Origin of the sequence: Pseudoxanthomonas sp. SGT-18 (assembly GCF_003931645.1) — a bacterium.
Taxonomy (GTDB): Bacteria; Pseudomonadota; Gammaproteobacteria; order Xanthomonadales; family Xanthomonadaceae; genus Pseudoxanthomonas.
Genome location: NZ_RRYJ01000001.1, coordinates 55537 through 111390 on the forward strand (window position 1 = coordinate 55537; position 55854 = coordinate 111390).

Consider the following 55854-nt stretch of genomic DNA (forward strand, 5'->3'; position numbering starts at 1 on the left):
CGTGGGGTGCAGCCGGCGCGTGGTCCGGTGCAGCAGGCGCACGCCCAGTTCCGATTCCAGGCGCTTGAGGCGCTGGCTGGCCACCGCCACCGACAGGTCGAGGCTGCGCGCGGCCGCCGAGATCGAGCCGAGGTCGAGCACGCGCAGGAACAGGGTGATGTCGCCGATGCGGTCCACGGTCGTGGCGGGGCGGAAGGCCGCTCCACGGTTGCGCCGGTCGCGGCGATTGTCAACGGTCCGTTGAAAGTGCTTGCCGGATTGCGTGGTTCTTGCGGAAGCCGGACGCGCCTAGCCTGCGTCCGTCATCCCGATCCCGGAGGCTTCCGTGACTGCCACTTCCTCCCAGGGGCGCCTGCCGCTTGCCCTCTACGCCCTGACCGCCGGCTCGTTCGGCATCGGCTGCGCCGAGTTCGTGATCATGGGCCTGCTGCTGCAGGTCGCCGCCGACATGCAGGTCACCATCGCCGCCGCAGGACTGCTGGTGACCGGCTATGCGCTGGGCGTGACCGTCGGCGCACCGGCGCTGACCCTGCTGACCCGGCGCATGCCGCGCAAGGCGGTGCTGCTGGCGCTGATGGCGATCTACAGCGCCGGCAACCTCGCCTGCGCGCTGGCGCCGGACTACGCCACGCTGATGGCCGCGCGCGTGCTCACCTCGCTGACCCACGGCACGTTCTTCGGCGTCGGCGCGGTGGTGGCCACCGGGCTGGTGCCGGAAGCGCGCAAGGCCTCGGCAATCTCGGTCATGTTCTCCGGCCTGACCCTGGCCACCCTGCTGGGCATGCCGGCCGGGGCCTGGCTGGGCCTGCACTTCGGCTGGCGCTCCACGTTCTGGGCGATGGTCGTGGTGGGGCTGGCCTCGCTGCTGGTGATCGCCGCGCTGGTGCCGCGCAGCCGCGGCGGCGATACGCCGGTGCCGCTGCGCGCCGAACTGGCCACCATCGCGCGCCCGCAGGTACTGCTGGGGCTGCTGACCACCATGCTCGGCTTCGCCGGCGTGTTCGTGGTGATCACCCACGTGCAGCCGCTGCTGACCCGGGTGGCCGGCTTCGGCGAGGGTGCGGTGTCGCCGGTGCTGCTGCTGTTCGGCGCCGGCATGGTGGTCGGCAACCTGCTGGGCGGCCGCCTGGCCGACCGCCATCCGGTGCCGGCGCTGCTGGGAACGTTGCTGGCGCTGGCGGTGGTGCTGGCCGGCATGGCCGTGGCGGGTGCGCGCGCCGGCGGCGATGGTCCTGGCCGTGGCCCTGCTGGGCGTGGCCGCGTTCGCCACCGTCCCGCCGCTGCAGCTGCGCGTGCTGCGCCATGCCGCCGGCGCCGGACAGAACCTGGCCTCGAGCTTCAACATCGCCGCGTTCAACCTCGGCAACGCCGCCGGCGCCTGGCTGGGCGGGGTCGCGATCGAGCGCGGTCCCGGCCTGCCGGCGCTGCCGTGGCTGGCCTCGATCGTGACCCTTGCCGGCCTGGCGGTGGCGGCCTGGAGCGTGCGCCTGGAGCGGCGCGAAGCGCATGCCGCCAGTGCGCCTGCAGGCGGCATGCCCGAACGCTGCTGATCCGTTTCCCCTGCCACGGAGAACCCGCATGCAATCCCTCAGCCCGACCCGCTTTTCCGCCCCGATCCGCCGGCTTGCCGCGCTGCTGCTGGCCGTGGCGGTCGCCGTACCACTGCAGGCACAGCCGGTGCGGCCGGCATGGATCGCGACCTGGACCGCCAGCCCGCAGCCGCGCTGGGATGGCGACTTCGCCCTGCCGAGCAATCTTCCGTTCCAGTTCTTCGACCAGACCGTGCGCCAGGTGGCGCGGGTGAGCATCGGCGGGCCGCGGGTGCGGGTGGTGCTGTCCAACGAGTACGGCACGCGGCCGCTGCGGATCGGCGCCGCGCGCATTGCCCTGGCCGGCCGCGACGGCGCCATCGTGCCCGGCAGCGACCGCGTGCTGAGCTTCGGCGGCCAGGCGGCGGCGAGCATCCCGCCCGGCGCGCCGCTGCTGAGCGATCCGGTGGAGCTGGAGGTGGCGCCGCTGTCGCATGTCGCCGTCAGCCTGTACCTGCCGGAACCGACCGCGCCGTCCACCTTCCACTGGGACGCGCGCCAGACCGCGTGGGTCGGCGCCGGCAACCAGGCCGGCGCGACGCGCATCGCCGCCGACGCGACCCTGGACACGCGCGTGTTCCTGCGCGACGTGCTGGTGGAGGCGGCGCCGGGCACGCGCGCGGTGGTCGCGTTCGGTGACTCGATCACCGACGGCAACATGGCCAGCATCGACGCCGATGCGCGCTGGCCCGACGTGCTGGCCGCGCGCCTGGCGCCGCAGGGCGTGGCCGTGCTCAACGCCGGCATCTCCGGCGCGCGCGTGCTGCGCGACCGCATGGGCGACAACGCCCTGGCCCGGTTCGAGCGCGACGTGCTGGCGCAGCCGGGCGTGGCCGCGGTGGTGCTGCTGATGGGCATCAACGACATCGGCTGGCAGGACACCCCGCTCGGCCTCGGCGAGCGCTCCGCGGATGCGGAGGAACTGATCGCCGGCTACCGCCAGCTGATCGCGCGGGCCCGCGCCCGCGGCGTGCGCATCGTCGGCGGCACGCTGACCCCGTTCGAGGGCGCGCTGGAGCAGACCCCGCAGCACGGCTACCACAGCGCCGCCAAGGAACGCATCCGCCAGCAGGTCAACGCCTGGATCCGCGACGGCGGCGAGTTCGACGCGGTGCTCGACTTCGACGCGCTGCTGCGCGACCCCGCCCGGCCCACGCGCTTTTTGCCGGCATACGACTCCGGCGACCACCTGCATCCGGGCGATGCCGGCTACCGGGCGATGGGAGAGGCCGCGGACCTGAGGCTGCTGCTGGGCGGGGACCGGGCGCCACTGGCCGCGCCGGCGCGGCAGCGCCGGCCGCGGCGCTAACATGGCCCGCGCGCGCGGACGGCGCGTTGCGCTCGATGGAGGATGCGGTGGGCGATTTCCTGTGGGTGGGACTTGGGGGCTGCATGGGCGCGGTCGCGCGCTACGCGGTGGCCCTGGCCATGGGCCAGGCGGCGATGCAACGCTTCCCGTGGCCGACCTTCGCGGTCAACGCCGCCGGCTGCCTGGCGATCGGCCTGCTGGCGGGGCTGTCCACCCGCGTGCCGGTACCGGCGCAGCTGCGCCTGTTCCTGGTCACCGGCCTCCTCGGCGGCTTCACCACGTTCTCCGCGTTTGGCCTGGAGTCGCTGCAGCTGCTGCGCCGCGGCGAGCCCGCGCTGGCCGCGGCGTACGTGGCCGGCAGCGTGGCCGCGGGCCTGCTGGCGGTGTGGCTGGGCTGGCGCCTGGCCGGCGGCGCGCAGGCCTAGCCCGCACGCCGCCGCCGCGCACCGGCGCTCAGCCGCGGCTGGCCAGGGTCTGGCGCAGGCGTTCCTCCTGCTCGCGCAGTTCCGGGGTGAACTCCGGCCCGAAGTCCTCGGCCTCGAATACCGGCCGGATCTCGATTTCGCTGTCCTCGGGCATCGGGTTCGGGCAGCGCCGCACCCACTCGATCGCCTCCTCCATCGAGCGCACCTGCCACAGCCAGAAGCCGGCCACCAGCTCATGGGTCTCGGTGAACGGTCCGTCGGTCACCGTGCGGGTGCTGCCGGAAAAGCGCACCCGCACGCCGCGCGAGCTGGGGTGCAAACCCTCGCCGGCAAGCATCACCCCGGCCTTGACCAGTTCCTCGTTGTAGCGGCCCATGTCGGCCAGCAGCTGCCCGTCGGGCATCGCCCCGGCCTCGGAGCTTGGGGTGGCCTTCACCATCACCATCACGCGCATGTCGGTGTCCTCCTGGGTGGATGGCCGCGGCGCCCGCCGTCGCGGTCCTCGCAGCTGCGACGCATGGAGCGCGCCGGATTCGACAGCCGCCTCAGTACTCGACGATCGGCCTGAAGCCGCCCCAGAACATGCGCTGCCCGTCGAACGGCAGGGTGGCCGGGTCCATGCCGGCGATGCGCTTGTCCTCCATCACCGCGGCATCGATGCGGTCGCGATCCTCGCGCGAGGCATAGCGGATCCAGGCGAACACCACCACCTCGTCCGGCTTGAGCTGCACCGCCTGCGGGAACGAGGTCAGCTTGCCGGGCTGCACGTCGTCGGCGACGCATTCGACGTATTCCAGCGCGCCGTGTTCCAGCCAGACCTTGCCGGCCTGTCCGGCGATCGCCCGGTAGTCCTCGATCCGGTCACGGGGCACCGGCAGCACGAAACCATCCACGTAAGCCATTGCCATTTCCTCCTCGGTTGTGCGGGGCGGCCGCCCCGCCTGGTGCGACGGATGGAAACGCGCGGATTCGACGGCGGCCGCGGTGCGCGGGCTAGCGTGGCGCTAGCCCGTGTCGCGGCGCAGGGTGCGCGCGGCGGCGATCGCCCGCACCCGCGCGCGGCGCAGGGCGGCGCCGACCTGGGGCCCGGAGATGCCCTCGGCCAGCGCCAGGTCGCGCGCGTTCACCGCCGCGGCCGCGGCATGCAGGCGTTGCAGTTCCGGACCCTGCGGATAGGCGTCGTCCTCGTGGCCCAGGCGGCCGCGCTTGTCGGCCTCGCAGCACAGCGCGATGCGGGCCACCTGCGCCGGCTGGCGGAAGGCATCGCAGCGCTCCAGCAGTTCCAGCACGGTGTCGTCGCGCAGTTCGCCCAGGCGGTGCACGTTGAGGTGCTCGCGGCACACGGCCTCGGCCAGCTTGCGGTGCGCGGCCGGCACCCGCAGGCGCTCGCACAGCCGCGCCAGCGGCTTGAGCCCGGCGCCTTCGTGGCCGATATGCCGCGGCAGCACGTGCGCCGGGGTCAGCGCCTTGCCGAGGTCGTGGGCCAGCGCGGCGAAGCCGACCAGGTCGTCGCCCGGCGCCAGCCGCGCGGCCATGTCGCTGACCAGTTCCTGGTGGACGCCGGTGTCCACTTCCGGGTGGAACTCGGCGCGCTGCGGCACGCCGTACAGCGCGTCGACCTCCGGCAGCACCACCGCCAGTGCGCCGCAGGCGCGCAGGGTGGCCAGGAACGCCGACGGCCGCGCCGCGGCCAGCGCCTTGCGCAGTTCCTGCCACACCCGCTCGGCCACCAGGGTTTCCAGTTCGCCGGCGGCGACCATGGCGCGCATCAGTTCCATGGTTTCCGGGGCAACGCGGAAACCCAGCGGCGCCAGGCGCGCCATGAACCGGGCGGCGCGCAGCACCCGCAGCGGATCCTCGACGAAGGCCGGGCCGACATGGCGCAGCACGCGGTCGCGGAGGTCGCGCGCGCCACCCCAGGGATCGACCAGGCGGCCGTCGCCGGCGCGGGCGATGGCGTTGATGGTGAAGTCGCGCCGCTGCAGGTCCTCCTCCAGCGTCACCGAGGGATCGGCGTCGACCACGAAACCGCGGTGGCCGCGTCCGCTCTTGCGCTCGGTGCGCGCCAGCGCGTGCTCCTCGCCGGTTTGTGGGTGCAGGAACACCGGGAAGTCCCGTCCCACCGGCTGGAAGCCGGCTTCGAGCATCTGTTGCGGGGTGGCACCGACCACCACCCAGTCGCGGTCGCCGGGCGGCAGCCCGAGCAGTTCATCGCGGACCGCGCCGCCGACAAGATAGGTTTCCATGCGCGGCATCCTACCGTGGCCGGCCGCCGCGGCCGCCGCGCGCTACTGCGCCGCGGCCGGGCAGGCGAAGCCCTTGCGCTTGCCGCTGGTGCGGCCAAGCATGCGCTCGCCCAGCGGCAGTGCGTCGCCGTTGAGGCGCCAGTCGTAGATCACGCTGAAGGCCAGCACCCGCGCCACGTAGTCGCGGGTTTCCTTGTAGCTGATGGTCTCGATCCACAGGTCCGGGTCGTGCCCCGGGCGCTGCTGCAGCCAGCGCGCGGTCGGCGTCGGCCCGGCGTTGTAGGCGGCGATGGCCTGGTAGGTGGCGCCGTACTTGTCCTCCATCTCGCGCAGGTAGGCGCTGCCGAGGGCGATGTTGACCGCCGGGTCGTACAGGCTGTCGGCGCCGGCGTAGGGCAGGCCGGTGCGGCGCGCGACCGCGGCGGCGGTGCCCGGCAGCAGCTGCATCAGCCCGCGGGCGTTGGCCGGCGAGCGTGCCTTCGGGTTGAAGATGCTCTCGGCGCGGATCTCGGCGGCGATCCAGGCCGGGTCCAGGCCGTTGCGCGCGGCCGCGGCGCGGATGTCGGCGTCGTGGTGCAGCGGGAAACGCAGTTCGTACAGGCGCAGCTCGTCGGGGGTGCGGCCCAGCGAGAACACCGCGCGGTCGAACCAGCCCTGCTCCTGGGCCAGGGCAACGGCGATGCGGCGGCGGACGTCGTCGAAGCGGCCCACGGCCTCGTTCCATTCGCGCGTGGCCCAGCCGGCCTGGTCGATGCGGTACAGCGCCAGCGCCCGCACCAGGGCCGGGTCGCGCGCCACTTCCGCGCGCAGCGCCGCCGGTTCCTCCGGTTTCCACGGGCACAGCGCGTAGGACAGGCCGAGGCGGTCGGCGGCGAGGAAGCCGTGGAAGGTGGCGGTACGCGCGGCCTGCGCCAGCAGCTCGCGCGCCTGCGCGGCCTGGCCGGTCTTCTCCAGCATGCGTGCCTCGAACCACTGCCAGCGCGGATCGGCGCGCTGCTTCGGCGGCATCTTCTGCAGTGCCGCCAGCGCCGCCTTCCAGTCGCCGCGGGCCATGGCCTCGCGCACCCGCCATTCGTGCAGGCGCTCGTCGTAGGCCGCGTCCGGCACCGCCTGCAGCCGGCGCGCCGAATCCGGCAGGTAGGACGCCACGGTCCACAACGCCACCTGGTACAGCACCTGTCCGCGCTCGGCCTCGTCCAGGCCCAGCGCCGGCGCCAGCTGCGCCAGCTGGCGCTCGGCCGCGTCCGGATCGTTGCGCGCCAGCCGCGCCAGGCCGGCGGCAGCCACCTTGCGGCTGCGCGCGTCACGCGGCCATTGCGCCGCGCGCGGGTGCGGCGCCAGCACGAAGGCGGCGTAGTCCTCGGCCAGCCCGCGCCGGGCGTGCGGCAGGCCGCGGGCGATGGCGCGCATCACGCCCGGCTGGCCGGCGGCCACCGCCAGGTCGAAGCGCTCCCAGCGCAGCGCCTCGTCCAGGCCGCCGCGCCGCTCCAGCGCCGCGATCACGGGGTCGCAGGCGTCCGGCAGCGACTCGCCGGTGCGCCAGATCGCCTGCGCCTCGCGGTTCCAGTCCGGGCCGTGGCGGCCGAGTTCGTGCAGCGCGGTCAGCCGCGCGCAGCGCAGGGCCACGTCCTCCACCGGGCGCCAGTCGGCCAGCAGGTCGGCCCACTGCTTGCGGCGCGACAGCGAGGCCAGCCACAGCGGGCGCAGCGCCGCGGCCACCGCCTGGCCGTCGTGGCGCTGCAGGAAAGCGCGGACCTCGGCCGGGTCGGCGCGGTCCAGGTCGCGCGACAGGCGCGCGTACTCGATCCAAGGCCAGCGCGGATCCGCGCGCAGGGCCGGCGAGGCCGCCACCGGCTCGCCGCGCCGGGCAGCGGCGATGGCGGCGCTCACCGCGGCATCGGCGGCGGCATCCGGCAGCGCCTGCGCCTGGGCCGCGCCGCACAGGGCGGCCAGCAGCCACAGCAGCGGCGCCAGGGCCGGGTGGTTGCGCGCGATGGACGGGAAAGCGAAGCGGGGGGTGGTGGGGGGAGACGACATGCGCTCGAATATACGCAACGCGCCTGAATGGCCGTGACGAAGCGGCCGCGCGCGGCGGCGTCCACGGCCGGCGCATCGACAGGAGCACGCCGTGTCGCCGTGGATGTACCTCGGATTCCCCCTGCTTGGCCTGGCCGCAGGCCTGCTTGCCGGCCTGCTGGGCATCGGCGGCGGGCTGGTGATCATCGCCGCGCTGGCGTGGATGCTGCCGCTGTTCGGCATCCCGCAGGAAGCGGCCATGCACGCGGCCCTGGCCAGCTCGCTGGCCAGCATCGTGCTGACCGGCCTGTCGTCGGCGCGCGCCCATGCACGCCGCGGCAGCGTGCTGTGGCCGACGGTGGCGTGGATGGTGCCGGGCCTGCTGCTGGGCGGTTGGCTCGGCAGCGGCCTGGCGGTGGCGCTGGATGATTCGGTGCTGCGCTGGGTGGTGGCGGGGTACTGCCTGCTGGCGGCCTGGCAGATCGGTTTCGGCGCCACCCGCGCGCCGGCCGACGGCAGCGAGGTGGCGCCGCCGCGCGGCTGGCCGATGACCCTGGCCGGCGGCGGCATCGGCGCGATGTCGGCGGTGGTCGGCATCGGCGGCGGCAGCATGACCGTGCCGCTGCTGGTATGGCGCGGGGTGCGCCCGGTGCGCGCGGTGGGCACGTCCAGCGCCTGCGGCGTGGCGATCGCGGTTTCCTCGGCCGCCGGCTACGCCCTGCACGCGCCGCCGGGCGCGTTGCCGCAGCACGCGTTCGGCTACGTCTACCTGCCGGCGGCCCTGGGCGTGGCCATGGCCTCGGTGCTGGCGGCGCCGCTGGGCACGCGGCTGGCGCATGCAATCAGCGGCCAGGCCTTGCGCAAGGTGTTCGCACTGTTCCTGCTGCTGGTGGGCGTGAGCGTGGCGCTGTCGGGCTGAGCGGCGATCAGCCGCCACCGCAGTCGCGGGCCATGCGCGCGTCGATGCGCGCCTGTTCGGCGTCCAGCGCCTGGCGTTCGCTGGGCATCAGCCCGTGGTAGACGCGCAGGATCCCGTAGCGGCGGTCGGACAGTCGCGCGCAGACCTCTTCCTGCGGCAGGCGCTCGCACGGGTCCTGCACCCAGGTGCCGGTGGCGACCAGCGCCGTGCCCGGATGGGGCGGCCGCACCGGCGGCACCGGATCCCGGCCGGGACCCGGACGGGCCGCGGGACGCGGCGCATGCAGCCGCGGCGGCGGGGCGCGCCCTGCCACCCAGAGCGGCACCCAGCGCGGCGTGCCCTGCGGCTGGTCGCTCAGGTAGCGCTCGCCGTCGGGAGCGGTGCAGGCGTACATCGGCTCCGGGTCCTGCACCCGGACCACGTGCACGATGCTGCGTGGCGGCGGCGCGGGCTGCGCCGGGGCGGGCGGCACCGGATTGGCCCCGGGCGCGGGGTCGCGCGGACGCTCCATGGTCCGCTGTTGCTGGCGCTCGCCGCTGCCGCAGGGCTGGTTGCCGAGGCTGACCGTGCCGTCGCTGGCGGTGCAGCGGTAGATGGTGAGCGCGTCGCCGGCGGTCGCGGGCGCTGCCGCCAGCAACGGTGCCAGGCAGGCAAGCAGGGCAGTCGTGGCCCCGGCAACCGCGCCTGCGCGATGACCGTGCCCGGGCATGGGCTCATCCGCGCAGGACGGCGCCGTCGAGCGCGGCGCGGATCGGGGTGGGGCGGTCGAGGCCGCCGGTTTCCCCGCCGACCACGCCGTCGATCCCGCCCAGCAGGGCCGGATCCAGTTCGTGCCGGGCGTAGGCCGGCGGCCGTCCGGCGAGGTTGGCGCTGGTGGAGACCAGGGCTCCGCCGAAGGCCTCGCAAAGCGCCACCACCTCCGGATGCGCGCTGATGCGCACCGCCAGGCTGCGGTGGCTGCCGGTCACCCACGGCGGCGCCAGCGACGTGGCCGGGATCGCCCAGGTGTTCGGGCCGGGCCAGCTGGCGCAGACCTCGGTCATGCGCCCGGCCGGCAACTGCGCCAGGTCCAGCCATGGCCGCACCGCTTCCAGCCCGGCGGCCACCACGATCAGGCCCTTTTCCACCGGCCGCTGCTTGATCTCCAGCAGGCGCATGACCGCCGCCTGGTCGGCTGGGTCGCAGCCCAGCCCCCATACGGCTTCGGTGGGATAGGCGATCACGCCGCCGCGCCGCAGCAGGTCCACGGCCGACGCGATGTCGAGGGTGTTCTCCATGCGCGGATGGTAGTACGCGGCGGTGTGCCCGGGATGAAGCCCGGCTGGCGGGAACGCGCCCCCGGAAAACGGACGGGCCCGCTCGCGCGGGCCCGCCTGGTTGCGATCGATGCCGCCGGACTCAGAACGGCGGGGCGTCGTCGGCCGTCGCGCGCGCGGCCTTCCTGGCCGGAGCCTTTTTCGCGGCGGTCTTGGTGGCCTTCTTGGCCGGAGCCTTCCTTGCCGCGGCCTTCTTCGCCGGCGCCTTCTTCGGCGCGGCGTCATCGGCGACGGCCTTCTTCGCCGCCTTCTTCGCCGGCGCCTTCTTGGCGGCGAAACCGCGGCGCGCGGGCTTGCCGGTCTCGGCCAGCAGCCGTTGCACTTCCTCCAGGGTCAGCGAGGACGGCTCGCGGTCCTTGGGGATCTTGCCGTTGAGCTTGCCGTCGCTGATGTACGGGCCGAAGCGGCCGTTGAGCACCTGGATGTCGCTGCCCGGGAACTCCTTGATGATCCGGTTGCGCGCGATCTCCTCCTTCTCCTCGATCAGGAACACCGCCCGCGCCAGGTCGATCTTGTACGGGTCGTCCTCCTTCTTCAGCGAGGCGTAGGTGCTGCCGCGCTTGACGAAGGGGCCGAAGCGGCCGATGCCGACGCTCACCTGCTGGCCGTTGCTCTCGCCCAGGTTGCGCGGCATGTCGAACAGCTTCAGCGCCTCCTCCAGGGTGATGGAGTAGATGCTCTGGCCCGGCTGCAGCGAGGCGAACTTCGGCTTCTCCTCGTCCTCGACCGTGCCGATCTGCACCATCGGCCCGAAGCGGCCGATGCGCGCGCTGACTTCCTTGCCGGTCCTGGGGTCCACGCCCAGCACGCGCGAGCTGCCGGCGTCGGTGCGGTCCAGCGATTCCTTCTTCTCCTCGACCAGCTCCTTGAACGGGGCCCAGAAGCGCTCCATCAGCGGCACCCACTCCTCCTCGCCGCGGGAGACGGCGTCCAGCTCGTCCTCCATGCGCGCGGTGAAGTCGTAGTCCACGTAGCGGCTGAAGTGCCCGGCCAGGAACTTGCTGACCGCGCGGCCCACGTCGGTGGGCTTGAACGCGCGGCCTTCCATCTCCGCGTACTTGCGGAACAGCAGGGTCTGGATGATCGAGGCGTAGGTCGAGGGACGGCCGATGCCGTATTCCTCCAGCGCCTTGACCAGGGCCGCTTCGGTGTAGCGCGGCGGCGGCTGGGTGAAGTGCTGGTCGGCGTGGACGCGGTCCAGCGGCACCCGCTCGCCGGGCTTGAGCGGCGGCAGCTTGCGGCCCTCGTCCTCGTCCTCGGCGCACTTCACGTCCTTGCCTTCCTCGTACACCGCCAGGAAGCCGGGGAAGACCACGGTGGTGCCGCTGGCGCGGAACACGTGCTCGCTGCCGGCGGCCAGGTCGACCGAGACGGTGTTGAGGGTGGCCGGCACCATCTGGCTGGCCACCGCGCGCTTCCACACCAGCTCGTAGAGCTTGCGCTCGTCGTCGGTGAGGAAGCGGGCGACCGAGGCCGGGGTGCGCAGCGCGGAGGTCGGGCGGATCGCCTCGTGCGCCTCCTGCGCGTTCTTGGACTTGGTCTGGTACACCACCGGCTTGTCCGGCACCGAGGCGGTGCCGTAGTCGCGGGCGATGACGTCGCGGATCTCGGCCACCGCCTCCTGGGAGAGGTTCACCGAGTCGGTACGCATGTAGGTGATCAGGCCGACCGTGCCCTCCTCGCCCAGGGTCACGCCCTCGTACAGCTTCTGCGCCACCTGCATGGTCTTGCGGGTGGTGAAGCCGAGCTTGCGCGAGGCTTCCTGCTGCAGGGTCGAGGTGGTGAACGGCGGCGCCGGGCGGCGCTTGCGCTCCTTGCTGGCCACGTCGGTGACGTGCAGGGCGCCGCCGGCGGCCTGCTGGATGCGCAGGCGCGCAGCCTCGGCCGATTCGCCGTCGGTGATGGTGAACTGCTCGAACTTCTGCCCGTCCAGCTTGACCAGCTTGGCGGCGAACGGCTGCGCCGGGTGCGCCAGCTCGGCGCCGATGCTCCAGTACTCGCGCGCCTTGAACGCCTCGATCTCCTCCTCGCGCTCGACGATCATGCGCAGCGCAGGCGACTGCACGCGGCCGGCCGACAGGCCCGGCTGCACCTTGCGCCACAGCACCGGGGAGAGGTTGAAGCCGACCAGGTAGTCCAGCGCGCGGCGCGCCTGCTGGGCGTCGACCAGCGGCGCGGCGATGGTGCGCGGCTGGTTCATCGCCTCCTTGATCGCGCGCGGGGTGATCTCGGTGAACACCACCCGGCGCAGCGGCTTGCCGTCGAGCAGGCCGCGTTCCTTCAGGATCTCGGCGATGTGCCAGCTGATCGCCTCGCCCTCGCGGTCCGGGTCGGTGGCCAGCCAGATGTCGTCGGCCGCCTTGGCCGCCTTGGCGATCGCCTCGACGTGCTTCTCGTTCTTCTCGATCAGGTCGTAGCGCATGGCAAAGCCGCGGTCCGGGTCGACCGCGCCTTCCTTGGGAACCAGGTCGCGGACGTGCCCGTAGGAGGCCAGGACGGTGAAGTCCTTGCCGAGGTACTTGTTGATCGTCTTGGCCTTGGCGGGCGACTCGACGATGAGGAGGTGCTTGGGCATGTGTGAACCAGACAAGGGCGACGGTCCTTCCGGGACCGGAACGTGCGGGACGACGCGTGAAGAACGCGTTCCCCATAGATGTCGACGCCCGGGGGCGGGACCCCCGGGCGTCGGCCAGCTTTCTTTTTATAGGTGAATCACGCCCCGGCCGGCCGTGTCAAGCCGGCCTCCGGCGCGGCTCAGGCGGCCAGCGAGGCGATCACGCCGATCATGGCCACCAGCGCGACCAGGGCGCCGACCAGCAGCAGGCCACCCAGGACCAGGACCACGATGGTCAGCGTGCCCAGCTCCCGGCGCTGCCATTCCGGGTGCTCGGTGAAGGCCCACTTGTCCACCACCAGGGTGTCGCAAACCATGTCGTGCAAGGCCTGCTTGCGCTGGGTGAAGGCCGCCATCAGGTAGCCGATGCACAGGATCAGGCTGCTGAGGATGGTGGCGAAGTAGCGGCCGATGCCGCGCAGCAGGCTGATGCGGCTGCCGTCGGTGCGCACGACCTTGATGCCGATGGCCATCTTGCCGGGGGTGGCGCCGCCGCGCGAGGCGTGGAAGGCGGCGTAGTAGACGGCGGTCAGCAGGATCGAGAACAGCTGCACGCCCAGGTGCATGATCGCCGTGGCGGCGCCGGAGTCGTCGGACAGGGCCAGCGGCAGCGCGAACAGGGCCAGGACCATGCCGACCAGGGTGCCGGCCACGCCGACGATCACGCTGTCGATCAGGTAGGCGGCCACGCGCTTCCAGAACCCGGCCAGCACCACCTCGCCGGCGGCCTGGGGGGCGTAGGAGCCGGTGGCCGCCGCCACCGGGGCGGCGTAGGGCGAATAGGCCTGGCTGGCCTCGGCCGTGGTCCAGGCGTGGCCGCCGTCGTGGCCGTCCGCGGTGCCGGTCCCGGGGGCGGCGGTCGGGGCCAGCGGCTCCAGTTCCAGGCGGGCCTCGGGGGCGCTCCCGTGGTGGGGGCTGGTGACCTCGGCAAGGGCCGGTCCGGCCACCTGCTCGGGCGTGGCTGGCTCCAGCACGGGCTCAGCGACGGGCGCCACGCCGGATGCGGCGGTTCCGGGGACGACCGGTTCCGCGACCGGTTCCGCGACCGGTTCCAGGACGGGCTCCAGCACGGGTTTCAGCACGGGCTCCGCGGGCTGCCACGCGGCCGGTTCGGCCGCGACGGGCGCGGTCGCCGGCGCCGGGGCGGGCTGCGGGGCCGGCGGCGCAGCCACCGGCGCGGGCGGTGGCACCGGCTGGTCCAGGCCCAGCTCGCTGCGGTGGGCGCCCAGCGGCTGCCACTGGGACAGCCCCTCGCGCCACACCAGGGTGGCATCGCCGACCCGGCCCTGGCGGTACAGGCGCGCCACTTCGGCGGCCGCGACCGGGCCCTGCTGCTGGCGGTTGTGATCGGCGTAATACCACTGGGTCATGCGTTGGATCCTTCGTGTACCGCGTCAGCCGCGGCATTCATGGGGCAGGTAACGGTCTTCGATGGCCGAGGAGCACAGCCAGGTGTCCACCGCCGCGTTGTATTCCAGCCAGACCGGTTGCTGGTCGAGGTCGTCGTTGCCTGGCACGCGCAGGGTGGCGGCCAGGCCGCACAGCTCGCTTTCCTCGAACTCGCCGAAGCGGATCGCGGCGAGGTTGCCGCCGGCGTATTCCTCGGCGCTGGCGAAGCCTTCGTCGTCGTTGGTCGGGCAGCGGCCGTGCTCCTCGACGAAGGCCACCACCGCCGGCTGGTGCACGCGTGCCTCGGCGATGGCCGCCACCACCCGGGTCCTGGCCACGTAGTCCTGGTAGGCCGGCAGGGCGACCGCCGCCATGATGCCCAGGACCGCGACCAGCACCAGCAGGGCCACGCCCAGGACCACGGCCACGATGCAGCCGGTGCGCCGCGGCGGCGGCGCCGGCATGGCGGTGCGCGCCTGGCCGGGGAGCGGGGGCGGCGGCGGGGCGGCCAGGCCCAGTTCGACGGCCACGGCCGACAGCGGGCACCACTGCGCCAGGCCTTCGCGCCAGACCAGGGTTTGCGGCCCGATCGCGCCGCGGCGTGCCAGCGCGGCCAGTTCGGCGGCCGGCAGCGGCCCGTGCTGCTGGCCGTCCGGGGTGGCGTAGTACCAATGGCTCATCCCAGCAGCTCCCCAAGCACGGACAAGAACACGAACGCGGCCAGCGCGATCAGCACCGACAGCGCCGACCACAGCGCCCACAGGCGCGCCTTGCGCGAGGCCTCCAGGGCCCCGGCCAGGTCGCCCTCGGCGCGGCGGCGGTCCACCTTGCAGGCATGGACGATGGACACCACGCCCAGCGGCCAGCAGCACAGCAGGGTGGTGAGGATCGCCCAGGCCAGGTAGGTCGGCACCGGCTGCACGACCGGCGCCGGGCGCGCGCTGTCCCAGGCCTGCGGCGGCGCGTAGGGGCCGGCAGCGGCGGCCGGCGGCAGTGGCGGCGGCGGGCTTGCGCCGAAGCCGGGCAGGCCCAGCTCGGCCGCCACCTGTGCCAGCGGCTGCCACTGCGCCATGCCCTCGCGCCACACCAGCGTGGCCGGCCCGATCTCGCCCGTGGCGGCCAGCTCGCGCAGGCGCGCGGCCGGCACCGGGCCATGCCCCTGCCCGCCGGCAGTGGCGTAATACCAGTCCATTCGTGTCCCCGGAAAATCCGTTTCGTCACGTTACCTTAACCTCCAGATGCGCGGAAGCCGGCGCGTGGCCGGCTTCCGGGAGGCAGGGCAGTGGCGCGGCCGGTCAGTGCACCGGCTCGGGGTCCTCGCCGAACATCTGGGTTTCCATCCAGGCGTAGGCGGCCTCGGCGCCGGGCTGGGTGAACAGCACCATCAGCACCACCCACTTGAGGTCGTCCAGGTCCAGCTCGTCCTGGTCCAGGGCCATGGCGCGGTCGACCACCAGCTCGCGCTGGGCGGCATCCAGCACCCCCTGCTGCTCCAGGAAGGTCAGGAAGCCGCGGCATTCCACGTCCAGCTTGTCCAGCTCCGGGCCATGGAACACCCGCACCGGCCCGTTGCAGCGCGGCTCGGCGCTGGGGCGCTGCTGGGCCAGGCCGTCGAGCCAGTCGAAGGCCTTGGCGATCTCGGCGGGGGTGAATCCGGCCTCGATCAGGCCGGCCTGCAGCGGATCCCGGTCGCGCAGGGTGTCCGCATCGTCGGCGATGTAGTGTTCGAAGAGGTAGAGCAGGACGTCCAGGATGCTTTCTTTCATTGCCCTCGGCCTGCGTCCGGGAAGGACGCGGTGGGTGGGGAACCACGGGCCTGGCGCCAGGCCGTTCGGCCGCCGTCAGGCTCCGGGGCCGTCGCCGCTGGACCTGCGCGCATAGCGGCCATGTTCGACCACGATCCGCCCGTCCAGTTCCATGGCCAGCAGCATGGACGACAGGGTGGCGGGCGTCAATCCGGTCCGTTCAGCGAGGATGTCCATAGGGATTGGGTCATGGCCCAGTGCCTGCCACAACTTGTCGTGGTCCCCCCGGGGCTGGGCAGGCGTCGTGGCGGGTCCGGGACGGGCCGCGGGCGGGGGTGCCAGCTGCCGGGCGAGGTGCCCGGCCAGCGCGGCGATGCCGGCCAGCACGTCCTCCGGCGTTTCCGCCAGCTGGGCGCCGTCGCGGATCAGGCGGTGGCAGCCGCGGGCCTGCGGGTGGTGGATCGAACCGGGCAGGGCGAACACCTCGCGCCCGTAGGTCGCGGCCAGGCGCGCGGTGATCAGGGCGCCGGAGCGCAGCGCGGCCTCCACCACCACCGTGCCCAGGGCGAGCCCGGCGATGATCCGGTTGCGCCCGGGGAAGTGCGCGGCCCGCGGCGGGGTGCCGGGCGGATGCTCGCTGGCCACCGCGCCGTGGGCCGCGATCCGTTCCAGCAGCCCGGCGTGGCGGCGCGGATAGGCCACGTCCGGGCCGGTGCCAAGCACGGCCACGGTGCCGCCGCCGCACTCCAGCGCCGCCTCGTGCGCGGCGCCGTCGATGCCGGCGGCCATGCCGCTGGCCACCACCAGGCCGGCGCGGCAGAAGGCGTGGGCGAACGCGCGGGCGTTGTCGCGGCCGCCGGCGCTGGCGGCGCGGCTGCCGACCAGCGCCAGGGCCGGCCGCCACAACAGGTCCGGGTCGCCGGCCACGAACAGCGCCAGCGGCGCGTCCGCGCATTCCCGCAGCAGGGCCGGGTAACGGGGGTCGTTCCAGGGCAGGAAGTGGTGCCCGGGCTGTTCCAGCCAGGCCAGGCAGCGCTCCAGCAGGGGCGCGGGCACCGCGTCCAGGCGCGCGGCCAGCTCCTGATCGGGCCGCGCCGCCGGCCCGGCCTGCAACAGCGCCCGGCGCGGCGCGCGCGGGCCGCCGGCCAGGGCCAGGCGCAGGGCGGGCAGGGGATCGGCGGCAGTTGCGGGCGGGTAGGCGACGGCGGCGGACATGCCCGCCATCGTCGCCCGGAAACGGCGACGGCGCCCTAGGGCGCCGTCGCATCGGTGCGTAGGACTAGTCCGGCTTACTCGGTATCCGGATGCCGCGCGCTGTAGCCCACGCGCACCGGCTTCACCCCGTCCATCACCAGGGCGTAGCTGACCTTGTCGAAGGTGCGGAACACCATCGCGTGGGCCGCGTACTCCTCCGGCAGGGCCACGCCGCCCCCGCTGAAGCGGTCGTCCATGCGCGAGGTCTGGCCGCCGGTGACGCGGTCGTTGACCTTGGTGCTCGTGCGCCACAGCGAGACCACGGTGCCGTTGTCGAAGCCGTCGCGGGCGCCGGCCGACAGCGCGATCACGTCGCGCGGGCCGCCGGAGGCGATCGCGTCGGCCACCGCCAGCACGCGCACGTCGGTCGGCAGTTCGCGCGGCGGGTGCGGGAAGAACTGCAGGTCGTACGGCTGCGGCTCGACCGGGATCAGGCGGTCGCCGGCGCGGACTTCCTTGCCGTTGCTGTCCTCCAGGGTCAGCGTGGCCACCTCGACCGAGCCGGCCGGCACGCGGGTGATGGTGCCGACGTTGACCTGGGTCAGCTCGTAGCCGAGGAACTCGTTGCGGTCGGTCGGCGGCACGTATTCCTTCCACAGCGCGCCGTCGCCCGGGGTCGGGCGGCCGCTGGGCAGCAGGTCGCGGGTGTTGCGCGGCATGGCGTAGCGCACGGTCGGGCGGACCACGGCGTAGCGCTGGCCCACGGCGGCGCCGGCGAGGTTCTTCACGTAGGCGGCCTGGCCGGCGCTGCCGCGCAGGCGGTTGTCCTCGAACGCGACCACGTACGGCAGGTGTTCGAAGGCGTCGGTCACGCGCAGGTTCTTCAGGAACGGCTCGATCTCCGACAGCGGCACGGCGCCGATCGGGGCCTCCTCGCGCGGGCCCGGCTCGACCGCGACCACGCGGTCCAGGTAGGCCAGGCTCAGCACGTCGCCCGGATAGATCAGGTGGGGGTTGGCCACCTGCGGGTTGGCCTGCCAGATCTCCGGCCACAGCCAGGGCTTCTTCAGGAAGCGGCCGGCGATGTCCCAGAGGGTGTCGCCCTTCTGGACGACGTAGGTATCCGGATGGGAGCCGGCGGATTCGACCGCCAGCGCATAGGTAGCGACAGTCAGCATCGCGACGGCGAAGGCCGTCCGAAGGCGCGTGAGCATTGTTGAAATCCGCCTGATTCCCCAACAGGTCCGCGGACTATAGTCCAGAAACCCGGTCCCAGCGCAAGCATCCGCGCTAGAATTGGGGACGCTGGCCGGGTCCGTCCCGGCCGATCCTGTTTGCCACCCCCCGGAGCGCCCGCCATGGCCCTGCTGCCCATCCTCGAATTCCCCGATCCGCGCCTGCGCACCAAGGCCGCCCAGGTCGATCCGGCGCAGGTAACCAGCCCGGAGTTCCAGGGCCTGGTCGACGACATGTTCGAGACCATGTACGCGGCGCCGGGCATCGGCCTGGCCGCCACCCAGGTGGACCGCCACCTGCGCTTCATGGTCATCGACGTCAGCGAGGACAAGTCCGCGCCGATGGTGTTCATCAACCCGGAGATCGTCTCCTCCCAGGGCAAGCGCGCCTACCAGGAGGGCTGCCTCTCGATCCCGGGCATCTATGCCGACGTGACCCGCGCCGACACCATCGTCGTGCGCTACCTGGACCGCGAGGGCAAGCAGCAGGAACTGCCCGCCGAGGGCCTGCTGGCCACCTGCATCCAGCACGAGATCGACCACCTGGACGGCAAGCTGTTCGTGGACTACCTCTCGCCGCTCAAGCGCGAGATGGTGCGCAAGAAGCTGGCCAAGGCGCGCAGGCACGCCGCCTGAGCCCGGTGGCGCCCCCGCCGCGGCGGCGCCCCGCAGCCCCCCGGGCCGCCGGCGGCGCGCCGGCCGGCCCCCGTACCGCCCGCGGGCGGACGGGCCATCTGGAGACGATGACCCGATGAGGATCGTATTTGCAGGCACCCCGGAGTTCGCGGTGCCTTCCCTGCGCGTCGCCGCGCAACGCGGCGAGGTGGTGGCCGTCTATACCCAGCCGGACCGGCCCGCCGGCCGCGGCCGCGGGTTGCAGGCCTCGCCGGTGAAGCTGGAGGCGGTGGCCCGTGGCATCCCGGTCTACCAGCCGGAAAGCCTGCGCGACCCCGCCGCCCAGGAACAGCTGCGCGCGCTGCGGCCGGACCTGATGGTGGTGGTGGCCTACGGCCTGATCCTGCCCAAGGCCGTGCTCGCCATCCCGACCCACGGCTGCTGGAACGTGCATGCCTCGCTGCTGCCGCGCTGGCGAGGCGCCGCGCCGATCCAGCGCGCGATCCAGGCCGGCGACGCCGAGACCGGCGTGTGCCTGATGCAGATGGAAACCGGCCTGGACACCGGCCCGGTGCTGCTGGAACAGCGCACCGCCATCGGCGAGGCCGAGACCGGCGGCCAGCTGCACGACCGCCTGGCCGAGCTGGGCGCGCAGGTACTGGGCGACGGCCTGGGCCTGCTGCGCGCCGGGATCCGGCCGGTGCCGCGGCCGCAGCCCGCCGAGGGCGTGACCTACGCGCACAAGCTGGACAAGGCCGAGGCGCGGCTGGACTGGAGCCGCCCGGCGGCCGAGCTGGCGCGCACCGTGCGCGCATTCAACCCGTGGCCGGTGGCCGAGGCCCAGGTGGCCGGCGAACGCCTGCGCATCCACGGCGCGGTGGCGCTGGACCAGGCCCATGGCGCCGCGCCCGGCACCCTGCTCGGCGCCAGCCGCGAGGGCATCGACATCGCCTGCGGCGAGGGCGTGTTGCGCCTGCGCACGGTGCAGCGCGACGGCGGCCGCGCGATCACCGCGGCCGACTGGCTCAACGCGCGCCGCGACCTGGTGGCTGGCTGACGGATGCCTGCGCCGCGTCCGCCCGCACGACGCCCTGCGCACCCGCGCCCGGAGCGGCCGCTGGCCCCCGGCGTGGAAGTGCGCGTGCACGCCGCGCGCGTGCTCGACGCGGTGGTGCACCGCGGCCGCTCGCTGAAGTCCGAGCTGGCGCCGGTGCTGCCGCGCCTGGCCGATCCGCGCGACCGTGCCCTGCTGGAGGCGGTGGTGTTCGCCGCGCTGCGCGGACGCCACCGCTACGAGGCCGCGCTGCGCGGCTGGCTGGCCAGGCCGCCGGGCGCCGGCGACGGTTCCCTGGTGGCCCTGCTGCTGGCCGGCTGCGCCCAGCTCGACGCGCTGCAGCTGCCGGCGCACGCGGCCCTGGATGCCACGGTCGAGGCCGCGCGCGCGCTGGGCCGTCCGCACCAGGCGGGCCTGGTCAACGCGCTGCTGCGCCGTGCCCAGCGCGAGGGTTTCCCGGCCGCCGATCCGGCCGCGGCCTGGCCGCAATGGCTGCGGAAGAAGGTCGAGGCCGCCTGGCCGCAGCACGCGGCCGCGGTGTTCGCGGCCAGCGCGCATGCCGCGCCGCTGTGGCTGCGGGTCAACCGCAGGCTGGCCGGTCGCGAGGCCTACCGCGCGCGGCTGCAGGAGGCGGGCATCGCCGCCAGCATCGATCCGCGCCTGGCCGACGGCCTGCGCCTGGACGAGCCGGTGCCGGTGGCGGCCCTGCCCGGTTTCGAGGAAGGCCTGGTCGCGGTCCAGGATGGCTCGGCGCAGCAGGCGGCCGACGCCCTGGCCCCGGAGCCGGGCGCGCGCGTGCTCGATGCCTGCGCCGCCCCCGGCGGCAAGGCCGCGCACCTGCTCGAGCGCGACCCCACGCTGGAACTGCTGGCGCTGGACGTGGACCCGCGCCGGCTGGCGCGGGTGGAAGACACCCTGCGCCGCGGCGGCCTGCTCGGCGAGCGCGTGCAGTTGCGCCCGGTCGACGCCACCACCCCGGCACTGTGGTGGGACGGTTTCACCTTCGACGCGATCCTGCTGGATGCGCCGTGCTCGGCCACCGGCGTGGTCCGGCGCCAGCCGGACATCCTGCTGCACCGCCGTCCCGAGGACATCGAGTCCCTGGTCGCCGCGCAGGCGCGCCTGCTCGACGCGGTCTGGCCGCTGCTGCGCCCGGGCGGCATCCTGCTGTACGCCACCTGCTCGATCCTGCCGGAGGAGAACGCCGGCCAGGTCGAGGCGTTCCTGGCCCGTACCCCGGACGCGGCCGCAGTGCCGTTGCCGGAGGCGTTCGGCCATGCCGCCGGTCCCGGCCGCCAGCGCCTGACCGGGGAGGACGGCATGGACGGCTTCTTCTACGCGCGCCTGCGCAAATCCGAGTGACCTGATCCCCGCCAACCCGAGCCACGGCCATGCCGATACAGGACCTGCGCAAGCGCGACCTCTGGTTGTTCTGGACCCTGGCCCTGCTGGTACTCGGCGCGGGCCTGGGCCTGCGCGACCCGTGGCCGGCCGACGAACCGCGTTTCGCCCTGGTGGCCAAGCAGATGGTGGAGAGCGGCAACTGGCTGTTCCCGCACCGCGGCACCGAGCTGTACTCGGACAAGCCGCCGATGCTGATGTGGCTGCAGGCCGCGTTCTACACCGTGACCGGCAACTGGCGGGTGGCGTTCCTGCTGCCCTCGTTGCTGGCCGCGCTGGGCACGCTGTGGTGCGTGCAGGACCTGGCCGGCCGGCTGTGGACCCGGCGCGTGGGCCTGTACGCGGCGTGGGCGCTGCTGTTCGCGTTCCAGTTCACCTGGCAGGCGAAGAAGGCGCAGATCGACCCGCTGGTCACCTTCTTCATCACCCTGGCCAACTACGGCCTGCTGCGCCACCTGCTGCTGGGCCCGGCCTGGCGCTGGTGGGCCCTGGGCTGGGCCGCGGCCGGCCTGGGCACGATCACCAAGGGCGTGGGCGCGCTGGCGTTGCTGATGGTGCTGCCGGCGGCGATCGCCGCGGTGCGCGGCTGGCCGCGGGTGCGGGTACACGCGCGCGACCGCCGTTTCTGGCTGGGCCCGCTGGCGTTCCTCGGCGCGGTGTCGGTGTGGCTGGTGCCGGTGCTCGCGGTGGCGCTGTCGCAGGACCTGCCCGAGTATCGCGCCTACCTGCACGACATCCTGCTGCGGCAGACCGCCAAGCGCTATTCGCAGTCCTGGGACCACCACCAGCCGGCCTGGTACCACCTGGGGGTGATGGCGAGCATGTGGATCCCGGCGGTGCTGGCGCTGCCGTGGGCGATCCCGGCCTGGCGCCGGCGCCTGCGCCGGCGCGACCCGCGCTACCTGCTGCCGCTGGCCTGGTGGCTGCTGGTGCTGGTGTTCTTCTCCATCCCCGATGGTAAGCGCGACGTGTACATCATGCCGGCGCTGCCGATGATGTGCCTGGCGCTGGCGCCGTTGCTGCCGGGGATCCTGCGCCGGCGCCTGCCGCGCGCGCTGCTGCTGGCGCTGGCGCTGCTGGTGGCGCTGCTGTTCCTGGCCGGCGGTGCCTCGGTGCTGTCCGGCGTCGGTTCGCTGCCGGAGCGGCTGCGCGAGCAGCGCGGCCTGGATCCGCAGGGCATCGTCGCCGGCGGCTGGATGCTGCTGGCGATCGGCGCCTGGGGCCTGGGTTGCGTGCTGGCTTTCCGCCGCCGCGCGGTGGCGGCGCTGTCCGCCACCCTGGCGGGGCTGTGGGTGGTGTTCGGGCTGGTCGGCTACGGCCTGCTCAACGACGCCAGTTCCGCGCGCGGGGTGATGGCCGCGGCCGGCCGCCGCATCGGCCCGGAGGCGGAGCTGGGCCTGGTCGCGTGGAAGGAGCAGAACCTGCTGATGGCCGACCGCCCGGCGGCGACCTTCGGCTTCAAGCGTCCCTGGGACGAGCAGCTGCAGCTGGCGGTGGCCTGGCAGGCGCAGGCCCCGGACCGCTGGCTGCTGGTGCTGGAGGACGCGCTGGAGCACTGCCTGGACCCGCAGCGGATCGAGCTGGCCGGCATTTCCAACCGCCGCCGCTGGTACCTGGTGCCGCCGGACGCGGTCGTGGCCCCCTGCGAGGCCACCCCGGAGGAGCGCGCGCGCGCGGCCGCCGGGCAGGCGCGGGACCTGGAGGAGTGAGCGCCGGCGCCGGCTCAGCCTTCGTTCCGCGTGGCGCGGCGACCATGTGCGGCTCGCCGCGCACGCAAGCCGAGGAAAGAGTGGGGAGTGACGACGACCGCATGGAAGGACACCGGCTGCACTGGGCACGGCGCTGTGCGGCCTGCGCGCTGTGGTGCCTGCCGGCGCTGGCCCTGACCCTGCCCAAGGGACTGCTCCCGTTCGGCCTGCTGCTGCTCGTCTCCACCCTGCTGGTGCCCGGCGTGGTCGCCGGCGCGCGCCGCATCGGCTGGCCGCTGGCGGCAGTGGCCGCGACGGCCCTGCTGGCGATGGGCGTGGCCCTGCTTTCCAGCCACTGGGCCGGCGGCGGGGGCATCGAGAGCCGCGACCGCCTGCTGGTCCTGCCGTGGACGATGGCCTGGGCCTGGGCCCTGCGTCCGCCGGCCAGCTGGCTGTGGCGCGGGGCGATGGCCGGCCTGGCCTGCGCGGTGGTGCTGGCCTTCGTCCAGGTCGCCACCGGGCTGGGGCGCGCCTCCGGCTGGGTCAACGCGATCGTGTTTGCCGACGTGGTCCTGCTGCTGATGGTGCTGGCGGTGTTCTGCCGGCCGCCGCGCAGCTGGCACTGGGCGGTGTTCGGAGTGGTCTGCGGCACCGTGGCGATCCTGTTCAGCGGCACCCGCGGGACCTGGCCGGGGCTGCTGCTGCTGCTGGCCGCGGTGGTGCTGGGCAGCGGCTGGCAGAGCTGGCGCTACCGGGTGCTGCTGCTGGCCACCGGCCTGGCCGGCGTGGTGGCGCTGGTGGGGGTGGTGCCCGGGATGAGCCACCAGATGCGGCTGGTCGAGCTGCAGCAGGACATCGAACGGATCGATGCCGGCGACCACGATTCCTCCGCCGGCGCGCGCCTGGAACGGCTGCAGGTGGCGGTCGACGCCTTCCTCGAGCGGCCCTGGACCGGGGTGGGCTTTGCCCAGTTCGACCGCGCCATGCGCGAGCAGCTGCCGGCCTGCCGCGAGCCGCATCCGGCCGAGCGCTGCGACCTGGGCCACGCCCACAACGACCTGGCCGAGTGGGCCGCGACCATGGGCATCCCCGGCCTGGTCTCGCTGCTGCTGCTGTACGGCGTGCCGCTGGCGCTGTTCCTGCACCTGGCCTGGCGCACCGGCGTGCCGCGCATGCGCGGGATCGCCGCCGGCGGCGCCATGCTGGTGGTGGTGTTCGCCCTGTGCGGGCTTACCCAGTCGATGTTCGCGCACCAGACCACCACCAGCGCCTATGCCGCGCTGACCGGCATCCTGCTGGGCCTGGCCCTGCACGAGGCCGCCGCCGCCGGACGCCTGCGCGGACGCGGCGTGCGCGGGGACTGAACCGCGGCGCGGTCCGGCGCCCGGCGCCTGCCGGCCGCTGCCGTCTCCATGGTCCGTGGCAGGCCGCGGCCACAGCCGCAGTCCCGGGTGTGCACCGGTTGGCACGGGCCCCGCCTTCCGTTCTCCCGGGCGTGCTGCGCTTGTCCGGACTGCGCCGCGACGGCCCACCGGCCGTGCTGGTGTCGTGTTCCGCGCCCTCCATTCCCGGGCGTGCTGCGCCTGCGCGGACAACGGTCGCGGCCCAGCGGCGCGGGGGCACTGGCCGATGGCGCCGTCGCGTCCGGTGTCGGCCGTTGCAGGGCAGGGGATGCCAGGCCGTGCCTGCCTGCCTGCCGGCCGGCCGCGGGCCACGCGCGGCAGAAAAAGCGCCGGCCCACGGGGGCCGGCGCCGGGTGCTGCAGCCGGTCCGCGCGGGACCGGCCTTGCCTGCCGCGGAGGGTCAGGCGGTGATGTCCACGTCCTTGGTCTCGCGCAGGAACAGGGTGCCGATCACCAGGGTCATGACCGCGATGATGATCGGGTACCACAGGCCGTAGTACAGGTTGCCCGAAGCCGCCACCAGGGCGAAGGAGATCGCCGGCAGGAAGCCGCCGAACCAGCCGTTGCCGATGTGGTACGGCAGCGACATGGAGGTGTAGCGGATGCGGGTCGGGAACAGCTCCACCAGGTAGGCGGCGATCGGGCCGTAGACCATGGTCACGTAGATCACCAGGATCCACAGCAGCAGGATCGTCATCGGCATGTTGATCCGGGCGGTGTCGGCCTTGTCCGGATAGCCGGCGTCGACCAGGGCAGCCTTCAGCGCGCCGCCGAACTCGCCCTGCTTGGCCTTCAGCTCGTCGCCGGCCAGGCCGGTGGCGTCGTACGAGGTGACCGGACGGTCGCCGATGTGGACCTCGGCCACCGAGCCCGGGGCCGCCGGCTGGATGGTGTACGGCACGCCGGCGCGGGCCAGCGCGGCGGTCGCCACGTCGCAGGAGCTGGTGAACTTGCGGACACCGGCCGGGTCGAACTGGAAGCTGCAGGTTTCCGGATCGGCCACCACCACCGCCGGCGAGGTGCGCGCGGCTTCCTCCACCGCCGGGTTGGCGAAGTGGGTCAGGCCCTTGAAGATCGGGAAGTAGGTCACCGCGGCCAGCAGGCAGCCGGCCATGATGATCTTCTTGCGGCCGATCTTGTCCGACAGCCAGCCGAAGAACAGGAAGAACGGGGTGGCCAGGGCCAGCGCCGCGGCGATCAGCAGGTAGGCGACGGTGGAGTCGACCTTGAGCATGCTCTGCAGGTAGAACAGCGCGTAGAACTGGCCGCAGTACCAGACCACGGCCTGGCCGGCGGTGGCGCCGAACAGGACCAGCAGCATCAGCTTCAGGTTGCCGGTCTTGATCGAGTCACGGAAGGGCATCTTCGAGCCCTTGCCCTGCGCCTTCATCTCCTGGAACAGCGGCGACTCGCTCAGCTGCAGGCGGATCCACACCGAGATGCCCAGCAGCACGATCGAGGCCAGGAACGGGATGCGCCAGCCCCAGTCCTCGAACGCCTCGGTGCCCAGCGACAGGCGGCAGCCCAGGATCACCAGCAGCGACAGGAACAGGCCCAGGGTCGCGGTAGTCTGGATGAAGCTGGTGTACAGGCCGCGGCGGTTGGCGGGCGCGTGCTCGGCCACGTAGGTGGCCGCGCCGCCGTACTCGCCGCCCATGGCCAGGCCCTGGGCCAGGCGCAGGATGATCAGGATGACCGGGGCGGCCATGCCGATCGAGGCGTAGTTGGGCAGCACGCCGACCAGGAAGGTCGAGATGCCCATGATCAGGATGGTGACCAGGAACGTGTACTTGCGGCCGATGCGGTCGCCGAGGCTGCCGAAGAAGGCCGCGCCGAACGGACGCACGAAGAAGCCGGCGGCGAAGGCCAGCAGCGCGAAGATCATGCCCGTGGTCGGGTTGACGCCGCTGAAGAACTGCTTGGCGATGATCGCCGCCAGCGAGCCGTAGAGGTAGAAGTCATACCACTCGAAGACGGTACCCAGGCTCGACGCGAAGATGACCTTCTTGTGGCCCGAGGTGAGCTCGCCCTTGGGCGAGGCGGATGCTGCCGTGGTGCTCATAGGGATCCCCTTCCTCAGAAGCTGTACTTGATGGAGGTATGCAGACGCTTGAGGTCGCCCTCGCGGTCATCCTCGAGGGAACGCTGGCCGTAGCTGATTTCCGCGCCAACGTCCAGCTTCGGGAACGGCGAGTAGATCAGGTTTGCGTGGAACGACTGGGTGCGCTCGGTCGCGCCGTAGCCGGTGAGGCTGGTGTCGTTGTCGAAGTGCGAGGCCGCGTACATCAGGTTGGTGCGGACCTTCGGGCTGAACACGTGGCGCCAGGCCACGAAGCCGCCGTAGCCGTCCTGCGCGTGCAGCGCGCCGTTGGCGTCGACCACCACGTCGCTGCCGATGCCGAACGCCAGGTAGCGGCCGATGCCGCTGCCGCCGTTGACCGCCCAGCGGATGTCGTCGCTGGCGCCGAGGTTGAACTTGCCCGACACGCTCAGCGCGGCGCCGGTCTCGGTCTCGTCCAGCCACTTGAACTGGCGCACCAGGCCGGCGACGGTGAAGTGGCCCCAGTCGCCCTTGGTCAGCCAGCGCGCGGTCAGGTCGGGCAGGACGTTGTCGCCGCTGTTGAAGCGCGCCGCGGCGCTGAGGTACGGGTTGACCGTGGTCTGCGGGTTCTCCAGCGAGACCGACCACGGGCCCTTGGTGTAGCGCACCTGGGCCTGGCGCACGAACACGGTGCCGTCGGTCGGGCCGACGAAGTCCACCGCGTCGGGCAGGGCGGCCACGTCCATGAAGTTGGACCAGGTCTGGCCGGCCAGCCAGTTGTTCCAGCTGACGTAGGCGTGGCGCAGGGTGACGGCGTAGGTGTTGGTCGCCGTCTCGTTGCCGGCCAGGGCGTTGCTGCCGCCGCCGAAGAAGTCGGCCTCGACGTAGCCCTTGAACTTGTCGCCGTTGGCGGTGACGTGGTCCACGCCCAGGCCGAAGCGCGAGAACTGGGCATGGAAGTCGGTGTACGGGTCGCCGCCGTCGGCGCCGGCGCCGCCCACCGGGATGGTGCTGGGCACGTAGAACAGCCGGCCCGACGAGCCGTCGGCGATGCGGCCGTCGCTGGTCTCGGTGACCATCGCGTCCATCTTGATGAAGCCGGTGTACGAGAACGTGGTGCCCGGGTTGGCGTTGGGCGTGATCGTGGTGGCCTGCACCGGCTGCTTGCCGGCCGGGACCGCCGGTGCCGCCGGTTGCGCCGCCTGCTGCTGCTGAGTGGTCAGCAGCGCCTGCACCTGGCGCTCCAGTTCGGCCACCCTCGCCTCAAGTTCCTTCTCGCGGTCGCTCTGCGCCATGGCGGCGCCGGGCACGGCAAGCGCGAGCAGCATTGCGGCTGCCAGCGGCCTGCGCACCAGTCTTGCGGGATGCATGCTCATTGCCCCTCCTCTCCCTCTGCGAATGAGTGCTCGAAATGGCGACCGACGCCCCTCTGCGGCCGGTTGCGCGGCCAGACTTCGCACGCTGCCGGGCAAGCGCCTATTCGCCATTAGTCGAAAACGCCGGGCGGCCGGACATCCGGGCCCGCCGTTGCGGGATCCGCGCGCGCAAGGCCGCCATGCTGCAGTGCATCTATCGACCAAGGTAGTAGCCATACTGCTGCATTGCGTCACGGCCCTTGCGTCAAACTTGGGCCGTTGCCGCACGCCCCCGCGCGGCGTCCAGTCACTGGCATCTGGAGGAGGAAGCCATGTCCGACCTGTACCCCGTCAAGCCCGAGTTCGCCGCCAAGGCGAGGATCGGCAAGGACGACTACCAGCGCCTCTACCGCGAATCGGTGGAGGATCCCGAGGGCTTCTGGGCGAAGGCGGCCGAGCGCCTGGACTGGTTCCGCAAGCCGACCGTCATCAAGGACGTCAGCTACAAGCTCGAGGACTTCCGCATCCGCTGGTTCGCCGACGGCGAGCTCAACGCCTCGGTCAACTGCCTGGACCGCCAGCTCGAGAAGCGCGGCGACAAGGTCGCCATCCTGTTCGAGCCGGACGACCCGTCCGCGCCGGTGCAGAAGGTCACCTACCGCCAGCTGTACGAGCGGGTGTGCAAGCTGGGCAACGCCCTGCGCAACCTCGGCGTCGGCAAGGGCGACCGCGTCACCATCTACCTGCCGATGATCCCCGACGCGGTGGTGGCGATGCTGGCCTGCGCGCGCATCGGCGCGATCCACTCGGTGGTGTTCGGCGGCTTCGCGCCCAACTCCATCGCCGACCGCGTCGCCGACTGCGGCAGCAAGCTGATCATCACCGCCGACGAGGGCCTGCGCGGGGCCAAGAAGATCCCGCTGAAGGCCAACGTCGACGCCGCGCTGAAGCTGCCGGGCACCAATACCGTCGAGACCGTGCTGGTGGTGCGCCATACCGGCGGCGCGGTCGACATGCAGGCCCCGCGCGACCGCTGGTTCCACGACGTGGTCGATGGCCAGCCGGCGCAGTGCGAGCCGGAGCGCATGAACGCCGAGGATCCGCTGTTCATCCTCTACACCTCCGGTTCGACCGGAAAGCCGAAGGGCGTGCTGCACACCACCGGCGGCTACCTGCTGTACGCGTCCTACACCCACGAGGCGATCTTCGACCTGCGCGAGGACGACATCTACTGGTGCACCGCGGACGTGGGCTGGGTCACCGGCCACAGCTACATCGTCTACGGCCCGCTGGCCAACGGCGCCACCTCGCTGGTGTTCGAGGGCGTGCCCAACTACCCGAGCGTGTCGCGCTTCTGGGAAGTGATCGACAAGCACCAGGTCACCATCTTCTACACCGCCCCGACCGCGATCCGCGCGCTGATGCGCGAGGGCGAGGCGCCGGTGAAGAAGACCAGCCGCTCCAGCTTGCGCCTGCTTGGCAGCGTCGGCGAGCCGATCAACCCGGAGGCCTGGCGCTGGTACTACGACGTGGTCGGCGACGGCCGCTGCCCGATCGTGGACACCTGGTGGCAGACCGAGACCGGCGGCATCCTGATCTCGCCGCTGCCCGGCGCGGTCGACCTCAAGCCGGGCTCGGCCACGGTCCCGTTCTTCGGCGTGCGCCCGGCCCTGGTCGATACCGACGGCCGCGTGCTCGAGGGCGCGGCCGAGGGCAACCTGGTGCTGCTGGATTCCTGGCCGGGGCAGATGCGCACGGTCTACGGCGACCACCAGCGCTTCATCGACACCTACTTCCGCACCTACCCGGGCACCTACTTCACCGGCGACGGCTGCCGCCGCGACGAGGACGGCTACTACTGGATCACCGGCCGCGTCGACGACGTGATCAACGTCTCCGGCCACCGCATCGGCACCGCCGAGGTGGAGAGCGCACTGGTGGCGCACCCGAAGGTGGCCGAGGCCGCGGTGGTCGGCTTCCCGCACGAGATCAAGGGCCAGGGCATCTACGCCTACGTCACCCTCAAGGCCGGCGAGCAGCCCAGCGACGAGCTGCAGAAGGAGCTGGTGGCCTGGGTGCGCAAGGAGATCGGCCCGATCGCCACCCCCGACCACCTGCAGTGGGCCGCCGGCCTGCCCAAGACCCGCTCGGGCAAGATCATGCGCCGCATCCTGCGCAAGATCGCCGAGAACGCCCCGGACCAGCTGGGTGACACCTCGACCCTGGCCGATCCGTCGGTGGTCGAGTCGCTGGTCTCCGAGCGCAAGGTGAAATGAGGTCGTGATTCGTGATTAGTTATTGGTGATTCGGAAGAGCGAGGCGCCCGCTTCGGTCACCATCGGGGCGGCGGTCCGGCCGCCCCCGCTTTTGCGAACCGCGAATCACGCATCCCCAATCACGGCCCCTATGACCATCCTGATCGCCGACGACCATCCGCTGTTCCGCGAGGCCCTGCGCGGGGCGGTGCAGCGGATCCTGCCGGGCACCGAGCTGCACGAGGCCGACAGCGTGGACGCGCTGTACGCGCTGGTGGAGGCGCATCCGGACGCGGACCTGCTGCTGATGGACCTGAACATGCCCGGCGCGCACGGCTTCAGCGCCCTGGTGCACCTGCGCGCCCAGCACCCGCAGCTGCCGGTGGTGGTGGTCTCGGCGCGGGAGGAGCCGGGGGTGATGCGCCGGGCGCTGGACCACGGCGCGCTGGGCTTCATTCCCAAGTCGGCCGACTCGGAGACCATCGGCACCGCCATCAGCACGGTGCTGGACGGGGAGCGCTGGGCGCCGGCGGCTGCGGCCGCCGCCCCGGCGCTGAGCCGCGACGAGCAGGAAGTGGCCCAGCGCCTGCGCGAGCTGACCCCGCAGCAGTTCCGGGTCCTGCAGATGCTGGGCGAGGGCCGCCTGAACAAGCAGATCGCCTACGACCTGGGCGTGTCCGAGGCGACCATCAAGGCGCACGTCACCGCGGTGCTGCGCAAGCTGGGGGTGGGCAACCGCACCCAGGCCGTGCTGATGGCCGGACGCCTGGCGGTGGATCCGGACGGGCTGGTGGTGCCGCCGGAAGAACAGGACTGATGTCACAAAACCACGGCTAACCAACCCTTCGCAAGGCAAACACGCGGCTGAACGGGAATACTGCAACCCCGTGCCCAGCCCCTTGGTGCGGCGCACAATGATGCGACGCTTTCCTCCGGCCCCTCACCGGGCTCCGGAATGCGACCGAGGGAGACACCCGTGTTGCAAGTCATCGAATCCACCGGCCCCGCCGTCCAGCGGTGCCCCGCGCCGCTGCCGTCCCCGCGGCCGCTGGCCGCCGAGGCCTGGCTGCCGCCGGCCACGCCGCTGCCGATGCCGCGCCAGTCCCTGCGCGAAGGCGAGCTGGCCAGGGTCCGGCCGGCCACCTCGCCGGCCCGCGTCGGCTGGCGACGCGCCGCGGTGGTCGGCTCCACCGCCGTGCTCACCGCCGCCGCCAGCCTGGGCATGACCCAGGTGCTGCGCATTGGCGGCTTGAGCCTGCTGGACCTGATCCTGCTGGGCCTGTTCGTGGCCCTGTTCGCCTGGATCGCGCTGTCGGCGGTGACCGCCTTCGCCGGCTTCTGCGTGCTGCTGTCCCGCCGGCGCAATCCGCTGGGGCTGTCGGCCGACGGCCCGCTGCCGCGCCTGCGCACCCGCACCGCGCTGCTGATGCCGACCTACCACGAGGACCCGGCGCGGGTCCTGGCCGGCCTGCAGGCGGTGTACGAGTCGGTGGCCGCCACCGGGCAGCTGGACGCATTCGATTTCTTCGTGCTCAGCGACAGCCGCCGCCCGGAAGTGGTGGCGGCCGAGGTCGAGCAGTTCCGCGCCCTGCGCGAGCGCCTGGGCGCCGAGGGCCGGCTGTTCTACCGCTGCCGCTCGGACAACCGCGGGCGCAAGGCCGGCAACATCGGCGACTGGGTGCAGCGCTTCGGCGGCGCCTACCCGCAGTTCCTGATCCTGGATGCCGACAGCGTGATGAGCGGCCAGACCCTGGTGCGCCTGGCCGGGGCGATGGAGGCGCATCCGGGCGTGGGCCTGCTGCAGACCCTGCCGCGGGTGGTCAATGGCAACACCCTGTTCGCGCGCATGCAGCAGTTCGGCGGGCGCGTGTACGGCCCGGTGATTGGCCATGGCGTGGCCTGGTGGCACGGTGCCGAGAGCAACTACTGGGGCCACAACGCGATGGTCCGCACCGAGGCCTTCGCCGCGCACTGCGGCCTGCCGGAGCTGCCGGGGCGGGAGCCGTTCGGCGGCCACGTGCTGAGCCACGACTTCGTCGAGGCGGCGCTGATGCGGCGCGCCGGCTGGGCCGTGCACCTGGTGCCGGAGCTGGGCGGCAGCTACGAGGAGGGCCCGCCCTCGCTGAGCGACATGATGGTGCGCGACCGCCGCTGGTGCCAGGGCAACCTGCAGCACATGAAGGTGGTCGGCAGCGCCGGCCTGCACTGGGTCAGCCGCAGCCACATGCTGGTCGGCATCGGCCATTACTTCACCGCGCCGATGTGGGCCATGCTGATGCTGGTCGGCCTGGCGATCCCGCTGTACCACGCCGACCTGGCCTGGGACGGCTTCCAGCTGGCCGGGTTCTCGCCGATCGAGTACTGGACCCGGCACGACGCCGAGCGCGTGGCCTGGCTGTTCGCCGCGACCATGCTGGTGCTGTTCCTGCCCAAGATCCTGGGTTTCCTGGCCATGCTCGCCGACCCGGCCGAGCGCCGTGGCTGCGGCGGCGCGGCGCGCGCCTTCGCCGGCGTGCTGATCGAGAGCGTGCTGGCCGCGCTGATGGCGCCGATCGTGATGTTCCGGCAGTCGCGCGGCGTGGCCGAGGTGCTGGCCGGCCGCGATTCCGGCTGGGAAGCGCAGCAGCGCGACGACGGCAGCGTGCCGCTGTCGGCGCTGGTGCGCAGCTACGGCGGCATCACCCTGTTCGGCGCGTTCATGGGCCTGCTGTCCTGGGCGGTGTCGCCCGGGCTGGCGCTGTGGATGCTGCCGGTGGTGGCCGGCATGGTGCTGTCGATCCCGACCGTGTGGCTGACCTCCTCGCGCCAGGCCGGCCAGTGGCTGCGCCGGCACCGCCTGCTGTGCATCCCCGAGGAACTGCAGCCGCCGCCGGTGCTGCGCCGCGCCGCCGAACTGCGCGCCCGCGCCTGAGCCGCGACGGTGCCCGCGGCGGCGCCTGCCGCCAGCGGGCATACTGTGGGGCTTCGTTTTCCGGGGAATCCCATGCTGCTGCAGACCGTCGAACAGGAAACCGGCGCCAACCCGCAATGGACCGTGCTCTGGCTGCACGGACTGGGCGCCGACGGCCACGACTTCGCCCCCATCGTCCCGGAGCTGGTGCGTCCGCACTGGCCGGCGCTGCGTTTCGTGTTCCCGCACGCGCCGGTGCGCCCGGTGACCATCAACGGCGGGGTACCGATGCGCGCCTGGTACGACATCGTCGGCATGGACTTCGCCACCCGCGCCGACGCGGCCGGGGTGGAGGAATCGATCGAACAGGTCGAGGCCCTGATTGCCCGCGAGGCCGAGCGCGGCATCCCCGCCTCGCGCCTGCTGCTGGCCGGGTTCTCCCAGGGCGGCGCCATCACCCTGGCCACCGGCCTGCGCCGGCGCGAGCCGCTGGCCGGCCTGGTCGCCCTGTCCACCTACCTGCCCGGCGGCACCGCGGCGGCAGCCGCGCGCGAGCCCAACGCGGTGGCCCAGCCGGTGTTCTTCGCCCATGGCAGCGCCGACCCGGTGGTCGCCTTCCAGCACGGGCAGGCCAGCGCGCGCGCGCTGGAGCAGGCGGGTTTCGAGGTGGAATGGCACCACTACCCGATGGCCCACCAGGTCTGCGCGCAGGAGATCGCCGACCTCGGCGACTGGCTGGAGCGGCGGCTGGCCGCCGGCTGAGCATGCGCGACCCGCGGCGCGAGCTTCCCTGGTTCCCGGACCTGTGCCGGCTGCCGCGGCTGGCCGCGCTGCTCGGCCTGGCCGAGCTGGTGGTGGTGGTGCTCGCGCTGGTGCCCACGCCGGGCCAGGACGAGGGCTGGCCGCTGGCACGCTTCGTCTACGCCAGCGGCTTCGCGCTGTGGCTGGCGCTGGGGGTGGCGGTACTGCTGTGCAAGCTGCGCGTGCCCATTTCGCGCCTGCCGCAGCGGTTGGGCGCGGTCGCCGCGGTGGCGATGGCGACCCTGGTCGCCCTGGTCTGCGCGGGCATCGTGCACGGGCTCTATACCGCGCTGGGGATCGAGCCGCTGGGCGTGGGGCTGTGGCGCTTCGCCGGCGGCAGTGCCGCCGTTACCACCCTGATCACCGCGCTGGCCCTGCGCCACTTCTACGTCAGCGACCGCTGGGCCGCGCAGACCGAGGCCAACGCCCGCGCCGAGGCCGACGCGCTGCAGGCGCGCATCCGCCCGCACTTCCTGTTCAACAGCATGAACCTGATCGCCGGCCTGCTGCGCCGCGACCCGGTGCTGGCCGAGCGCGCGGTGCTGGACCTGTCGGACCTGTTCCGCGCCGCGCTGGGCGCGGGCGAGGGCGAGTCCACCCTGGCGGCCGAATGCGAGCTGGCCTCCCAGTACCTGTCGATCGAACAGCTGCGGCTGGGCGAGCGGTTGCGGGTGGAGTGGGAGAAGCGCGAGCCGCTGCCGTGGGACCTGCCGGTGCCGCGCCTGGTACTGCAGCCGCTGGTGGAGAACGCGGTGCTGCACGGCATCTCGCGTCTGCCCGGCGGAGGCAAGGTCAGCATCCGCCTGTGGTGCCAGGGCCAGTGCCTGTACCTGCGGGTGGGCAATCCGGCGCCGGGCCCGGAGGCGCAGTCGCTGCCGCTGCAGCGTGGCGCCGGGCACGCCCAGCGCAGCATCGCCCACCGCCTGGCCTGGCGGTTCGGCCCCGAGGCGCGGGTGACGGCCGGCTGGGCCGACGGCTACTATGCCTGCGAGGTCACGCTGCCCCTGCCAGATGCATAACCTGAAGCTGGTCATTGCCGACGACGAGCCGATGGCGCGCGAGCGCCTGCGGATGCTGCTTTCCGAGAATTCGGGGGTCGATGTCGTGGCCGAGGCCGGCGATGGCGACCAGGTGCTGGACGCCTGCGCCGCCCACCGTCCCCACGCCGTGCTGCTGGACATCGCCATGCCGGGCATGGACGGGCTGGAGACCGCGCGCCGCCTGGCCGAGGCCAACCCGGCCACCGCGGTGGTGTTCTGCACCGCCTACGACGCCCACGCGCTGTCCGCGTTCGAGGTGGCGGCGATCGACTACCTGGTCAAGCCGGTGCGCCCCGAGCGCCTGGCCGTGGCCCTGGAACGGGTGCGCACCTTCCTCGCCGGGCGCCCGGTGGTGGCGCCGCGCCGCACCCAGCTGTGCGCGCGCCTGCGCGGCAGCCTGCGGGTGATCCCGCTGGAGGACGTGTACTACCTCCAGGCCGAGGAGAAGTACGTGGTCGTGCACCACGCCCGCGGCCAGGACCTGATCGAGGAATCGCTGAAGTCGCTGGAGGAGGAATTCGGCGACATGTTCGTGCGCATCCACCGCAGCTGCCTGGTGGCACGCCGCGAACTGCTGGAACTGCGCCGCTCGCCGGACGGCCAGGTGCGCGCGATCCTGCGCCACGGCGGCCCGCCGCTGGAGGTCAGCCGCCGCTGCGTGCCGCAGCTGCGCCAGACCCTGCAATAAGCCCGCCGGCGCCGGGGACGCGCCATCGTCGATAATGCGCGCATGGACATCCTGCGCATCGCCACCCGAAAGAGCCCGCTCGCCCTGTGGCAGAGCGAACACGTCGCCGCCCGCCTGCGCGCGGCCCATCCCGGCCTGGAGGTGGTGCTGGTGCCGTTGAGCACCCGCGGCGACGAGGTGCTCGACCGCTCGCTGGCCGCGATCGGCGGCAAGGGGCTGTTCCTCAAGGAGCTGGAGGTTGCGATGGAGCGCGGCGAGGCGGACTGCGCCGTGCACTCGCTCAAGGACGTGCCGATGGACCTGGAGCCGGGCTTCGTGCTGCCGGCCGTGCTCGAGCGGGCCGATCCGGCCGACGCCTTCGTCAGCAACGCGTACGCCGGCCTGGACGCACTGCCGCAGGGCGCGCGCGTGGGCACCTCGTCGCTGCGCCGCCAGGCCCAGCTGCGCGCGCGCCGCCCGGACCTGGAACTGCGCGACCTGCGCGGCAACGTCAACACCCGCCTGGCCAAGCTCGACGCCGGCGAGTACGACGCCATCATCCTCGCCTGCGCCGGCCTGCAGCGCCTGGGCCTGGACGCGCGCATCCGCGCCCGCCTGCTGCCGCCGCAGTGGCTGCCGGCCCCGGCGCAGGCGGTGGTCGCGTGCGAATGCCGCGCCGCCGACGCGCGCACCATCGGCCTGCTGTCGGTGCTCGAGCACGCGCCCACGCGCGCCGTGATCGAAGCCGAGCGCGCGCTCAACCGCGGCCTGCACGGCAGCTGCCACGTGCCGGTGGCCGCCTATGCCGAGCTTCAGGGCGGGACGTTGAACCTGCAGGCGCTGGTGGGTTCGGCCGCCGACGGCCGCGCCGTGCGGGCCGAAGGCGAGGGCCCGGCGGCGGAGCCCCGGGCGCTGGGCGCGCGCCTGGCCGCCGAGCTGCTCGAGCGCGGCGCCGGCGAGTTCCTCTGAAGGCGGTCAGCGCGCGTCGCGCCGGCCGGCCTGTTCCAGCACCGCGCCGGCCAGGATGCTGAGCGCCGCCGCCGGCCAGGCCAGGCGCGGCCAGCGCGGATCCAGGTAGAGCGCCAGGGTCAGCAGCCAGGGCAGCAGTACCAGCAGGACCAGCGACGCCACCCGGATGCGGTCGGCGAACGCCGCGCGGAGGCCGCCATTGGCATGCCAGTCAGCCAGCAGAAGGGCCGCGACCATCGCGCCGAGCAGCAGCAGCGAGGGCAGGGGCGCGGCAGCGGGCATCGGCCCGGGCCAGAACACGGCGACCAGGGCGAACAGCAGGGCGGCGCCGCACAGCAGGCCCAGCACCAGCTGCAGCGGCAGGCGCAGGCTGGTGGGCGATCCTGGCGGCGCTGCGTCCAGCCAGGGCAGGGTCGCCAGCGCGACCAGCGCGCCGAGGCAGGCCAGGCCCGCGGCCGGACCCAGCCAGGCACCGCCGGCGCCCGGCCACAACCGCAGCGCCAGCACGGCCACCCCGGCCAGCAGGGCCAGCGGCCAGGCGATGCGCGCGTAGTCGCGTGGCCGCGAGGGCGCAGCCCGGAGCAGGGCAGGCGCCACCAGGCTGGCCAGCACCAGTGCCAGCCCGAGGCCGGCGCACTGCACTTGGACCAGGCGCTGCATGTCCGCGCCGCGGCCGTGCAGCAGCGCGCTGCTCAGCGCCAGCCACACCAGCAGCCCGGCGCCGGCCGCGGCCAGCGCACCCATGGCATGGACCAGGTGGCGAAGTCCCGGCGTGGCGCCGGACCGGCCGCGCTCATGCGCGCCCGGCGTGTGTTCGATCCGCTGCATCGTGATTCCCCGGATGGCGGCGAGGCCGCGTTCCCCTGCACCGGCGATTCTGCCACCGTCCGCCGCCGGGCACCGGCGCTTCCGTCGGCGCAGGCGGCGCGCCCGTCGCCCCGGCGCGGGACCGTCATCGCCCGGGCGACTGCAACCGAGCATAATCGGAGCCTATGGACCGCTACGAACGCATCAACGCGCTGCACCGCATCCTCAAGGCGGCGCGCTACCCGGTGACCGTGCCGCGGCTGCAGGAGGAGCTGGGCTGCTCCCGGGCCACCGTCTACCGCGACCTGGCCTTCCTGCGCGACGCGCTGATGGCGCCGGTGGAGGGCGACGGCGAGGCGGGCTTCCGCTACGCGGCGGCCGAGAGCGAGCGGTTCGAGCTGCCGGGGCTGTGGCTCAGCTCCGAGGAGCTGTACGCGCTGCTGGCCTCGCAGCAGCTGCTGCGGCGCACCGGCGCCGGGGTGCTGTCCAGCGTGCTGGCGCCGCTGCAGCAGCGCATCGAGGGCCTGCTTGCCGCCCAGGCTGGCACCAGCCGCTGGCCGGTGGAGCGGGTGCGGGTGATCCCGCACCGCGGCCGCCGCCTGGACGAGACCAGCTTCCGCACCGTCGCCTCGGCGGTGCTGGAGCGCAAGCGCCTGGCCTTCGAATACCGCGCCCGCTCCACCGACGAGATCACCCGGCGCAAGGTCTCGCCGCAGCGGATCACCCATTACCGCGACAACTGGTACCTGGATGCCTGGGACCACGAGCGCGAGGGCCTGCGCAGCTTCGCCGTGGACCGGATCAGCCAGGCGCGGCTGCTGGACGAGCCGGCGCACGATGTCGAGGACGGCGTGCTGGACCAGCACTTCGCTTCCAGCTACGGCATCTTCTCCGGCGAGCCCAAGGGCTGGGCGACCATCGTGTTCAGCCCCAAGGTCGCGCGCTGGGTGGCCGACGAGCACTGGCACTCGCGCCAGCAGGGCCGCTTCCTGCCCGACGGCCGCTACGAGCTGAAGGTGCCCTACAGCGTCTCGCGCGAGCTGCTGATGGACGTGCTGCACTACGGTGCCGATGCCGAGATCGTCGAGCCGGCGGTGCTGCGCGAGCAGGCCAAGAGCCTGCTTTCGCTGGCGCTGGCGCAGTACGACCGCTGAGGCGGGGGCCATGCTTCCCTCTTCCTCCCGGGGATAGGGGAAGGGCCCGGCAACCCGGCGCCGGCTGGGGCCCGCAAGAAGCGGAACTCCGGGCTCCCCGGGCGCGGGCACCGGTTGCAGCATTGCCCGCAAAGTCGGTGTGCTTCCGTAGGCCCTGGCAGTGATCGCTGCGGCTGGAGCCCGGCTCTCGCCCCCGACCTCCCCGCAGGCGGAGGGGTACACCATCGCAGCCGGTGAGATGGCCCCCCGGCAACCTGCGCCTCCCAACAAGGAGCCGCAGCCATGTCGAACTGGTCGCCTACCCCCGCCGCCGCCCCCCGCCAACCCGAAGCCGCCGGGGCTCCGGAATCGAACCTGGAAAGGCTGTTGCGCTACTGGTTCGCCACCGGCCTGCTGGGCGTATGCCTGGTGCCGCCGCTGCGCGGTTCCTCCGAGTGGATCGGCTGGTGGCCGCTGTGGCTGGTGGGCATGCCGCTGGCGGCATGGTGGGCGCTGCACCGTTTCCGCCTGCCGCCGGCGCTGCCGGCCGCCGCGCGCCGCCTGCGCCAGCTGCGGCCGCGGGTCCAGGCCCGCCGCCGCGGGGGGCGCCGGGCTTCCGGCTTCGGCCGCCGCGCCGCCGCCTGAGCGCGGCCGGGACCGCCACGGGCCCCTGACCATCGGCATGCGTACGTCCGGCGGGCGCTGTGCTAGCTTCGCCGGCTGTCCCAGTTTCACGGAGTGCGTATGTCGCGTCTTGCCCAGGCCTGCCTCGTCGCCGGTCTCGCCGCCGCCGGGGTGGCCCATGCCCAGGAGCCCAACATGGCCGACGATCCCTACCAGTGGCTGGAGGACGTGACCGGCGAGCGCCAGCTGGCCTGGGTCCGCGCCCAGAACGCCCGGACCGACGCCGCCCTCGCCTCCACGCCCGAGTTCAAGGCCATGGAGGCCGGCATCCGCGAGGTGCTGGACTCCGACGCCAAGATCCCCGGGGTGCAGAAGATCGGCGGGTACTACTACAACTTCTGGAAGGACCGTAACCACGAGCGCGGCGTCTGGCGCCGCACCACGCTCGAGGAGTACCGCAAGCCCAATCCCGCCTGGGAAACGATCCTCGACCTCGACGCGCTGAACAAGGCCGAGGGCGAGAACTGGGTGTGGCACGGCGCCGACTGCCTGCGCCCGGCCTACGAGCGCTGCCTGATCGCGCTGTCGCGCGGCGGCGCCGACGCCGACGTCACCCGCGAGTTCGACCTCAAGCGCAAGGCCTGGGTCGAGGGCGGCTTCTTCCGGCCCGAGGCCAAGGGCGGCCTGAACTGGATCGACCAGGACACCGTCTACGTCTACACCGACTTCGGCGACGGCTCGACCACCGAGTCCGGCTACCCGCGCATCGTCAAGCGCTGGAAGCGCGGCACCCCGCTGGAGTCGGCCGAGGTCGTGTACGAGGGCAAGGACGACGACATGTACATCGCCGCCTTCCACGACGACACCCCGGGCTTCGAGCGCGACTTCGTCAGCCGCACCATCGCCTTCTACAACGACGAGCTGTACCTGGTCGGGAAGGACGGCAAGCTGGCCAAGGTCGACGCGCCCAACTCGGCCAACAAGGGCGTCAAGCGCCAGTGGCTGACCCTGGAGCTGCGCGAGCCGTGGTCCGTGGGCGGCCGCACCTACGCCGCCGGTTCGCTGCTGGCGGCCAACTTCGACGAGTTCATGGCCGGCAAGCGCGAGTTCGAGGTGCTGTTCGAGCCGACCGAGCGCAGCTCGCTGGCCAGCTTCGCCTGGACCCGCTCGCACCTGGTGCTCAACGTGCTGGAGGACGTGAAGAACCGCCTGCACGTGCTGACCCCGGCCGCCGGCGGCTGGAAGCGCAGCGAGTTCGTGGGCGCGCCGGCGTTCGGCACCCTGGCCGTGGGCGCGGTGGACAGCGACGAATCCGACGCGGTGTGGCTGACCGCCACCGATTACCTGACCCCGACCACGCTGTCGCTGGCCGCCATCGGCCAGCCGCCGGAGCAGCTGAAGTCGATGCCGTCGTTCTTCGACAGCAGCAAGCACGCGATCGAGCAGCACTTCGCCACCAGCAAGGACGGCACCCGCGTGCCGTACTTCCTGGTGCGGCCGAAGGACCTGAAGCTGGACGGCAAGGCGCCGACCCTGCTGTACGGCTACGGTGGCTTCGAGATCTCGCTGACCCCGTCGTACTCCGGCGGCCTCGGCCGCGCCTGGCTGTCGCGCGGCGGCGTGTACGCGGTGGCCAACATCCGCGGCGGCGGCGAGTACGGCCCGCGCTGGCACCAGGCCGCGCTCAAGCAGAACCGGCACAAGGCCTACGAGGACATGGCCGCGGTCGCGCAGGACCTGGTCAAGCGCAAGATCACCTCGCCGCAGCACCTGGGCGTGCAGGGCGGCAGCAACGGCGGCCTGCTGACCGGCAACATGCTGACCCAGTACCCGGAGCTGTTCGGCGCGGTGGTGGTGCAGGTGCCGCTGCTGGACATGAAGCGCTACAACAAGCTGCTGGCCGGCGCCTCGTGGATGGCCGAGTACGGCAACCCGGACACTTCCGACTGGGAGTTCATCAGGACCTTCTCGCCGTACCACCTGTTCGACCCGGCGAAGGAGTACCCGCCGGTGATCTTCCTCACCTCCACCCGCGACGACCGCGTCCACCCGGGCCACGCGCGCAAGATGGCGGCGAAGATGATCGATGCCGGCAAGGACGTGACCTACTACGAGAACATCGAGGGCGGCCACGGCGGCGCGGCCAACAATGCCCAGGCCGCGCACATGAGCGCGCTGGCCTACGCCTTCCTCTGGCAGCGCCTGAGCCAGCCGGCCAAGGCCAAGAAGTGATCCCTCGCGCCCCCGGCCCCGGCCGGGGGCGCCTGGTTCCGGGGTCCGCGCGCGCGCGGACCCTTCCGTTTTCCATCCCGGGACCGCATCGATGAGAATGCCCTTCCTGTTCGCACTTGCCCTGCTGATGACCACGCCCCCCGCCATCGCCGCCCCGCCCGACGCCGAGCGCAAGCCGTTCACGGTGACCGCCCCGTTCGGCGCCTCCCGCCAGGACGACTACTACTGGCTGCGCGACGACACCCGCCAGGACCGCCGCATGCTGGCCTACCTGGAGGCCGAGAACGCCTACGCCGACCAGCTGCTGGCGCCGCTGAAGCCGCTGCAGGAGAAGCTGTACGGGGAGATCGTCGCGCGCATCAAGCAGGACGACAGCTCGGTGCCGTACCGCGAGCGCGGCTGGTGGTACTACTCGCGCTACGAGAAGGGCAAGGACTACCCGGTCCACGCCCGCCGCAAGGACGGCCCCGGCGTGGACGCGGTCGCGATCCAGGCCGCCAACGAGGCCGGCGACTTCGCCGCCGAGCAGGTGCTGCTGGACGTCAACCAGCTGGCCGCCGGCAAGGACTACTTCAGCGTCGGCGACTACGAGGTCAGCCCCGACAACACCCTGCTGGCCTGGGCCGAGGACGACGTCGGCCGCCGCCAGTACACCATCCGCTTCCGCAACCTGGCCACCGGCGAGGTCTACCCGGACACCATCAAGGGCGTCTCGCCCAACCTGGTGTGGGCCGACGACAACCGCACCCTGTTCTACGTCGAGAACGACCCGGAAACGCTGCTGACCGTGCGCGTGAAGAAGCACGTGCTGGGCACCCCGGCGGAGCAGGACCAGCTGGTGTACGAGGAGGAGGACGATTCCTTCTACATGGGCATCGGCCGCACCCGCGACGACAAGTACATCACCATCGGCCTGGACAGCACCGTGTCCTCCGAGGTCCGCTACGCCCCGGCCGCGGACCCGCGCGAGTTCCGGGTGCTGGCGCCGCGCCAGCGCGACGTGGAGTACGACGCCGACCACCACGGCGGCCGCTGGGTGATCCGCACCAACGCCGACGGCGCCACCAACTTCAAGCTGGTCACCGCGCCCAGCGACGCCACCTCGCGCAAGCAGTGGCAGGACTGGCTGCCGCACGACCCCGAGGTGTTCATCGAGGAGTACGAGCTGTTCGACGGCTTCACCGCGGTCGGCGAGCGCTCCGGCGGCCTGGAGCGGGTGCGCATCCTGCGCGCCGACGGCAGCCAGCAGTACGTGGCGGCGGACGAGCCGGCCTACTCGATGGGCCTGTCGGTCAACGCCGAGCCGGACACCCAGTGGCTGCGCTACGGCTACACCTCGCTGACCACCCCGGCCACCACCTACGAGCTCAACGTGGCCACCGGCGAGCGCCGCCAGCTCAAGCAGCAGGCGGTGCCGGGCTACGACCCGTCGCAGTACGCCACCGAGCGGCTGTGGGTGGAGGCGCGCGACGGCGTGCGCATCCCGGTGTCGCTGGTCTACCGCAAGGGCTTCCGGAAGGACGGCACCGCGGCGCTGTTCCAGTACGCCTACGGCAGCTACGGCATCTCCATGGACCCGGGCTTCAACGGCCCGGTGGTGAGCCTGCTGGACCGCGGCGTGGTCTACGCCATCGCCCACATCCGCGGCGGCCAGGAACTGGGCCGCAAGTGGTACGAGGACGGCAAGCTGCTGCGCAAGCAGAACACCTTCAACGACTTCGTCGACGTGACCCGCGCCCTGGTCGCGCAGGGCTATGCCGCGCCGGGCCGGGTCGCGGCCATGGGCGGCAGCGCCGGCGGCCTGCTGATGGGCGCGGTGGCCAACCAGGCGCCGCAGGACTACAAGGTGATCGTGGCCCAGGTGCCCTTCGTGGACGTGGTCACCACCATGCTCGATCCGTCGATCCCGCTGACCACCAACGAGTACGACGAGTGGGGCAACCCGGAGCAGCCGCAGTACTACGAGTACATGCTCAAGTACTCCCCGTACGACAACGTGCGCGCCCAGGCCTACCCGGCGATGTTCGTCGGCACCGGCCTGTGGGACTCGCAGGTGCAGTACTGGGAGCCGGCCAAGTGGGTGGCGAAGCTGCGCGACCTCAACACCGGCAGCGCGCCGATCGTGTTCCGCACCAACATGGACGCCGGCCACGGCGGCAAGTCCGGCCGCTTCCGCCGCTTCCGCGAGCAGGCCGAGTACTACGCCTTCGTGCTCGACCAGCTGGGCGTGGCCGAAAAGCCCTGACCCGGGCGCGTGCGCGGGCCTGCCGCCCGCGCACGCCATGCCTTCCTGCAGCGTCCGTGGCCGGGCGGCCACGGACGCGCCACGCCCGCCGGCCTATGATGCGCCGATGGGCAACCGCGACCGCTTCCGCTGGGCCTGGTGGCTGCTGGCCTACGCCAGCCTCGGCGTGGGCATCCTCGGCATCTTCCTGCCGGGCCTGCCGACCACGGTCTTCATCCTGGTCGCGGCCTGGGCCGCGGCACGCGGCTCCGAGCGGCTGGAACGGCGGCTGCTGGAGCATCCGCGCTTCGGTCCGGTGATTGGCGCCTGGCGCCAGCACCGCGCGGTACCACGCCGGGCCAAATGGGCGGCGACCTGGGCGATGCTCGCCTGCGCCGCGGTCCTGCTGGGGGTGATGCTGGCCGTGCCCTCGCACCGCGCCTGGATGGTGGTGCTGCCGGTTGCCTGCATGGCCGTGGTCGGCACCTGGCTGTGGCTGCGCCCGGAGCCACCGGAGGGCGCCGATCCGCCGCCGTGAATGGCAGCCGGCGAACCGGCCTACACCAGCGCGTCGCTATACTCGGCGCATGGACACCATCCGACGTTCCGCCTTCCTCCTGGCACTTGCCGCGCTGCCGCTGCTGGCCGCCTGCGGCAACAAGGGCCCGCTGGTCATGCCGCAGAAGCCGGTCCCGGTCGAGGACCCGGCGCCCGCGCCGCCGGCCAGTTCCCCGGTGGAGCCGGACGCGCCCGCGCCGGGCGACGTTCCCACCACCCCGGCCGGGCCGCTGCCCGTGCCGGAGGACGCAGGCGCGGACGATGGCGATGGCTGAGCGCCTGCGCTTCAGCAAGATGCACGGGGCCGGCAACGACTTCGTCGTGCTGGACCTGCGCGATGGCAGCCCACCGCCGGACGCGGCACTGGCCGCGCGCCTGGCCGACCGCCACCGCGGCGTGGGCTGCGACCAGATCCTGACCATCGAGCCGCCGCGCAGCGCCGGCGCGGTGGCCGCCTACCGCATCTGGAACGCCGACGGCAGCCCCTCGGGGCAGTGCGGCAACGGCGCGCGCTGCGTGGCCGCCTGGCTGGTGCGCGACGGTGCCGCCCGCGGCGAACGCTTCGTGGTCGACAGCCCCGCCGGCATCCACCAGGTGCAGGTACTGGGCGACGACCGCTACGCGGTCGACATGGGGGCGCCGCGCTTCGCCCCGGCTGCGGTGCCGCTGGCCGGGTTCGAGGCCGAGGCGGCGGAGTACGCGCTGGAGCTCGATGGCCGCCGCGTCGTGTTTGGCGCGGTGTCGATGGGCAATCCGCACGCGGTGATCGAGGTAGGCGACGTGGGCACAGCCGACGTGGCCGGGCTTGGCGCCGCCCTGCAGGCCTCGCCCGCGTTCCCGCAGTCGGTCAACGTGGGCTTCGCCCAGGTGCTGGCGCCGGACCACGTGCGCCTGCGCGTGTACGAGCGCGGCGTGGGCGAGACCCTGGCCTGCGGCAGCGGCGCCTGCGCCGCGGTGGCCGCGCTGGTGCGGCGCGGCCGCATCGCGCGGCAGGCCACGGTGTCGTTGCCGGGCGGGGACCTGCGCATCGGCTGGGCGGCCGACGACGCACCGATCATCATGGCCGGACCGGCCGCATTCGTATTCGAAGGGGAGTGGCAGGCATGAGCGAGACCCAGGAGAAACTCGGCGCGCACGAGGTGGCTGCCTGGCTGCGCCGGCACCCGGATTTCCTCAAGCAGTTCCCCGACCTGGCGCAAAGCCTGGTGGTGCCGCGCGAGGACGGACGCACCGCCTCGCTGGCCAGCTACCAGCTGGAGGTGCTGCGGGAGAAGAACCGCGAGCTGTCGCGGCGGCTGGCCGACCTGTCGGCCAACGCCCAGGTCAACGAGCAGCTGGCGGTGCGCACCCACCAGCTGACCCTGTCGCTGATGCGCCAGGACAGCCGCGCAGAGACCCTGCGCGCGATGGCCGCCTCGCTGGCCGAGGACTTCGCCGGCGACCTGGTGCGGATCGTCTCGTTCCGCCCGGTGGCGGGCCTGGAGGACGCCGAGTGGCTGCGCGTGGTGACCGAGGACGCGCCGGAACTGGGCGCGTTCCGCGACGCGCTGGCCTCCGGCGAGCCGCTGTGCGGGCGCCTGCAAGCGGACAAGAACGCGGTGCTGTACGGGCAGGCGCGCGAGCAGGTGCAGTCCAGCGCGTTGCTGCCGCTGGCCGGCACCGGCCTGGTCGCGGTCGGCAGCCACGACCCGAACCGCTTCTACCCGGGCATGGGCACCCTGTTCCTGCGCATGATGGGCGAGGCCCTGGCCACCGCGCTGGCGCGCTTCGACGCCCAGCCCTGAGCCCGGCACGCGCCCGCCGCGCCGCGGCGGGCGCATGATGCGACCCATGTCCCCGGCCCCGGCGCCATGACCACGAACGGCATCGACGATTTCCTCGAGCACCTGCGGGTGGAGCGGGCGATGTCGCCGCACACCCTGGACGCCTACCAGCGCGACCTGCAGGCGCTGCAGGACTGGGCTGCCGCGCGCGGCGCCGCGGCCGCCCGCCTGGACGGCGCGCAGCTGCGCGAGTTCATCGCCAGCGAGCACCGCCGCGGGCTGTCGCCGACCAGCCTGCAGCGGCGCCTGTCCGCCTGCCGCAGCTACTACGCCTGGCTGCTGAAGCACGGCGCGATCGCCGCCAGCCCGGCCATCGGCCTGCGCGCGCCGCGCGCCCCGCGCAAGCTGCCCCAGGTGCTGGACGTGGACGAGGCGGTGCAGCTGGTGGAAGTGGACACCGACGCCCCGCTGGGCCTGCGCGACCGCGCCCTGCTGGAACTGTTCTATTCCTCCGGCCTGCGCCTGAGCGAGCTGTGCGCGCTGCGCTGGCGCGACCTGCAGCTGGAGGAAGGACTGGTCACGGTGCTCGGCAAGGGCAGCCGCCAGCGCACCGTGCCGGTGGGCTCGCACGCGCGCCGCGCGCTGCAGGAGTGGCGCAAGTCCACCGGTGCAGGCGGCGACGATTTCGTGTTCCCCGGCCGCGGCGGCCGCCCGATCAGCCCGCGCGCGGTGCAGGTGCGGATCCGCCAGCTGGCCGCGCGCCAGGGGCTGTTCAAGCACGTGCACCCGCACATGCTTCGGCACAGCTTCGCCAGCCACGTGCTGGAGTCCTCCGGCGACCTGCGCGGCGTGCAGGAACTGCTCGGCCATGCCGACATCGCCACCACCCAGATCTATACCCACCTCGATTTCCAGCACCTGGCGAAGGTCTACGACGCCGCGCACCCGCGCGCCCGGCGCAAGGGCTAGCGGCGGGCGGCGCAGGCCGGCCCGGAGATGCCCCGCAGGCGATTCCGGCGTACCCTGCCTGCGTCGCCCCGCCGGGTTCCAGCGGCGGGCCATCCCGGGCAGGGTAGCGCCGCAACCGGCAGCGCCCGCGGGCAGTGGAGGACGAGGATGCATTCCCGCGACGAGAATCTGTGGACCGTGCTGCGCCTCGTGCTGGCGGTGCTGATCGCCGCGCATGGCTGGGCACGCCTGTTCGCCGGCGCAGTGGCGCCGTTCGGGCAGTGGCTGGACGGTCTGGGCTTCATGATCGGACCGGTGATCGCCTGGGGCGTGACGCTGTACGAGATCGTCGGCTCGGCCCTGTTCGCGCTGCGTCGTTTGGTGTTCCCGCTGAGCCTGGGCTTTGCCGCGATCTACCTGGCGGGACTGGTGCTGGTGCACCTGCCCGAGGGCTGGTTCGTGGTCGGCCTGGGCCGCAACGGCATGGAGTACAGCGTGCTGCTGATCTGCGCCCTGCTATGCGTGGGCACGCATTACCGGGAGTCGCGACCGCGATCCTGAAGCCCGGCCCCCCGGAGGCTACCAATGAAGCCGGAACAACTGCGCCAGTACGCGCTCTCACTGCCGGAGGCCAGCGAGGCCCCGCACTTCGACTACGCCTCGTTCCGGGTCGGGGGCAGGATCTTCGCGACCATGCCGCCGGACGGCAAGCACGCGCACCTCTTCCTCGACGACGAGCAGCGGGAACTGGCGGTCCGTTTGCATCCGGCCTGGGTCGAGACCCTGACCTGGGGCAGCAAGGCGGTGGGGGTGCGCATCCGCCTGGCCGGCGCCAACCCGAAGATCGTGGCCGCGCTGGTCCGCCTGGCCTGGGAGCGCCGGGCGCCCAGGGCGCTGCGCGGCGACTGAGGCGCCGGGACGCCGCAGCCGCGTGCCAGCGGCCCTGGCCAGATCGAAGTTCCGGCTGCTCAGTCGCGCCGCAGCAGCCACCAGGCCGCCAGCCCGATGCCCAGCCCGGCGATGATGGCCTTGGCCGGCGAGCGGCGCACGTCCTGGCACAGGCCCTCGACGATGTTCACCCGGTCGGCGGCAACCAGCGCCAACCAGTGGCCGATGTCGTTCTCGCTGCGGCGGAAGGCGGCGCGGCGGATCGCGCCGCTGAGGCCCTTCGGTGGAAGGCGGGTGCCGAACGTGCGCGAATGCTCCGGCCGCTCGACCGACTTGAGCACCTCGACGGTCATCGGCTGCCGCGGCGGCGGCTCGCTCCACGGCACGTCCAGCCGTGGTGGGGTGCGTTCCATTGGCACAGCCGGGCGGTTCCCGCGTTCCAGGTCCGAACCCCAGCCGGGGATGTGGGCGTAGCTGCTGCGATCCATGGTCTGCTCCTGTGCGCGCCGGCTCATGCTTCCGCCCGCGCCGAAGGCGGGACCAGCACGGTCTTGATGCAGTTGTCGCGCTTGTTGACGAAGATGTCGTAGGCGTCGGCCACGTCCTCCAGCGGGATGCGGTGGGTGATGACCTCGCGCGGGGAGATGTGGCCTGCGCGGATGTGCTCGATCAGCCGCGGCAGGTGGCGCTTCACGCTGGCCTGGTTCATGCGCAGGGTCAGGCCCTTGTTCACCGCGTTGCCGATCGGAATCATGTTGAAGGTCGGCCCATAGACACCGACGATCGAAATGCGCCCGCCCTTGCGCGCGCTGTTGATTGCCCAGTGCAGGGCGATCGGCGAGCCGGCCTGCAGCATCAGGATCTTCCCGGTGATGCCGTGGAACGCGCTGCCGGTGGCGTCGCAGCCGACCGCGTCGATGCACACGTCCGCGCCCAGCCAGTCGGTGATCTTCTTCAGGTGGGTGGCGACGTCATCGACCTCGCGGAAGTTGACCGTCTCGGCGTGGGCGAACTTCTTCGCGAACTCCAGGCGGTAGTCCTCGCAGTCGACCACGATCACCCGGCCGGCGCCGAAGAACCACGCGCTCTTGGCCGCGAACAGGCCGACCGGACCGGCGCCGAACACGACCACGGTGTCGCCCTCGCGGATGCTGCCCATCTCCGCGGCCTGGTAGCCGGTGGGGAAGGCGTCGGTCAGCAGCACCGCGTCCTCGATGTGGATGTCCTCGGGGATCACGGTCGGGCCGACGTCGGCGAAGGGCACGCGCACGTACTCGGCCTGGCCGCCGTCGTAGCCGCCGGCGGTATGGGTGTAACCGTAGAAGCCACCCATTGCGCTGGCCTGCGAATTGACGTTGTGGCAGTTGCCGTACAGCTCCTTCTGGCAGAAATAGCAGCTGCCGCAGAAGATGTTGAACGGCACCAGCACCCGGTCGCCCACCTTCAGGTTCTGCACCGAGGGCCCGACTTCCTCGACCACGCCGCAGAACTCGTGGCCGATGATCGAGCCGACCCGGGTGTCGGGCACCAGGCCGTTGTAGATATGGATGTCCGATCCGCAGATGCAGGTGCGGGTGACGCGCACGATGGCATCGTTCGGATGCTCGATCTCCGGCTCGGCGACATGCTCGATGCGCATCTTGCGGGGGCGGCGGTAGGTGGTGGCCAGCATTGGGATCTCCACTCGGATTGCTGCGCCGGGGGCCCGGCCAGGCGTACGACCTTGGCGCCAGAGCCGTGAACAGCACGCGTCGCCGACGTGTCGGGGGCGTGGAGGTGCCGCGCCGGAGCCTGCACGTTCTGCAGTGCCGACGGTCCGGCAGATGCTCCGCAGCCGCCTGCCAGCCGCCGCGGGCCGGACCCGAGGGCGGCAGGCCGCCAATCGCGGGCAGGAACCCGGCCGGTGCCGCGTCCGCGTGCGGTGGATGGACTTGCGGCGACGCGGCCTTGCCGGGCCCGTGGAAGGGGATCGCACGCGCAGCTGCCAGCGAGGCGTCGCGTGCGGAGACTGCCCGCCGCGGTCCCGGTTGCCGCGAGCGGTGGACTGCTGGGCTGCGGCCTGGATGGCGTGGCGATGGCGGGCCTGGCCTGGCCCCGGTGGGGATCCGGGCCCTGGATGCCCAATGGGCTTGCGCGCGGTGCTCATCGCCGGCGGGCGCCAGGCCTGGCGGCGGCCGGCTTGAACCGGTCCGGGTCAGCCCCCACTGAGGGAGCTATCGATCCCCGGAGTGCCGCATGGACCCCAGCCAGAACCCCAATGTGTTCCACGCCACCACCATCGTCTGCGTGCGCCGCGGCGACAAGGTGGCCATCGCCGGCGACGGCCAGGTGACGCTTGGCCACACGGTGATGAAGGGCAACGCGCGCAAGGTGCGCCGCCTGGGCCGCGACGGCCAGGTACTGGCGGGCTTCGCCGGCGCCGCCGCCGACGCCTTCACCCTGTTCGAACTGTTCGAGGCCAAGCTTGAGAAGCATGGCCAGCTGACCCGCGCCGCGGTGGAGCTGGCCAAGGACTGGCGCACCGAGCGCCGCCTCGGCAAGCTCGAGGCCCTGCTGGCGGTGGCCGACAAGGAAACCTCGCTGGTCATCAGCGGCACCGGCGACGTGATCGAGCCGGAGGACGGCATCATCGCCATCGGTTCCGGTGGCAGCTACGCGCTGTCGGCCGCGCGCGCCCTGCTGGCGCATACGCAACTGGACGCCCGCACCATCGCCACCGAGGCGATCGGCATCGCCGGCGACATCTGCATCTACACGAACCGCAACGTGGTGGTCGAAGAGCTGTGAGGAAGAACCGGGATTCAAGAGCCGGGATTCGTGATTCGGGATTGGTGATTCGTAGAGAGCAAAGCGCTCCTTCAACTCACTTCCGTCACGAACCGGCCCGGTGCTGCTTCTTCCAGCCACAAATCACGAACCACGAATAACGAATCACGGATCCCCCAGATGACCGCGAACAATTCCCCGACCATGACCCCGCGCGAGATCGTGCAGGAGCTGGACCGCCACATCGTCGGCCAGCAGGCCGCCAAGCGCGCGGTCGCGATCGCCCTGCGCAACCGCTGGCGGCGCATGCAGCTGGACCCGGAGCTGCGCAACGAGGTGATGCCGAAGAACATCCTGATGATCGGCCCCACCGGCGTGGGCAAGACCGAGATCGCGCGGCGCCTGGCGACGCTGGCCAATGCCCCGTTCGTCAAGGTCGAGGCCACCCGCTTCACCGAGGTCGGCTACGTGGGCAAGGACGTAGAGCAGATCATCCGCGACCTGGCCGATACCGCGGTCAAGATGTACCGCGAGCAGGCCAAGGCGCGCGTGCGCCTGCAGGCGGAGGAACGCGCCGAGGAGCGCATCCTCGACGCGCTGCTGCCGCGCCGCGCGGTGCCGGGCTTCGGCGGCGGCACCGCCGAGGTGCAGGTGTCCGGCCCGGAGGATTCCACCCGCGCCAAGTTCCGCCGCATGCTGCGCGACGGCGAGCTGGACGACCGCGAGATCGAGCTGGAGCTGGCCGCCGCCGCCCCGGGCGTGGACATCATGACCCCGCCGGGCATGGAGGAGATGGGCCAGCAGCTCAAGCAGATGTTCGCCAGCCTCGGCGGCGGCCGCACCCACAAGCGCACCCTGACCATCCGTGCCGCGCGCCCGCAGCTGATCGAGGAGGAGGCCGCGCGCCTGGTCAACGAGGACGACGTGCGCGCCGCGGCGATCGAGGCCTGCGAGCAGCACGGCATCGTGTTCATCGACGAGATCGACAAGGTCGCCAAGCGCGGCGAGAACGTGGGTGGCGGCGACGTCTCCCGCGAGGGCGTGCAGCGCGACCTGCTGCCGCTGGTGGAAGGCTCCACCGTGTCCACCAAGTACGGCACGGTCAGGACCGACCACATCCTGTTCATCGCCTCCGGCGCCTTCCACCTGGCCAAGCCCTCGGACCTGATCCCGGAGCTGCAGGGCCGCTTCCCGATCCGCGTGGAACTGGGCGCGCTGAGCAAGGAAGACTTCGTGCGCATCCTCACCGAGCCCAAGGCCGCGCTGACCCGGCAGTACGTGGAGCTGCTGGCCACCGAGGGGGTGAAGCTGGAATTCACCACCGACGCCATCGAGCGCATCGCCGAGATCGCGGCCCAGGTCAACGAGCGCCAGGAGAACATCGGCGCCCGCCGCCTGCACACCGTGCTCGAGCGCCTGCTCGACACCCTCAGCTACGAGGCCCCGGACCGCGATGGCCAGGCGATCACCATCGACCGCGCCTACGTGGACCAGCACCTGGGCGAACTGGTGCAGGATCCGGACCTGAGCCGCTACATCCTCTGAGCGCTCGCGACGCCTGGCATGGAAGGGCCGGCACCATGGCGGTGCCGGCCCTTCTTGCTAGCGGAAAGCCGCCTGGGCGCGCCCGCGCAGCGCAACGCCGGTGCGCGACCTGGCCACGCCGGCTTTCTTCGCGCTCCCGGCCGAAGGCTCGCGCGGCGCGGCCGCGGTCGTCGCGCGCCGGCCCGGGCGCGAGGCGGCGGCGTTGTTGCCGAGTGCCAGCTCGCCCATCACATCGGATGATTCGCGGTTGATCCGGGCCAGCTGTGCCTCGAAGTGCTCCAGGGCGCGGCTGAACAGCTGCTCCTTGCGCAAGGTGCGCGTGATCGTGGCCGATTCCCTGGAGCGTCCCTGCGTGGTTGCCGCCACGCGCTGGCGCTGGGCCAGGTCGCGCTGGCGGTCGCGCAGTTCGCGGGTGCGCCGGATCAGGGTGGCCAGCTGTTTCACTTCGTACGGCCCGCGCGCCTGCAGCAGCTGCTTCTCGCGGGCATTGAGCAGGGCGGACTGGGCGGGCGTCATCCTCATCTGAGGTCCTCCGTCTTCGTCGGGCGTGCCCTGGATCATGCGGAGCACGGCGTGCAGGCCGTGCGATTTGTGCCGCCCGCGGGCCACGCGCCACCCGGCGGACGTGCCCCGGGTCTGCTTCGCGATCTGCGAGCCTCCGCGCGCGTCATGCAGCGGAATCGCCGATGCCTGCTTCACTGCGCCGGCGGTGGTGGTGCGTTCCTCGGCGGCTGGTGGCTGGCGCTTTAGAGGGCCTTCATCGCACAGCGTTCAGCGCGGCCATGGCGGCAGGGCGAAGGCCTCGTCCTCGACGCACGCCACCAGGCGCTCGCCCGGCTGCTGCATCGGCACCACGCCGGCGGTGAAGGCCGAGAACGCCGGCAGCACGGTCAGGCGCTCGCGCAGCCAGAACGCCGGCCAGCGCCGGCGCATGCCGGGCAGGGCGGCCAGGGGGTGCAGGTGGCCGCACAGCACGTGCGCGTCCGGCGCCGGGCGCGGCTCGTGGCGCAGCAGGAACGGGCCATCGCGCTGTTCGCTGCCGGCGTCCTCGACACCCAGCGCGGCCGCGTCCAGGGCGCGGTCGTGGTTGCCGCGCAGCACGCGGATGCGCAAGCCGGGATGGCCTGCGCGCCAGGCCTGCCACGCCGCCAGCCAGTGTGCGCGCGGTGCCGGGCCGTGCAGGAGGTCGCCGAGGATCCACAGCACCTGGGCCGGATGCGCGGCCAGCAGGGCATCCAGGCGCTGCAGGTCGTGCGCGGTGCCGCCGCCGGGGATGGCGATCCCCGCGCGGCGGAAGGCATCGCCCTTGCCCAGGTGCAGGTCGGCCACCAGCAGGGCGCGCGCGCGTGGGCGCCAGAGCGCGCGGCCACCCAGCAGGTGCACCGGCTCGCCGGCCAGCCGCGTGCGCCACTCAGCGTCCATGGCGGCGCTCCAGCCGTTTCTGGGATCGCGTCGACAACTCGGCGTCGCAAGGCGCACGCGGGTTTCATCGCCCTGCAATGTTCGCGAAGAAAAATTTGAAACGCACTGGCGACTACCATGCCGCGCTGCCACCGACCGGTGGCCTTTCTTTTTTGGCAGAACCCGATGAAGCGCACCACTTGCAGCAGAAACCGCCTGTTCGTCGTCATCTCCGGCATCCTGGCGCTCGCGCCGGCGGCCCCCGGCATGGCAGAAGATGCAGTCGCCGCCGACACCCCGGTCAGCACGCTCGACGCCGTGCGCGTCGTGGCGGACTACGGCTACCAGCCCGTCGACGTGAAGCGGGACGCCGACGTCATCGTCGATTCGGTCACGTACAACGACCTCGAGGCGCCGACCGGCGACAACTCCATCGCTTCGATGCTGGTCCAGGTCCCGGGAGTCAGCTTCGAGGGCGACGGCGACGAGCCGCGCTACATCACCATTCGCGGCATCTCCGCGGACCTCAACGTGACCACGCTGGACGGCCTGGCGCTGGCGACGACCGGCGAGAACGGCGGCGGCAGCCGCCGCGTCAACCTGCAGCTGATCCCCAGCGACATCGCCGAACGCGTGGACGTATTCAAGGCGTTCACCGCGGAACAGGATGCCGCCGCCATCGGCGGTGCGGTCGACATCGTCACGCGATCGGCCTTCGCCACGGCCAGCCCCTACTTCATGGCCGACGCCTACGGGATCTATTCCAGCTTCGAGGGCCCGGCCGGCGAGAACGCGGGCGGCGCCGGCAGGTCGCACTGGGGCAAGGGCCTGAAGACCGCGTTCGCAAGCCGTTTCGGCGCCGACGAGCAGTTCGGCGTGGTGTTCACCGCGCGCTACCAGGACCGCGTGCGCAACTCCAGCAAGATCTGGAGCGACGCGCGCACCTATTTCAACGAGGCCGGCCAGACGATCGCCGCGCCCGACCCGGCGCTGGGCTGGGACGGCAACAACTCGCTGACGAAGCTGGCCTGGGGTGACTACAGCAACGTCATCACCAACAAGGGCGCCTCGCTCAAGCTGGAGTGGCGCCCCCGCGAGGACGTCGACGCCTTCGCGATGGGCTATGCCTACAACCGCCGGGAATCGTCGACGATGAACTCGACGAACCTGCTGGGCAACCCCCGCAACTTCCCCGAACGGTTGCGGGACAGTGGAACGGTGGCCGTGGACTACATCCAGTCCGTGGTGCGCTACAACCAGTGGGACCGCACCGCCAGCGGCCTGATCAGCGGCATGGACTGGCGGCTGGGCGACCTGTCCGACCTGTCGCTGCGCGCCGGCTACACGCGCGAGGTCTACAAGGACACGCAGCCTTACCTGCAGACGCGCACGACGCCGCGCGGGCAGTACTTCAGCTACCGGATGAGCGAGCTTCCGGAGCTCGCCGGATACACCGGCGACCCGCTCTCCAACACCTACGTGCTGCGCTCGGCGGAGATGACCTACACCCGGGCGCAGCAGAACGTCCTCGACCTGCGCGCCGACTACTCATTCAACGTGGCCCCCGGCGCGACCGGCCTGGGCTTCGTGACCGGGGTGCGCTGGAGCCGCCTGCGCATGGACAAGGACGTGGACAGCATACGCAAGGTCACCGGCAGCGACGCGACCGGATACATGTACGACCCCGGCTATTCGCACCACGGCAGCAACGGCTTCGTCGTGCCGTGGCCGGACTACGACCGCTTCTACGGCAGCGTGTTCCCGAACCTGCCGGTCGACCAGGCGGCCACCCGGCACCACAGCACGATCTCCGACTACGCCTACGAGGAAGAAGTCGCCAACGCCTACCTGTCGCTGCACTACGCGACCGACGCGACCCACTACATCCTCGGCTTGCGCTACGACGATGCGAGCTTCGATGCCCGCACCCCGCTGACCCTAGACGGCACGCTCACCGACCAGGTCACCCGGCCGAGCGGCGAGTACAGGAGCTGGCTGCCGTCGTTCAACGTCGTCCACGATCTCGGCGAGAACTGGAAGCTGCGAGGCTCGGTGAGCCGCACCATCGGCCGGCCCACGCCCGGGCAGCTCGCCCAGGCCGAGAGCCGCACCTGCGGCGAGGAAACCAGCGGCTGCAGCATCACCCGCGGCAACCCCGATCTCGACCCCCGCCGCGCCGACAACTACGACCTGGCGATCGAGCGCTACTTCGGCGGCAGCGCCCTGGTCGCGCTGACCGCGTTCCGCAAGGACATCGCCGACGACATCTTCACCCTCACCACCGAAGAGGTCGTCGACGGGCTGACCAACCGCATCCGCCAGCCGATGAATGCCGAGAAATCGATGATCCAGGGCCTGGAGCTCGCCCTGGTGAACCGTTCGTTCGGCTTCCATCCGAACCTGGGCGCCTCGTTCAACGTCAGCTGGCTCGACGGCGAGATGAACTACGTTGCCGACGGCAGCGGCCGCAAGCTCGACCGCATGCAGTACCAGCCGGACTGGATGGCCAACCTGACGCTGAGCTACCGCATCCCCGCGATCCGCGGCACCGCGCGCCTGTCGGTGAACCACCAGGACGACTACCTCGGCTCCATCGGCTCCACGCCATGGAACGACAAGTTCGTCAACCGGATGACCACGGTCGATCTCTCCTTCTGGCACCAGGTGGGCGAGCGCTGGACGTTCAAGTACGAGATCGACAACCTGCTGGATGCGAGCCCGGAGTGGTACCACGCGCGCGACATCGGCGGCACGATCTCTCAGCGCGACGAGTACGGCCAGGGCGTGTA

The 55854-nt window shown here is 72.5% G+C and carries 50 protein-coding genes and 2 pseudogenes (2 of these 52 cut by a window edge); 30 read left to right on the top strand and 22 right to left on the bottom strand.

All coding sequences use genetic code 11. The features are described 5' to 3' along the window. Positions 1-177 carry the start of a LysR family transcriptional regulator gene (locus EIM47_RS00260; RefSeq protein WP_125075766.1) on the bottom strand. It extends 744 nt beyond the left edge of the window, so only the first 177 of its 921 coding nucleotides appear in the window; its start codon is at positions 175-177; its stop codon lies off the left edge, out of view. Between the two features lie 148 nt (positions 178-325). On the opposite strand from EIM47_RS00260, the pseudogene EIM47_RS00265 reads away from it, so the two are divergent. From EIM47_RS00265 to crcB, 3 genes and pseudogenes are all read left to right on the top strand, one after another. Beyond that, a pseudogene (locus tag EIM47_RS00265) lies at positions 326-1550 on the top strand (MFS transporter). A 28-nt stretch (positions 1551-1578) separates the two neighbouring features. Then, complete coding sequence (locus EIM47_RS00270) at positions 1579-2898, top strand: SGNH/GDSL hydrolase family protein (RefSeq protein ID WP_125075767.1); 1320 nt, start codon at positions 1579-1581, stop codon at positions 2896-2898. Positions 2899-2945: 47 nt separating this feature from the next. Continuing rightward, on the top strand, positions 2946-3323 hold the full coding sequence (gene crcB / locus EIM47_RS00275; protein WP_026010643.1) for a fluoride efflux transporter CrcB: 378 nt from the start codon (positions 2946-2948) through the stop codon (positions 3321-3323). Positions 3324-3351: 28 nt separating this feature from the next. On the opposite strand, the gene EIM47_RS00280 is transcribed toward crcB, so the two are convergent. The 4 genes from EIM47_RS00280 to EIM47_RS00295 all read right to left on the bottom strand — a co-directional run bounded on the left by EIM47_RS00280 (position 3352) and on the right by EIM47_RS00295 (position 7606). Beyond that, a complete protein-coding gene (locus tag EIM47_RS00280; RefSeq protein ID WP_019399210.1) occupies positions 3352-3777 on the bottom strand; it encodes a YciI family protein in 426 nt (141 codons plus the stop codon). Between the two features lie 91 nt (positions 3778-3868). Next, positions 3869-4225: a DUF1428 domain-containing protein gene (locus tag EIM47_RS00285; RefSeq protein ID WP_125076083.1), complete on the bottom strand. Its 357-nt coding sequence runs from the start codon at positions 4223-4225 to the stop codon at positions 3869-3871. Between the two features lie 102 nt (positions 4226-4327). Further along, on the bottom strand, positions 4328-5569 hold the full coding sequence (locus tag EIM47_RS00290) for a multifunctional CCA addition/repair protein (RefSeq protein ID WP_125075768.1): 1242 nt from the start codon (positions 5567-5569) through the stop codon (positions 4328-4330). Between the two features lie 42 nt (positions 5570-5611). Continuing rightward, positions 5612-7606, bottom strand: coding sequence for a transglycosylase SLT domain-containing protein (locus EIM47_RS00295; protein WP_019399207.1), 1995 nt, complete (start codon positions 7604-7606; stop codon positions 5612-5614). 91 nt (positions 7607-7697) lie between these two features. Between EIM47_RS00295 and EIM47_RS00300 the strand changes: the two genes are divergently transcribed. Further along, on the top strand, positions 7698-8504 hold the full coding sequence (locus EIM47_RS00300) for a sulfite exporter TauE/SafE family protein (RefSeq protein ID WP_232207928.1): 807 nt from the start codon (positions 7698-7700) through the stop codon (positions 8502-8504). A gap of 7 nt (positions 8505-8511) precedes the next feature. Here the strand turns inward: EIM47_RS00300 and EIM47_RS00305 are convergent, their stop codons facing one another. The 10 genes and pseudogenes from EIM47_RS00305 to EIM47_RS00345 form a co-directional block, all read right to left on the bottom strand. After that, complete coding sequence (locus tag EIM47_RS00305) at positions 8512-9213, bottom strand: hypothetical protein (protein WP_240626108.1); 702 nt, start codon at positions 9211-9213, stop codon at positions 8512-8514. A gap of 4 nt (positions 9214-9217) precedes the next feature. Beyond that, positions 9218-9781: a Sua5/YciO/YrdC/YwlC family protein gene (locus tag EIM47_RS00310; protein ID WP_019399204.1), complete on the bottom strand. Its 564-nt coding sequence runs from the start codon at positions 9779-9781 to the stop codon at positions 9218-9220. 121 nt (positions 9782-9902) lie between these two features. After that, positions 9903-12395, bottom strand: coding sequence for a DNA topoisomerase I (locus EIM47_RS00315; protein ID WP_125075769.1), 2493 nt, complete (start codon positions 12393-12395; stop codon positions 9903-9905). A 179-nt stretch (positions 12396-12574) separates the two neighbouring features. Continuing rightward, complete coding sequence (locus EIM47_RS00320) at positions 12575-13804, bottom strand: RDD family protein (RefSeq protein WP_125075770.1); 1230 nt, start codon at positions 13802-13804, stop codon at positions 12575-12577. Between the two features lie 24 nt (positions 13805-13828). Further along, positions 13829-14503 carry a GYF domain-containing protein gene (locus EIM47_RS00325; RefSeq protein WP_028914418.1) on the bottom strand — a complete coding sequence of 225 codons (675 nt, stop codon included), beginning with the start codon at positions 14501-14503 and terminating at the stop codon, positions 13829-13831. Further along, positions 14500-14745, bottom strand: coding sequence for a CD225/dispanin family protein (locus EIM47_RS16140; protein ID WP_050992193.1), 246 nt, complete (start codon positions 14743-14745; stop codon positions 14500-14502). Before EIM47_RS16140 ends, EIM47_RS00325 begins: the two co-directional genes overlap by 4 nt. A 129-nt stretch (positions 14746-14874) precedes the next feature. Further along, positions 14875-15015 (bottom strand): annotated as a pseudogene (locus tag EIM47_RS16145) (DUF4339 domain-containing protein); the annotation flags it as partial. Between the two features lie 103 nt (positions 15016-15118). Then, positions 15119-15589, bottom strand: a complete 471-nt coding sequence (locus tag EIM47_RS00335) for a DUF494 family protein (protein ID WP_019398989.1) — start codon at positions 15587-15589, stop codon at positions 15119-15121. Between the two features lie 75 nt (positions 15590-15664). Further along, positions 15665-16783: a DNA-processing protein DprA gene (dprA, locus tag EIM47_RS00340; RefSeq protein WP_125075771.1), complete on the bottom strand. Its 1119-nt coding sequence runs from the start codon at positions 16781-16783 to the stop codon at positions 15665-15667. A 74-nt stretch (positions 16784-16857) separates the two neighbouring features. Further along, positions 16858-17976 (bottom strand): LysM peptidoglycan-binding domain-containing protein, encoded by a 1119-nt coding sequence (locus EIM47_RS00345; RefSeq protein ID WP_125075772.1) that lies wholly within the window; start codon positions 17974-17976, stop codon positions 16858-16860. Positions 17977-18120: 144 nt separating this feature from the next. On the opposite strand from EIM47_RS00345, the gene def reads away from it, so the two are divergent. From def to EIM47_RS00370, 5 genes are all read left to right on the top strand, one after another. After that, on the top strand, positions 18121-18633 hold the full coding sequence (gene def / locus EIM47_RS00350; RefSeq protein WP_019398986.1) for a peptide deformylase: 513 nt from the start codon (positions 18121-18123) through the stop codon (positions 18631-18633). A 115-nt stretch (positions 18634-18748) separates the two neighbouring features. Further along, entirely contained in the window at positions 18749-19669 is a 921-nt protein-coding gene (gene fmt / locus EIM47_RS00355) for a methionyl-tRNA formyltransferase (protein ID WP_019398985.1), read from the top strand. Positions 19670-19672: 3 nt separating this feature from the next. Further along, a complete protein-coding gene (gene rsmB, locus EIM47_RS00360; protein WP_164514518.1) occupies positions 19673-21028 on the top strand; it encodes a 16S rRNA (cytosine(967)-C(5))-methyltransferase RsmB in 1356 nt (451 codons plus the stop codon). A gap of 29 nt (positions 21029-21057) precedes the next feature. Continuing rightward, a complete protein-coding gene (locus EIM47_RS00365) occupies positions 21058-22776 on the top strand; it encodes a glycosyltransferase family 39 protein (RefSeq protein ID WP_125075774.1) in 1719 nt (572 codons plus the stop codon). 101 nt (positions 22777-22877) lie between these two features. After that, positions 22878-24119: an O-antigen ligase family protein gene (locus EIM47_RS00370; RefSeq protein WP_125075775.1), complete on the top strand. Its 1242-nt coding sequence runs from the start codon at positions 22878-22880 to the stop codon at positions 24117-24119. A gap of 439 nt (positions 24120-24558) precedes the next feature. On the opposite strand, the gene EIM47_RS00375 is transcribed toward EIM47_RS00370, so the two are convergent. Then, the gene (locus EIM47_RS00375) at positions 24559-26220 is read right to left on the bottom strand and encodes an MFS transporter (protein WP_019398981.1); all 1662 of its coding nucleotides are present in this window, start codon (positions 26218-26220) and stop codon (positions 24559-24561) included. A gap of 14 nt (positions 26221-26234) precedes the next feature. Further along, positions 26235-27575, bottom strand: a complete 1341-nt coding sequence (locus EIM47_RS00380) for a DcaP family trimeric outer membrane transporter (protein WP_026010601.1) — start codon at positions 27573-27575, stop codon at positions 26235-26237. Between the two features lie 311 nt (positions 27576-27886). Here EIM47_RS00380 and acs point away from each other — a divergent pair, with 311 nt between their 5' ends. The 7 genes from acs (at position 27887) to hemC (ending at position 36176) form a co-directional block, all read left to right on the top strand. After that, on the top strand, positions 27887-29830 hold the full coding sequence (gene acs, locus EIM47_RS00385; RefSeq protein WP_019398979.1) for an acetate--CoA ligase: 1944 nt from the start codon (positions 27887-27889) through the stop codon (positions 29828-29830). Between the two features lie 130 nt (positions 29831-29960). Continuing rightward, a complete protein-coding gene (locus tag EIM47_RS00390; protein WP_019398978.1) occupies positions 29961-30626 on the top strand; it encodes a response regulator transcription factor in 666 nt (221 codons plus the stop codon). A gap of 159 nt (positions 30627-30785) precedes the next feature. Next, positions 30786-32720 carry a glucans biosynthesis glucosyltransferase MdoH gene (gene mdoH / locus EIM47_RS00395; RefSeq protein WP_240626110.1) on the top strand — a complete coding sequence of 645 codons (1935 nt, stop codon included), beginning with the start codon at positions 30786-30788 and terminating at the stop codon, positions 32718-32720. 72 nt (positions 32721-32792) lie between these two features. Next, positions 32793-33461 (top strand): dienelactone hydrolase family protein, encoded by a 669-nt coding sequence (locus EIM47_RS00400; RefSeq protein ID WP_125075776.1) that lies wholly within the window; start codon positions 32793-32795, stop codon positions 33459-33461. 2 nt (positions 33462-33463) lie between these two features. Beyond that, a complete protein-coding gene (locus EIM47_RS00405) occupies positions 33464-34519 on the top strand; it encodes a histidine kinase (RefSeq protein WP_125075777.1) in 1056 nt (351 codons plus the stop codon). Then, entirely contained in the window at positions 34512-35228 is a 717-nt protein-coding gene (locus EIM47_RS00410; RefSeq protein WP_205948682.1) for a LytTR family DNA-binding domain-containing protein, read from the top strand. Before EIM47_RS00405 ends, EIM47_RS00410 begins: the two co-directional genes overlap by 8 nt. 42 nt (positions 35229-35270) lie before the next feature. Next, positions 35271-36176 carry a hydroxymethylbilane synthase gene (hemC, locus tag EIM47_RS00415; protein WP_125075778.1) on the top strand — a complete coding sequence of 302 codons (906 nt, stop codon included), beginning with the start codon at positions 35271-35273 and terminating at the stop codon, positions 36174-36176. Positions 36177-36182: 6 nt separating this feature from the next. Here the strand turns inward: hemC and EIM47_RS00420 are convergent, their stop codons facing one another. Then, complete coding sequence (locus EIM47_RS00420; protein WP_125075779.1) at positions 36183-37004, bottom strand: hypothetical protein; 822 nt, start codon at positions 37002-37004, stop codon at positions 36183-36185. Between the two features lie 164 nt (positions 37005-37168). On the opposite strand from EIM47_RS00420, the gene EIM47_RS00425 reads away from it, so the two are divergent. The 11 genes from EIM47_RS00425 (at position 37169) to EIM47_RS00475 (ending at position 47374) form a co-directional block, all read left to right on the top strand. Next, positions 37169-38137 carry a YafY family protein gene (locus EIM47_RS00425; RefSeq protein ID WP_028914427.1) on the top strand — a complete coding sequence of 323 codons (969 nt, stop codon included), beginning with the start codon at positions 37169-37171 and terminating at the stop codon, positions 38135-38137. A gap of 282 nt (positions 38138-38419) precedes the next feature. Beyond that, complete coding sequence (locus EIM47_RS16150) at positions 38420-38761, top strand: hypothetical protein (protein ID WP_026010563.1); 342 nt, start codon at positions 38420-38422, stop codon at positions 38759-38761. A gap of 99 nt (positions 38762-38860) precedes the next feature. Further along, on the top strand, positions 38861-40972 hold the full coding sequence (locus EIM47_RS00435; RefSeq protein WP_125075780.1) for a prolyl oligopeptidase family serine peptidase: 2112 nt from the start codon (positions 38861-38863) through the stop codon (positions 40970-40972). Between the two features lie 97 nt (positions 40973-41069). Beyond that, positions 41070-43217 (top strand): S9 family peptidase, encoded by a 2148-nt coding sequence (locus EIM47_RS00440; protein WP_240626112.1) that lies wholly within the window; start codon positions 41070-41072, stop codon positions 43215-43217. A 106-nt stretch (positions 43218-43323) separates the two neighbouring features. Next, the gene (locus tag EIM47_RS00445) at positions 43324-43734 is read left to right on the top strand and encodes a YbaN family protein (RefSeq protein WP_019398825.1); all 411 of its coding nucleotides are present in this window, start codon (positions 43324-43326) and stop codon (positions 43732-43734) included. A 49-nt stretch (positions 43735-43783) separates the two neighbouring features. Continuing rightward, complete coding sequence (locus EIM47_RS00450; protein ID WP_125075782.1) at positions 43784-44029, top strand: lipoprotein; 246 nt, start codon at positions 43784-43786, stop codon at positions 44027-44029. After that, positions 44016-44861, top strand: a complete 846-nt coding sequence (dapF, locus tag EIM47_RS00455; protein ID WP_019398823.1) for a diaminopimelate epimerase — start codon at positions 44016-44018, stop codon at positions 44859-44861. The genes EIM47_RS00450 and dapF overlap by 14 nt, the downstream gene beginning before the upstream one ends. Then, complete coding sequence (locus tag EIM47_RS00460) at positions 44858-45538, top strand: DUF484 family protein (protein WP_125075783.1); 681 nt, start codon at positions 44858-44860, stop codon at positions 45536-45538. The genes dapF and EIM47_RS00460 overlap by 4 nt, the downstream gene beginning before the upstream one ends. Before the next feature lie 66 nt (positions 45539-45604). Next, entirely contained in the window at positions 45605-46486 is an 882-nt protein-coding gene (gene xerC, locus EIM47_RS00465; protein WP_125075784.1) for a tyrosine recombinase XerC, read from the top strand. A gap of 147 nt (positions 46487-46633) precedes the next feature. Further along, positions 46634-47026, top strand: coding sequence for a DoxX family protein (locus EIM47_RS00470; RefSeq protein ID WP_205948683.1), 393 nt, complete (start codon positions 46634-46636; stop codon positions 47024-47026). A gap of 24 nt (positions 47027-47050) precedes the next feature. Next, entirely contained in the window at positions 47051-47374 is a 324-nt protein-coding gene (locus EIM47_RS00475) for an MmcQ/YjbR family DNA-binding protein (protein ID WP_125075785.1), read from the top strand. A gap of 59 nt (positions 47375-47433) precedes the next feature. On the opposite strand, the gene EIM47_RS00480 is transcribed toward EIM47_RS00475, so the two are convergent. Both EIM47_RS00480 and EIM47_RS00485 read right to left on the bottom strand, forming a co-directional pair. Then, on the bottom strand, positions 47434-47841 hold the full coding sequence (locus tag EIM47_RS00480; protein WP_125075786.1) for a hypothetical protein: 408 nt from the start codon (positions 47839-47841) through the stop codon (positions 47434-47436). Positions 47842-47864: 23 nt separating this feature from the next. Then, complete coding sequence (locus EIM47_RS00485; RefSeq protein ID WP_019399938.1) at positions 47865-49025, bottom strand: zinc-dependent alcohol dehydrogenase; 1161 nt, start codon at positions 49023-49025, stop codon at positions 47865-47867. A gap of 563 nt (positions 49026-49588) precedes the next feature. Between EIM47_RS00485 and hslV the strand changes: the two genes are divergently transcribed. Beyond that, positions 49589-50140 (top strand): ATP-dependent protease subunit HslV, encoded by a 552-nt coding sequence (hslV, locus tag EIM47_RS00490; RefSeq protein ID WP_019399937.1) that lies wholly within the window; start codon positions 49589-49591, stop codon positions 50138-50140. Positions 50141-50299: 159 nt separating this feature from the next. Continuing rightward, positions 50300-51664, top strand: coding sequence for an ATP-dependent protease ATPase subunit HslU (gene hslU, locus EIM47_RS00495; protein WP_028914432.1), 1365 nt, complete (start codon positions 50300-50302; stop codon positions 51662-51664). Between the two features lie 57 nt (positions 51665-51721). Here the strand turns inward: hslU and EIM47_RS00500 are convergent, their stop codons facing one another. Further along, positions 51722-52186, bottom strand: coding sequence for a hypothetical protein (locus EIM47_RS00500; protein ID WP_019399935.1), 465 nt, complete (start codon positions 52184-52186; stop codon positions 51722-51724). A 249-nt stretch (positions 52187-52435) separates the two neighbouring features. Further along, positions 52436-53086, bottom strand: coding sequence for a ligase-associated DNA damage response endonuclease PdeM (pdeM, locus tag EIM47_RS00505; RefSeq protein ID WP_125075787.1), 651 nt, complete (start codon positions 53084-53086; stop codon positions 52436-52438). Between the two features lie 246 nt (positions 53087-53332). Here pdeM and EIM47_RS00510 point away from each other — a divergent pair, with 246 nt between their 5' ends. After that, positions 53333-55854: the 5' portion of a TonB-dependent receptor gene (locus EIM47_RS00510; protein WP_164514519.1), read on the top strand. It continues 25 nt past the right edge of the window; the window shows 2522 of its 2547 coding nt (coding positions 1-2522); the start codon lies at positions 53333-53335; its stop codon lies off the right edge, out of view.

What these genes read in the sequence shown, in the direction of transcription:
- pdeM (WP_125075787.1), bottom strand. Translation starts at nt 53,086, where the DNA reads ATGGACGCTGAGTGGCGCACGCGGCTGGCCGGCGAGCCGGTGCACCTG.
- EIM47_RS00410 (WP_205948682.1), top strand. Translation starts at nt 34,512, where the DNA reads ATGCATAACCTGAAGCTGGTCATTGCCGACGACGAGCCGATGGCGCGC.
- EIM47_RS00270 (WP_125075767.1), top strand. Translation starts at nt 1,579, where the DNA reads ATGCAATCCCTCAGCCCGACCCGCTTTTCCGCCCCGATCCGCCGGCTT.
- EIM47_RS00290 (WP_125075768.1), bottom strand. Translation starts at nt 5,569, where the DNA reads ATGGAAACCTATCTTGTCGGCGGCGCGGTCCGCGATGAACTGCTCGGG.
- EIM47_RS00305 (WP_240626108.1), bottom strand. Translation starts at nt 9,213, where the DNA reads ATGCCCGGGCACGGTCATCGCGCAGGCGCGGTTGCCGGGGCCACGACT.
- EIM47_RS00315 (WP_125075769.1), bottom strand. Translation starts at nt 12,395, where the DNA reads ATGCCCAAGCACCTCCTCATCGTCGAGTCGCCCGCCAAGGCCAAGACG.
- hemC (WP_125075778.1), top strand. Translation starts at nt 35,271, where the DNA reads ATGGACATCCTGCGCATCGCCACCCGAAAGAGCCCGCTCGCCCTGTGG.
- EIM47_RS00420 (WP_125075779.1), bottom strand. Translation starts at nt 37,004, where the DNA reads ATGCAGCGGATCGAACACACGCCGGGCGCGCATGAGCGCGGCCGGTCC.
- EIM47_RS00375 (WP_019398981.1), bottom strand. Translation starts at nt 26,220, where the DNA reads ATGAGCACCACGGCAGCATCCGCCTCGCCCAAGGGCGAGCTCACCTCG.
- EIM47_RS16150 (WP_026010563.1), top strand. Translation starts at nt 38,420, where the DNA reads ATGTCGAACTGGTCGCCTACCCCCGCCGCCGCCCCCCGCCAACCCGAA.
- EIM47_RS00335 (WP_019398989.1), bottom strand. Translation starts at nt 15,589, where the DNA reads ATGAAAGAAAGCATCCTGGACGTCCTGCTCTACCTCTTCGAACACTAC.
- EIM47_RS00400 (WP_125075776.1), top strand. Translation starts at nt 32,793, where the DNA reads ATGCTGCTGCAGACCGTCGAACAGGAAACCGGCGCCAACCCGCAATGG.
- EIM47_RS00380 (WP_026010601.1), bottom strand. Translation starts at nt 27,575, where the DNA reads ATGAGCATGCATCCCGCAAGACTGGTGCGCAGGCCGCTGGCAGCCGCA.
- acs (WP_019398979.1), top strand. Translation starts at nt 27,887, where the DNA reads ATGTCCGACCTGTACCCCGTCAAGCCCGAGTTCGCCGCCAAGGCGAGG.
- def (WP_019398986.1), top strand. Translation starts at nt 18,121, where the DNA reads ATGGCCCTGCTGCCCATCCTCGAATTCCCCGATCCGCGCCTGCGCACC.
- EIM47_RS00440 (WP_240626112.1), top strand. Translation starts at nt 41,070, where the DNA reads ATGCCCTTCCTGTTCGCACTTGCCCTGCTGATGACCACGCCCCCCGCC.
- EIM47_RS00390 (WP_019398978.1), top strand. Translation starts at nt 29,961, where the DNA reads ATGACCATCCTGATCGCCGACGACCATCCGCTGTTCCGCGAGGCCCTG.
- dapF (WP_019398823.1), top strand. Translation starts at nt 44,016, where the DNA reads ATGGCGATGGCTGAGCGCCTGCGCTTCAGCAAGATGCACGGGGCCGGC.
- dprA (WP_125075771.1), bottom strand. Translation starts at nt 16,783, where the DNA reads ATGTCCGCCGCCGTCGCCTACCCGCCCGCAACTGCCGCCGATCCCCTG.
- EIM47_RS00280 (WP_019399210.1), bottom strand. Translation starts at nt 3,777, where the DNA reads ATGCGCGTGATGGTGATGGTGAAGGCCACCCCAAGCTCCGAGGCCGGG.
- EIM47_RS00285 (WP_125076083.1), bottom strand. Translation starts at nt 4,225, where the DNA reads ATGGCTTACGTGGATGGTTTCGTGCTGCCGGTGCCCCGTGACCGGATC.
- EIM47_RS00310 (WP_019399204.1), bottom strand. Translation starts at nt 9,781, where the DNA reads ATGGAGAACACCCTCGACATCGCGTCGGCCGTGGACCTGCTGCGGCGC.
- EIM47_RS00450 (WP_125075782.1), top strand. Translation starts at nt 43,784, where the DNA reads ATGGACACCATCCGACGTTCCGCCTTCCTCCTGGCACTTGCCGCGCTG.
- xerC (WP_125075784.1), top strand. Translation starts at nt 45,605, where the DNA reads ATGACCACGAACGGCATCGACGATTTCCTCGAGCACCTGCGGGTGGAG.
- EIM47_RS00500 (WP_019399935.1), bottom strand. Translation starts at nt 52,186, where the DNA reads ATGAGGATGACGCCCGCCCAGTCCGCCCTGCTCAATGCCCGCGAGAAG.
- EIM47_RS00435 (WP_125075780.1), top strand. Translation starts at nt 38,861, where the DNA reads ATGTCGCGTCTTGCCCAGGCCTGCCTCGTCGCCGGTCTCGCCGCCGCC.
- EIM47_RS00425 (WP_028914427.1), top strand. Translation starts at nt 37,169, where the DNA reads ATGGACCGCTACGAACGCATCAACGCGCTGCACCGCATCCTCAAGGCG.
- EIM47_RS00460 (WP_125075783.1), top strand. Translation starts at nt 44,858, where the DNA reads ATGAGCGAGACCCAGGAGAAACTCGGCGCGCACGAGGTGGCTGCCTGG.
- EIM47_RS00445 (WP_019398825.1), top strand. Translation starts at nt 43,324, where the DNA reads ATGGGCAACCGCGACCGCTTCCGCTGGGCCTGGTGGCTGCTGGCCTAC.
- hslU (WP_028914432.1), top strand. Translation starts at nt 50,300, where the DNA reads ATGACCGCGAACAATTCCCCGACCATGACCCCGCGCGAGATCGTGCAG.
- EIM47_RS00470 (WP_205948683.1), top strand. Translation starts at nt 46,634, where the DNA reads ATGCATTCCCGCGACGAGAATCTGTGGACCGTGCTGCGCCTCGTGCTG.
- EIM47_RS00405 (WP_125075777.1), top strand. Translation starts at nt 33,464, where the DNA reads ATGCGCGACCCGCGGCGCGAGCTTCCCTGGTTCCCGGACCTGTGCCGG.
- rsmB (WP_164514518.1), top strand. Translation starts at nt 19,673, where the DNA reads ATGCCTGCGCCGCGTCCGCCCGCACGACGCCCTGCGCACCCGCGCCCG.
- EIM47_RS00365 (WP_125075774.1), top strand. Translation starts at nt 21,058, where the DNA reads ATGCCGATACAGGACCTGCGCAAGCGCGACCTCTGGTTGTTCTGGACC.
- EIM47_RS00295 (WP_019399207.1), bottom strand. Translation starts at nt 7,606, where the DNA reads ATGTCGTCTCCCCCCACCACCCCCCGCTTCGCTTTCCCGTCCATCGCG.
- hslV (WP_019399937.1), top strand. Translation starts at nt 49,589, where the DNA reads ATGGACCCCAGCCAGAACCCCAATGTGTTCCACGCCACCACCATCGTC.
- EIM47_RS00320 (WP_125075770.1), bottom strand. Translation starts at nt 13,804, where the DNA reads ATGACCCAGTGGTATTACGCCGATCACAACCGCCAGCAGCAGGGCCCG.
- EIM47_RS00325 (WP_028914418.1), bottom strand. Translation starts at nt 14,503, where the DNA reads ATGAGCCATTGGTACTACGCCACCCCGGACGGCCAGCAGCACGGGCCG.
- EIM47_RS00370 (WP_125075775.1), top strand. Translation starts at nt 22,878, where the DNA reads ATGGAAGGACACCGGCTGCACTGGGCACGGCGCTGTGCGGCCTGCGCG.
- EIM47_RS00480 (WP_125075786.1), bottom strand. Translation starts at nt 47,841, where the DNA reads ATGGATCGCAGCAGCTACGCCCACATCCCCGGCTGGGGTTCGGACCTG.
- EIM47_RS00475 (WP_125075785.1), top strand. Translation starts at nt 47,051, where the DNA reads ATGAAGCCGGAACAACTGCGCCAGTACGCGCTCTCACTGCCGGAGGCC.
- EIM47_RS00485 (WP_019399938.1), bottom strand. Translation starts at nt 49,025, where the DNA reads ATGCTGGCCACCACCTACCGCCGCCCCCGCAAGATGCGCATCGAGCAT.
- EIM47_RS00345 (WP_125075772.1), bottom strand. Translation starts at nt 17,976, where the DNA reads ATGCTCACGCGCCTTCGGACGGCCTTCGCCGTCGCGATGCTGACTGTC.
- fmt (WP_019398985.1), top strand. Translation starts at nt 18,749, where the DNA reads ATGAGGATCGTATTTGCAGGCACCCCGGAGTTCGCGGTGCCTTCCCTG.